The following is a 56,313-nucleotide window of genomic DNA, read 5'->3' as shown; positions in this document are numbered from 1 at the left end:
AAGAAGTTCGGCAACGTGGGTGTGACCTTCAAGGGCTCGGGCTTCTACCGCACGGATTCGCGCGGAAGTTCCAGCTCCAGCACCGCCAACTCCACCACCTCAAGCTCAGCCAGCTCGAACTCCACCTCCGGTTCATCGACCTCCGGTTCCTCAGCCTCCAGCACGTCTACCTCTGCCGCGAGCACCACCTCCGCATCGGCAGCCTGAGCCGCTCCCTGTCCGCCACCTCATTCACCCACCAGACTCAGGTGAATCCTGCCCTGGTATGTGGCATCGGCGATGGCTTCTGCAGTGTTGGTGTCCACTGCGAGGATGACCACCAGCTGTGAATCCCCTCCCCCACCGAGCCAGTTCTCAGCCGGATCCTGCGGGATCCACAGCACCGGGACATCATGGGCGATCCGCTGCGTGCCGCCCGTTGATTCCGGGGAATCCGAAGTAGCCAGCACATCCACCCGCTGACCCGGAGTCAGCAAACTGATCAATGCGGTATCGGCTGGCCGCACCGGTACGGCCACCGTCCCAGCAGGATGGCCTTCCAGCAAGCCTGGACCCACCAGCTGAGAGGGGTGCACCACTGCTCCGGCAGGCAATGCGGCCGCCAGCGTTTCGCCAAGATAATCGTCAAGATCACCGCTGTGTCCCTGGGGCACCGCTGCTGCATCCGTTTCCAGTTCTTCCAGCAGCTGCTCGGTGAGCACCTCACCGGCCGGCACCGCGGAGACCAGCCGGACAGCCGTTGTGGTCTGAGCGCTCGAGCTTTCGGTGGCAAGCAGCGCCGAAGCGGCCGCGCAGAGTCCCAGCAGCAGAGCCAGCGGGACCCGAAACCTGCGCACCCAGCGATAGAGACCTCCTGGACGCAGCCGCCTGCGCACCCGCGGCGGCGCATCAGGTGTGAATCGGCGTGAGCCTCGTGCCCCTGAGCCCCGTGACCGTGACCCCTGTGCGGCAGACCTACTGTGCCGAACCTGCGCAGTTTCCGTCGGTCGGGGGAACAGTCGGGAACGAGCAGCCTGCACACTATCGGGGATGCCACCCGGATCTGCTGCTGAAGAACTCGCTGCGCGACCAGGTCCCGCTGGCACAAAAGGCACCGAAGAAGGTGCCTCCCCGGGACCGCCTGCGGTGGCACTACTGCGACGTCGGCGCACCGGGGTGATCGCGGAGAGGGACTCACTGTTCATGTCCATCATGATCACCGACCCCACGGCCGCAGCGTCCACGCCAGCCACTGGGCTGTGAAGTACCGCCGGGTCGTCGTCGTAATCAGTGGGCTGGGGAAAACTCACCCCCAGTGCGGAGGTCGTTCTTCGATGAACCAGCGCTCTCGGGGGCTGAGCTGCTGCGGTTTCTGTGCACCAGCCACCCGTGGCTTCTGCTCACCGGCAGCAGCTGAATCCGGTGCCTCAGATGATCCCAACGGGTTGAACGGGTCAGCTTCGACCTCATTCGGCTGCCCCGAGGTGGGCGGTGCGACGACTCGGCGCGGCCCGCGACGTCGCGGTGGGTCTGGGCTGGGCTGTGATTCCGAGCGAGGCTGTGATTCTGGGCGAGGCTGTGTTTCTGGGCCGGGCTGTGTTTCTGGGCCGGGCTCCGAATCAGACCGATCTAAGGACATGCAGGCACCCACCCTTAACTGAAGCGGCTGCGCTCGCGCGGTGAGAGATACTGCTTATTGATGCGATGGGCTTCCTCATCTGTGGCATCAGCTGCACCTCCAAAGCGCACCGGACCGGTGCTGCCCAGCATGCCGCGACCGTGCTCAGCGAACTCCGGTCCCGAGCCCAGACCCACTTTCTCCGCCACCTTCTCGGTGATACCGGACGGGTCGGTGAAGACCTCAATGGTCCACAGCACCATGTAGTTCCAGCCCAGCTCCTCAAATCGGGCTGGTCGGAGTCGGGAACGCTCACGCACTGTCAGCGCGGCATAGCCGTCCGTGCCATCAGAGACCATCGCCAGCGGCTTAACCCGCGACTCTGCGGTGATCTTGCGCTGGCACGCAGCCAGATCCAACGTCCCGCGGAAACCATCTTCCACACGGCCGCCGCGAGCCCGAATGCGGTCCACAAGGTCCAGCACCAACGGGTCGGTCAGGTCAGCAGATGCACTCGGGTTACTGGCGGCACCAGCGCCCAGGCGCAGCAGGTGGTGTACCAGCAGGGCTCCTTCGCGCAGCCGGGAGGTGTCCAGGTCATCTGCGGAGATAGAGCTGATGACGCGCAGCTGTCCGCGGGCCCGGGTGACCGCTTGGGCGAAGTACTCGCGGCCTCGCGGACCGGAGAGCTCACCCATCTCATGGGCGGCTTCACCTTTGACGGTGCGTCCGAAGCCCAAGGAGAAGATCACGTCATCGCGCACCAGACCGAAGGCGCGCTCCACCGGAGCCACCACAAACCGTTCACCGGTGCCCACTCCTGCAGCCCCGGAGCCGGAGCCGCCGGGGACCCCTGCGGCACCGTGCTCAAAGAACGGCGCAGCCCAGGCGTGGTTGGCCAGGTGCAGCCGGATGGCATCGGCCACCCGTTTGGCATGCCATTCGGAACCGGTGACCACAGCAAGAGAGCGGTTGCGTCTGCGCCGGATGTGCTCGAAGACCAGATCCACTACCCGATTGACCTCGGCGGTGGGTGATTCCACCGGCTCGCGCCCGCCTCCGCGCACACCCTCCAGGTGCTCCACGGTGAGGCGACGCCCCTGGCCGGTGAGCTGGGCGGCGTCGGGCAGTCGGGTCAGCTCCCCGCCGTAGAGGGAGAGCGAAAGCAGCTCGGTCAGCTCCTGGTCCACTCCACGGTGAACCTGACGCAGCCGGTACTCCGGCAGGATCCTGGCCAGCTCCGCGTAGATGGACACTGGCACATGGGCCTCGGCCTCACGGGCGATGGGATCAGCTGATACCGTCAGCGGCTTGGGCGCACCCGAGACCGGATCTCCGAAGGCCACCACCTGTGCGGCCCGGGAGATGGCGCCCAGCGCAGCGGGCACTGTCAGCGTCTCAGCGTCCAGCAGGAGCACGACGTCGAAACGCGGCTTCTGGCCCGTGCCCTCCCCCGCCGCTGTGGCCGGGAACTGCTCAGCAAGTCCCAACGGAGAGGTGGTCCAGATCGGCACCAGCGGCTGGGTCAGCTCCCCAGGCACCGATTCCAGCGCCTCCACAGTGGGCGCGGTGTCACGCAGCAGGCTGCGCAGCTGTGCGGCAGCCTCAGGGTAGGTCTCCAGGGCGGACTTCCAACGTACTGCCAGCGTGTGGTTCAGCCGCTGAGCGCCGGAGGCGATATGGGCAGCATCGGCAGCCCGGTACTCAGCTTCAATGCCGCGCAGATTCTCACCGGTGGTCATCGCCAGGTAGTCATCCCCGGAGATCATCGCCTCCAGCGCAGACTGCCACCAGGCCAGCTCCAGCTCATCGGCGACCTGGGTGGCAGGCACCTGCCGGCTGGCGAAATCTTCCAGCAGCTCCTTGAAACCCTGTTCACGCAGCTGCTCGGCCAGCAGGGTGCGTTCGGGCAGAGTGTGCAGAGACCGCTCGTCCTCAGCCAGGGAGTCAATGGTGGCCTGAAGTTTCTCGGCGCTGACGTCAAAGAGCGTCTGCTCCGGCTCAGCCGGGGCCAGCACCGCCACCAGCTTCTCCAGGCGGGTCTGCACGGAGGCGACGACGTCGACCAGCCGCTCCAGCCGCTTGGGCACCTTCGGCAGCGAGGCTTCTGCGCCGTCGTCGCGGGTGGGCTTGGCCCATTTCATCCAGTCTTCGCGCTCAGACTGCACATCCACCAGAGAGGAGTGGAGGTCATTGATGGCAACGCCGGGGCGGATGTATTCCTTAGCCACTCGGCGCAGCCGCGAACGCGCCATGGAGGTCATCTCCACATTGTTCTGCCGGCGCCACCAGCCCGGGGCGGTTGCCGCGATGAGGTCATTGACATCGCGGGCGTAGACGTCGTGGCTGAAGCGGCCCAGAGACTCCTGGACGCGCTGGAACAGCAGCACCTGGGAGTGCCAATCCGAGAAGCTCTCCCCCGGGGCCAGGCCCACCGAGGCGCAGGCGGCCTCAAGCTGAGTGCGGCATGCCGGCAGCTCCTCGCGCAGCCGCTGCACCAGCTCCAGGGCGTCGCGGGTCTCCTGCCGGTTGGACAGCCGTGCATTGAACCAGGGGCTCTTGCGGGTCTGCTCGGAGAACGCGCCAAGTTCTGCGGCGCGCTTGAGCTTAATGGCTACGTGGCCGCGATCCACGGTGTTATCCAGCACCGAGCGCTTCAGCCGCACATTGGTGGCCGGTGCCGGGTGCAGGGCGGTCAGCGCAGCCAGGGCCTGCATCGCCTGGTACGGCGAGCACTTCCAGCGCTCACGGACCTTATGCAGGCTGGCCACATGGTCGCGCAGCTGGTGGCGGCGTTCGGTGAGCTTCTTATGCAGTCCGCCCAGACGTGGGGGCTCGGCGCGTTCGGCGCGTTTGATGGCGCGGATGACCTGGGCACGCAGCTCGGCGGGGTCTGCTGCGGCGGGCACGTTGACCGCCAGGGTGCCCACTTTGGCCGCGGAGAGCCTTTCGGTGAACTCGGTGAGCGTATCGGTCCGCTCCGCCACCACCAGCACTCGCTTACCTGACCAGGCAAGTCCGGCGGCAGCGTTGACTGCAGTCTGCGTCTGCCCGGTGCCTGGAGGCGTGGAAACTACCGCGGATACTCCGGAGAGAATGGCGTCCAGGGCGGCCTGCTGGCCTGAATCGGCATCAGCCACCAGACGTTCCTGAGCGGGGTTGCGCTGGTCCAATGACTCCAGTGTGGAGGCGACGGCGAGCGCCTCGGCCTGCGCGGTATGCAGCTGCTGCAGGCTCTGTCCGCTGGCCAGCGAGGTCAGGACCGGGTGCTGCAGGTTCAGTTCGGCCGGGTTACCCAGATGCGCAAGATCCGCGAAGGTGGAGACGTAGAGCTGCTTCCACACCTGAAGCGAGCCCAGCGGAGACTCCGGGTTTTCAGTTGCGTGCCCGGAGGCCAAGCGGCTGAGCAGATCAGCGGTGCGGTGGGGGTCAAAACGGGCAGTGACATAGCCGGCGTTGTGGAACTCCACCGGATCCAGTACGCAGCCGTGGGCGCTGGAGAGATGCCGAGCCAGTGCCGGGTTCAGCCGCGCGGGAGCGGTGAACTGGATCTCATAATCACTGCTGGTGCCTGCGTGGGGTTTCTCGGAGCGCTGCCGCAGGCTGATGGGGATCAGCATCACCGGGGCGGTGAAGCTCTCGGCGCCGGCGCTGGTGTGCTCAGTCCAGGAGGCGATGCCCGCGCCCAGGAAGCCCACCTCAATGCCGCGATCCTCACGCATTTCGCGAACCTTGCTGCGGATATGTGCGGCAGCCTTGGCCCCGGGCTCGAAGCTGCTGGGTTCATTCAGCAAAGTGGAGAGCCGGGTACGGCGCCCAGCCAGCAGCTGCATCAGGCCGCTGGAGTTGGCCTCAGTGAGGTCAATGGCGTTGTGCTGGCTGGGGGTAAAGCGCAGCATGGTGTCGTTTTCGGTGCCGGTGCCCAGGGACTCCACCCAGGCAGTGACCGAGGGCGCCTCCGGGGAGTCCGCGCTGGCAGCGGCATAGCCAGGCGACGACGACGCGGCTGGGCTCTGCTCTGTAAGGCCCTGCTCTGACGGACTTTGGGCGGAGGCAGCGGAATCCGGTGAGGTGCTCACAGGAGACTCCGGGGACACGGCCGGGCTCACGGCTGATCCAGCTTCAGCCTCAGCGCGCTGAGGATCGTCCAGCAGGGCTGAGCTGCTCTCGATAGGCGCGGTGGCGTCGTCGTCGGCTGGTTTCTGCTCAGCGGGCGCGGTAGGTTCCGGGCGCAGCTGATCAGGCTGTTCAGGACACTGCGCAGACGCGGCGGACTTGTGCTCGCTCACCTGTTCCTCCCAGACACATACATGTTTAGGAGGAGATTACCCCTACTCCCACTCGATGGTCCCCGGGGGCTTCGAGGTCACGTCGAGGGTTACTCGGTTGACCTCTTCCACCTCATTGGTGATGCGGTTGGAGATAGTGGCCAGCAGGTCATAGGGCAGGCGCGACCAGTCGGCAGTCATGGCGTCCTCAGAGGACACCGGACGCAGCACAATCGGGTGCCCGTAGGTCCGGCCGTCGCCCTGGACGCCCACTGAGCGGACATCGGCCAGCAGCACCACCGGCATCTGCCAGACCTCCTGGTCCAGCCCGGATTTGGTCAGCTCCTCACGGGCGATGGCATCGGCCTTGCGCAGAATCCGCAGCCGGTCCTCGGTGACCTCACCGATGATGCGGATGCTCAGACCCGGCCCCGGGAAGGGCTGGCGCTGGACGATCTCCGCCGGCAGGCCAAGCTCGGCACCCACGGCGCGGACCTCGTCCTTGAACAGGGCGCGCAGCGGCTCCACGAGCTTGAACTCCATGTCCTCAGGCAGTCCACCCACATTGTGGTGGGACTTGATATTCGCCGCACCCTCACCGCCGCCGGACTCCACCACATCGGGATAGAGCGTGCCCTGGACCAGGAACTGGACCCGGGCGCCGTCGGCGGCTGCTTCTTTGAGCACCTCAGCTTCTGCGGCCTCGAAGGCGCGGATGAATTCGCGCCCGATGATCTTGCGCTTCTCCTCGGGGTCGGTAACCCCGGCCAGGGCCTGGAGGAAGCGTTCCTTCTCATCAGCGACGTAGAGCTTGGCGCCGGTGGCGGCCACAAAATCGCGCTCCACCTGCTCAGCCTCGCCTTCGCGCAGCAGACCGTGGTCAACAAACACACAGGTCAGCTGGTCGCCGACGGCGCGCTGGACCAGTGCCGCAGCCACTGCGGAGTCCACACCGCCGGAGAGTCCGCAGATCACTCGAGCGTCGCCGACCTGCTCGCGGATCGCAGCGACCTGCTCTTCGACGATATTGCCGGTAGTCCATTCGGGATTCAGGCCCGCGCCGGAGTACAGGAAGTTCTCAATGATCCGCTGGCCCTGCGGAGAATGCTTGACCTCGGGGTGCCACTGCACACCGTAGAGTTTGCGGTCCTCATCGGCGAAGCCGGCTACGGGCGCAGCATCGGAGACGGCCAGCACCTCGAAGCCCTCCGGTGCCTTCTGCACCGAATCGCTGTGGGACATCCAGGTGGTCTGCACCTTATCCGTGCCATCGAGCAGTCCGTGGGGTGCGGTGGTGGCGCGGACCTCGGTCTTGCCGTATTCGCGGTCGCCGGTGCGAGCGACTTCACCGCCCAGGGCGTGGGCCATGGCCTGGAATCCGTAGCAGATGCCCAGCACCGGTACACCGGCTTCAAAGAGCTCCCGCTCAACAGTGGGGGCGCCCTCGGCGTAGACGCTGGAGGGACCGCCGGAGAGGATCACCGCAGAGGGCTTGCGGGAGAGGATCTCGGCGGCGGGCATGGTATGCGGCACCACCTCCGAGTACACGCGCGCCTCGCGGACACGGCGGGCGATCAGCTGGGCGTACTGGGCACCGTAGTCAACCACCAGCACCGTCTGAGCGGTGTGGTCGGGACGTTCGGCGGCGGGTGCAGAAGTCTCAGAGGTCACCGTCCCATCCTAAATCACGCGCTGGAGATGGCTGACCTCCCGCCCAGAACGGGTCCTAAGTCTGTGGGCCTGCGAGGTCAACGAAGGAGTATGGCGGCCATGGGCCGAGGAAGCGAATCTGAGCTGTTGGCAACTCATCCTGAATGAGCGAGAGTTCCGCTCCGAGATCGCTCACCTGATCTGCATTCACCAAGCAAGCCGCAGTCAGCAGTGAGACGACGCCCTTGGGACGCTGACGGTTGGTGTATTCCTGGATGCGCTGGCAGTGAGCAGCTATCCGACTGCGGTAGGCCGGATACAGCTCATCGGCGGCTTGGTCCGTGAGCTGCCTCTTGAGCCGGTCGAGTCTTTTCTCCAGCAGCCGTCGCACACCCGCTGGACGGGATTCCATTTCCGCGCGCAGGTGGCGGACCTCCTCATGGTCTTCAGCGAACTGATGCTGGTCCAGGGTGATCTCCACGCGCAGTTCCGAGGTCCCGGCGAGCTGAGTGAGAACCTGGTGCAGCTCCTCTCCGGCCTCCGTCATCCATTCCTGCAGCTGGTCAGTGGCTGTGGCACCGGTGGCCGCCGAGGGGCGCACGATGACATTGAACGACACCGGCAGCACGCTCGACGCTTGAGCCCACATGTCCTCCACCACTTCACTGTGCTGAAGAACCCAACGCTTGACGTCCTCGTCTGGTCCTTCATATGGACCAGTCTGATGATCGTGGACCACGGCGGCTAGTCCAGATGGTGCCGTGACCACTTCCAGCGCGGAACCGTCGATGCCTGCGACGCCCGGTTGTGGCGCTGGTGCAGGGACAATGGCGTAGACATAGAGGGTGGATCGGTCTTCGCCGAACGGATTGCCACTAGTGGGGTTTTCAGCAGTCGGGCTCATGCGGTGTCTTTCCGGGCGTCCTGAGCCCAACGTTGCGGGTTAATGAGCTTGTCAACGACCTCATCGACGACGTCGTCCAGTCCCCTGTGCAGATCTCTGACGGACTGGGTTATTCCGTGGTCTGCCTTGATCTGCTCCATCGCCTCATCCAGTTCCAGCAGAGCCTCCCCCAGTCGATTCTGCTCTTCCTCGCTGAGGTCTCCGCCTTCCATTCGCCTGACCGCCTGGGTCTCCAGGGCTTCCTGGATCACCTCTACTAGCGTCACCACCAGCGTGAGCACCCCGTGCTTGAGATTCTCCTCATCGACGTGAAGTGCCATGAGCGGCCTCCTTGGACGCTGTGGACCACTCGTGCAACCACCGCTGCCACTGGTGCAGCTGTGGGGAAGCCAGAATAAGCGTCGCGTTGGATGTGGTGAGACGCAGGACCTGCGTGTGATCAGTGGGATTGGAGTGCTCCGCTTCGGTGATCGACTCCAGCTCATGAGCTTTCAGCCGGACGGAGGCGCGGCTGTCCAGCGGTGACTGCCAGGTGAACTCACCTTGATCTGTCAGTACTGCACGTCCTGCCCGCCACGTCGAGGAGTTCGAGAGCCTTTCCAGACTCCACATCGTTCCTACCATCTGAGGTTCGGCAGGCTCCGGTGCAGGTGTGTCCAAGGCTGGTTGCTTCAGCTGTGCACTGAGGAGCTTGACGAGGTGCTCGGTGTCAGCTGCGGAGATCAGTTCATGACTTCCGTCCTTCAGCCGTATGCGCAGCCTCGTGCGTTCCTCCCCGCCTATGGCGATCTGGCGCACGCGCTCCACTCCGGCAATAGTGCGCAGCGGTGCTTGCCACAGCGTCTCGGCTGGTTCACGGCGCTGGAGGATCAGCCGGTGAGTGGTCAGATACGCTCGGCCGGGGCGCCAGTGGCGGTGAAAGTCGTCATCCAGAAAGTGGCTGGCGGCCATCGCGGCGAGAACTTCCTCGTCCTGGGCCAGGGTGAGATGACGGTGCAGTGACTTCTGGACCCAGGCCCGGGTTTGCTCATCCCACTGCCGCATCATGCCGTATTCGAGCATTGTTTCGATGCCGGCGATGGTGGCCCGCAGGTTGACCCCGATCAACGGGATATCGGCAACTGAGATGATCAGGTCCAAATTAAGGTGGACCCCCTTGTTGAGCAGCACTTCAATGAGATCCGGCAGTGTGGCGCCAGGATCACGCGTGGGCTGCAGGGCAGGCTGCGCGGGGCGCTCTGCCATGCGCTGGTTATCCTGCGGGATCTGCTGTGTGAGGCTCATCAGCTGACTCCTCGTCTGAGGCGACAGGGTCGTCGTCGGTCCCGGATGCTTCCAGCGCGCCTCCGTGTTCGCTCTCCAAGTGTTTGGCATAAGCGCTCTGCCATCCGCACCAGGGACAGAACTCATCCATGAGCTGCTTCAGCGGTGCACGCTTATGGCACTGTGGGCAGGTCTCTTTCTCTTCCATCGCCTCCCGCCAGGCCAGCGTCTCGCGGTCAGTACCGGCGGGGAAGTCCAATCCGTAGCGGGCTGCGGTTTCGAAGGAGGCGAGGGCGGCTCTGATTCGGATACCAAGAAGTTCCACACCTGCTACCGACACCATAATGTCGGCGTTGAGAACCAGGCCCTTGTCCAGCAGTGTCTCCACTACTTGCATCAGGGTTCCTTCACGGTCACGCTGGGGCTCCATTGCGTTGCCGGGCTGTCTCGCCATCGTGCTCTCCTCCATGTTCAACGTGCGCTTCAGCAGCGCAACCGGCTAGTCGCTGGCGCGGCCGCGGAGGTATCGACTGACCCGGTCGTAGCTGAGCAAGTCACCTGCGCTGTCCAGAGCTACCTCATAGGAGGCCAGCAGATCGGAGGTATCAGGGATACGCGAGGCCTCCAACACTTCCAATGTGACCGTCCAACCGTCCTCGCTTTTGCGCACGCCCACGACAGATTCCGGGGCACGACCGGTGAGCTCAACGAACTGCTCGATCGCTTTCCGGCTTGCCGTGACAGCACCACCCCTGGACTTCTTCCTCAGCGGGGCAGAGTCTTTGTCTCCAGTGTCACGTTTGCTTGTGGTGCCCGATGAGCCGGTACTGCGGCGCTCAGCAGTGGAACCACTGGAGGATCGGGTGGGACGTTCTTTCCGCGACGTTTCCTCGGAGCTGCTCGACTTTCTGCGCGGGCGCTCGCGTTGAGTGCCGTTGTCCGAATTCGTTGCAGCCTGAGAACGCTTGGTCTCTGCGTCATCATCACTCATGAGTTCTCCTTAGGGTTCTCGTCGCCGGGTGGACTCCATCAGGCGCCTCACGAGCTCGCGCTCGAGGTGCCCGGCTTCCTGCTCGCTGAGCGCACCAGAGCTGCGTGCCGCTTCAACCTCGCGCAACTGGCGACGGATACTGCTGGGGTCGTAATGCTGCCGCTCGGCCTCTTTAGCGATCTGCTCTGCAACCCATACGGTGCCGCGCAGAGGCGCCAACGGTGCTGTGAAGATCGCTGAGAACAAACCCATGGCAGCTATCCCACCGGAACGAAGTCGTAGGGGGCCTGGGGTCCTAGGAGGCGGAACCGCAGCCGCGGATGGTACTTCTGGGCCAGTTCTTCAACGGTCTGCTCAAACGCATGGGTCTGCTCGTTTGCCACCAGAACCGCCGTCTCGGCAACGTCGTCCGGCTGGCGCCGTTCATGGACGACCATGCGCGCCGCGGCCTCGTCCAGTCGGTCCAGGACAGGGTCTGCTGCTGCAGGCTGTCTCGCCTCGAAGGCATTGACCATGAGTTCCCCGAGCCGGATGCGCTGTGGACGGGTCTGGTCCTCAGTGGTGCCGGCAATCGCCTCCCGCAGATCAGCCGCCTCAGGTACTTCGTCCAAGACTTCCCGCAGGAGAGTTTCTCGGTCGAAGGTGACAGTGACGGTGTACTGGCAGTGACCGGCAATATCCTGAAGGCCTGCGTAGTAGGCGTCCTGCTGGGGTTCAAGCACGTCAGTGACTAGGACCTGCTCATCAGGCACTAGGGTGCCGAACGCTAAGGGAAGCACCGGCCCGGAGGACCCCAGCGAGTCGAGAACGCGGGTATGTGCCAACAGGTCCTCGGGAGTGCCGAGCGCCTCTACGGGATCCGTGGCGCTCAGGACAGCTGCGACCTGACCATGTTTTTTCAGGCGCACGGGCTGGTCATGAACTCCTACTAAGCCGGAGGGCAACTGGGCCTCCGCCGGCACGATCCCGTAGAGGTACTGTTCGGCAGTCTCGGGGGTTTGCTCACTCATTCGGACTTACTGCTCTCGCGGGTGCGACGACGTCGCGGGGCCTCGTCCTTGGAATCATCGTCATCGTCATCGCCACCGGTCACCGCGGACTTTATGCCTTCGATGGCACCCTGGGCCTTGCCCTTGGTGCCGCTTTCGGCCATTCCATTCATCAGGTCAGGAAGATCGCGGCCGCCCTGCTGACTCAAGTCCAAGCGATTTGTCGCCTCGGCGAAGCGCAGATAAGTGTCTACGCTGGCGATGACGATGCGGGCATCAATGGTGAGGACTTCGATCCCCACCAGGGACACCCGGACGTAGGCGTCAATGACCAGTCCCTTGTCGAGAATGATCTCAATGACATCAGCCAGGGAGCTGGAGGACGGGCGATCGACATAGCTTCCTTGGGAACGTTGAACTGTTCCTGCACTCATGACTCATACCTGCTCTCTGAGGGATTAGGCACCTCACCGGCGCGACCCTCATCGGGGATCGGGTTCTTCGTCTTCCTCATCCTCTGCGGGTTCCTCGTCGTACTCGACGTCGTCTTCCGGAAGATCGTCCTCGTCTTCCGCGGGAGCCTCATCCTCCAGTGGCTCATCGTCCTCGGGGAGCTCCTCGACGTCGTCCTCGTCGTCCTCGGATGGTTCCTCCTCTCCTTCATCGTCGGCGTAATCCTCGTCCTCGGGCTCCGAGTAGTCGTCGTCCTCGTCATCCACTGGCTCACCGTAGGTTTCCTGCTCGGAGTCGCTCGCGTGGTCTTGTTCGTCTTGCTCTTGGCTTTCTTGTTCCTGTGCTTCTTGTTCTTGGGCCTCCTGCTCAAGCGCGTCCTCATGCGTGGTGACGACCTCGCCGTCGCGAATCTCGCCTCGCCACCCCTCGACGGAGTCCTGGTCGCGCATCACCACAGTCATCACGTGGTGCACATAGAACTTCAGCTCGAGTCGGAACCGCCGGCCTACGGCTCGCCAGAGATTGCCGGTACGCTCCATGAAACCCTGGGGGTGGTACTCCCCCACCGTAAGAATGCGTGTCAGTGTCGGGGTGACTTCGTGGAAGGAGACGCTGCCGCTGATCCGGCCCTTTTCCCCAGAGGATTTCCAGACAATGTGCGAATCTGGAATCTGCTCGGTGATGGTGGCTTCCCAGGTTCTGTGGGAGAGAAACACCTGCCCCTTGATCTTCAGTTTGGTGTCATCAACGCGTTCTACGTTCTCCACTTTCTTCATGAACTGCGGCCAGTCCTCAAACTGTGTGAAAGCGTTGTATGCGACGCGAAGAGGAACACCGACATCGGTCCATTCCACGATGTTCATGAACTTATTGTCGGAGCCGCCTTCTCCTCCGGAGCCGGACCCGCCTGTGAAGACACTTTTGATCTTGTCTCCTGCCCCGGATGCGACGCCCGACGCGGCGGCACTGACTGGAGACTTACCTTCAGCCAGCTTCTCCGCACCCTCTTTGAGGCCTTCACTGGCTGCTCCGTCGCCGCCGGCCATTCGTTCAGCGAGGCCATCGACCTTCTCCCCTGCAGAACTGATGGCTTTTCGCGCAAGTGCCTTGCCGTAGTCCCCTAGATGGGATTTCAACCCTGAGAACATGTCCTGGCCGCTCATTTCTTGGTTCCCTGACTCTTAGATGCGGAAGACGACTTCCGGCTCCGGCTCGAAGACGTGCTGCCGCTGGCAGAGCTGGATTTCCGGGACGCGCCGGAGGCTGAAGAGCTTCGCTTGGTCGGCGCCTTCCGAGATGTACCGGATGACTGTGACTTGGTGCTGGTCTTCCGACCGGAGGACTTTGGTTTCGGCTTCGTCTTGGGTTCCTCCTCAGCCGATTCGTCAGGCTCGGGCTCCTCACCAGCGGTGTCCTCTTCACCGCGCTCCTCTGGAGCGGCCTCAGTCTCCTCTTCGGCCACCTCGTCCTCCGCAGATTCGACCGACTCGTCCTCTGCGGACTCTTCAGGTGCCTCCTCTGCGTCGGATGAGTCACCAGATGAGGTGTCATCCTCCGCGTCAGTGTCCGGGTCCTCAGCAGTGTTGGAGGTTTGAGCTGTTGGCGACTCCCCGGCTGATGAGTCTGTGCTCGATTCATCGCCAGAAGACTGGTCACTGGCCCCGGATTCTGAATCATCCTGATCAGACGACGCCTCTTCGGTCTGAGTGGCGGCGTCATCGAGCGAGGCATTGATCTTGTCTGTTTGTTCCTGCAGCCTGGCACCGACCTGATCAAATGCGGCGGTCGCCGCAGCCTGTACGGAGCTGGCCAGACGGCCGAGGTCGGGCGCCAACGACCCCACACCGCCCAACTTCTCCTGAATTTGATCGCGGTTCCGGTATGCATTGGATCCAGAGACCGCGGCCGCGACGGTCATAGCGAGTTTTAGCTTCTTACTCCGGCCCAAGAGGTATCCGCCTAAGAGCAGACCGGTGACCTTGAGTTTGTTGTTCACGTGTTCCTCCCCGCAAGCGCTTAGCAGTGCCTGCCGAATCATCGGGACGTGCCTGAGTGCAACAAGCTAGTGCCGGGGGCTGGATTTTTCCTATGAGAATGCAGGTTGTATTCGCAACAAAGAAGAATTGTGGGAGGCGCAGGGCGAGAATTACCTAAAACGCCTCATCAGCGCGCTTTAAATCCTTCTAAAAGTTTATTCGCCGAAGCTGTCGGCAACGCGTCCCGCTACAGACACGGGCGCCGAGATGACGCGGCCGTCATGCTGCTGGGGATTCTCCAGCTCCTGGGCGGCGGTGGTGACCACAACTCTGTACGGGGGTTCCGCGGAGAGTGCGACTGAGGTCGGCTGGCTGGCCGGCACCGGGATCTTCTCCAACAACTGGCCATCCGGGGCGAAGCGCAGCAGGCACCCGCCACCGTAGACCGCCTGCCACAGGCAGCCTTCGGCGTCGACAGTCATACCGTCAGGATTGCCCTCGTCGATCTGCGCAAACAGCTCCGGGGACCCCACTCCCCCGGTCTCCGGGTCCACGGTGGCGCGCATAATGCGGCCTTCGCTGGTCTCGGCGAAGTACATGGTGCTGCCATCAGCGCTGAACGCCGGGCCGTTGGGGATGGTCATGGGTGCATGAACCGTGCTGATCTCTGCTGAGTTGATCTCGGCAGGGCTGATCTCTGCAGGGCCTGATCCGCGGGCCCGCACGCGGGCCAGCAGCCCCTGACCTTCCTCGCCCTGCTGACCCATGGCTCCCGGCCAGAACCGACCATGAGGATCGGCCACGGCGTCGTTGACCCGCTGCTCAGCACTGTCCACCGGCAGCTGCGCAATCACCTCGTCCGCGATGAGCAATCCTGAGCCGTCGGCTGCAGGAACCAGACGGATGACCGAGGTCCCGGCTGCAGCGATCCAGCCGCCGCCTGCGGTTCTCGCCGCTGCACCGAGGGGGACATCCAGGTCCGCACGCAGCTGCAGCCCAGCACCGGGCTCACCAGTGGTGGAGAACAGCCTGCCGCTGGGGATGTCCACGCAGATGAAGTGCTGATCCCCAAAGCCTGCGCCTGCAGCGGCCTCGGTCCCGATGCAGCGGGCACCCTCGCTGAGGGAGAAGCGCTGGTCATCTACAGCGTCCCAGTCACCGGTGATGACAGAAGCTGAGTGGGTCGAACCATTGGCGGTGGATGCACTACTCATACCGCCAGCCTAGAGCCCGTGCCGCGGCACCGGAACCCCCGCATGTGGCGGATCTGCTGTGGGCAGCCCGCTACGGCGCTGCCTGGTCGCTCGCTGCAGTGCCGCCCGGTCGCACGCTTTACCATGCGGAATTCACGATACCTATCCGGATACGGGGTGGTATTGCGAAAACCGCATGGTAAAGCGGTCGGTAAGGAGAATCGGTGAGCCAGGCGGCTCCGGCGGGCCGGGAGGTCAGTAGCGCCCGGACCTCAGTAGCGGCGGGCGGCGTCGGGGTTCGCGTCGATCTCGCGACGGACTTCACCGGCGATCTTGCGCTCCACGATAAAGCTCAGGAACGGCACCACGCCGCCGAGGACGATCACGATCAGCCGGCCGATCTTCCAGCTCATCAGGTACCACAGCCGGAATCCGGCGATCACATAGACCACGTAGATCCAGCCGTGCACCACCGCCACCCAGTAGGAGATGCCGGTGCCATCAACTACCGAGTCCTTGGGGTGGAAGCCCAGCGTGTTGGCCGCGCCGTCGGCAGTGTTGCCGCCAGCATAGAGCTCGTAGCCGAAGCCGTAGTCCATGATCATCTTGGCCACCAGGATCAGCAGCATGATGCCGGTGACGAAGGCGAAGATCTTGTAGAAGGTCAGCGAACCGCTGATCTGGTCCACGGTGCCGGCGAAACGGCGCTTCTTCGGTCGCTGCGGCGCGGCGGGGACTGCGGATGCGGAGCCGCTGCCTGCGCCGTCGCGCTGGGTGGGATGATCAGAGGCTGGGTTCTCAGACACGGGGTTCTCCGGCACTGCTGGTTTCCTTCTGTTCGAGGGCGCGGGCGGCCTCGTGGTTGGCGATCTTCTCGGCCTCTTCGGGGCTGTGGCCGGCTTCAGTGGCTTCTAAGTAGGCGCGTTTCCAGTGGGCTTCCCATTCGCGGTCCAGGCGCTCGTCCTCAAGCCGCTTCTGGTGGGCGTCCTTGACCATGCGCCACCACAGGTAGAAGGCGAATCCGGCGAAGACCACCCATTCCACCGCATAGAACAGGTTCAGCCAGTTGACATCGGAACCTTCTGGTTGTGGGCCCACCCATACCGGTTCAAGGGACGACGACGCCCCGGCGGCCTCTCCGCTGAAGTCCACTACGTATCCGGAGTAGGAATCCTCACCCCAGATATTGATCAGTTCTGCCACCGAGAGTGTGGGCAGCACACCCCTGGGAAGATCACGCGGACCTCCGCCCGGGGCCTCGGTGGGCAACAGCCGGCCCTGCAGCTGCAGCTCACCGGCAGGAAGCTCACCGACGTCGGGCACGGTTCCCTCGTCGGGCACCCAGCCGCGCACCACGGGGATGACCTCGTCTTCGGGGGCACCGTTGACGCGGAAGGCCGCTACAGCCCAGAAGCCGTCTTCGCCGTCGCGGAGCCGGTCATTGATCATCACCTGGGTGTCTGCCACGAATTCACCGCTGAGGTTCACGATGCGGTCGGCCTCATAGATGGTGATCCCGCGGCGGGGTTCGAAGATATCGGTGAGATCTACCGGCTCTTCGGTGATCTCCTGGACGGGATTTCCCTCGCTGCGGCTCTGGCCGAACTGCCAGGCTGAGAGCACCACGAAGACGGTGGCCAGCAGGAGCGCGAGCCCCAGCATGGCGATCCATTTGGGCTGCTTGGCAGTTTCGAGCACCCGATAAGGATACGCGTCATAGCAAAAGTTCTACAGTCGGTAGAAATTCTGCGGCACCGCCGCGGGGAAGTCTGGATTTCTGTGATCGCGGCGACAGTGTAAGTATGGGAACCATGATGCGACTGGATCACGTTTCCTTTGCGGTTGGGCCTGATGGCATGGAAGCCACTGTTGAGCGGATCACCTCCGCCCTCGGTGTAGAGCGGGTGAAGGGCGGCATCCATCCCCGTTTCGGCACTCGCAATGCGATCATCCCGCTGGCCGGCCACAAATACCTTGAGGTTGTTGAGGTGCTGGACCATCCCAGCGCGGATAAGGCGCCCTTCGGCCAGGCCGTGCGCAACCGGTCGCAGGTCGGCGGCGGCTGGATGGGCTGGTGCGTCACCGTTGATGACCTGACCCCCTTTGAGGAGCGCCTCGGGCGCCGTTCAGTGCCGGGCAACCGAAAATTCCCCGATGGTCAGGAACTGACCTGGCAGCAGATCGGCATCAAGGGGCTCATCGCCGACCCCCAGGTGCCTTATCTGCTGCGCTGGGACGAGGGCACTGAGCACCTGCACCCGTCCCGCGCCTATGACCCCCAGGCCAAGCTGACCAAGCTGGCCATTGCCGGTTCCCCGCAGCGCGTGGCCGATTGGCTGGGTCAGCCGGACGCTGACCCGTTCGACGACGTCGCGGTGGACTGGATCGCACCATCTGGCACCCCTGGCATTATGAGCGTGACGTTCTCCACCCCGAAGGGTGAAGTCACCATCTAAGGCTTCAGCAGTACTTTGCCGACGGCGCGGCCTTCGGCGAGGATGCGGTGAGCCTCGGCGGCCTGATCCAGCGGCAGCACAGTGTCCACCATGGGTTTGATCTGCCCGGATTCAATGAGCGGCCACACGTTTTCGCGCACTGCCGCCACAATTTCCGCCTTTTCATGGAGGGGGCGGGCGCGCAGTGTGGTGGCAGTGACCGAGGCGCGCTTGCTCAGCATCAGTCCCAGGTTCAGCTCAGTGCGCATCCCGCCCATAGTGCCGATGATCACCAGGTGCCCGTTGTGGGCCAGGGATTTCAGGTTCGGCTCCAGATAGGGGGCGCCGATGATGTCGAGGATGACATCGACGCCGCTGCCACTGGCCTCCTGGGCAACACGTTCAGCGAAGTCCTCGTCACGGTAGTTGATGGCGACATCGGCGCCGAGCTGCCGGGCGGCGTCGAGCTTCTGTGCGCTTCCTGCGGTGGTGAACACCCGAGCACCCAGGGCGTGAGCCCACTGGATGGCGTGGGTGCCGATTCCGCTTCCGCCACCGTGGACCAGCAGTGACTGCCCAGGTCTCAGACCAGCGACCATCCCGATATTGGAATAGACGGTGCATGCCACCTCTGGCAGCGCCGCGGCCTCCTCGAGGCTGATCCCGGCGGGGATGGGCAGCAGCTGCTCGGCGGGTACGGCCACCTGTTCTGCATAGCCGCCGCCGGTCAGTAATGCGCAGACCTCATCTCCTATCGCCCAGCCTGTTACTCCCTCGCCCAATGCTGCGATGGTGCCGGAGCATTCAAGCCCCAGAATTTCGGAGGCGCCAGGGGGTACGGGGTAATTGCCGCGGCGCTGAAGCAGATCGGCGTTATTGATGCCAGCAGCAGCCACGGTGATCAGTACTTCGCCGGGGCCGGGAGCGGGGGCATCCACTTCGGTGAGGTTCAGGACATCTTCATCGCCGGGGGCGTCGAAAGTGATGGCACGCATAGCAGCCACCATACTCAGCTGGCCTTCTTCTTCTGGCTCTGCGACTCCGCCTCGTCCTGCTCGTCGTCGTCCTTGGCGTCCTTTTTGGCCGGTTTCTTGCCGTCCTTGGAGGTTTTCCGGCGGGCATCCACTGATTTCTTCAGCGCCTGCATCAGGTCCACCACGTTGCCCTCACCGTCATCATCCTCATCGGTCTCACCGAAAGTAGCCTCGGTGTCGATCTCTTCACCGTGCTCCAGCTTTTCCTCGATGAGGGTCTGCAGCTGCTCCTGGTATTCGTCGTTGAAGCGTTCAGGCTCGAAGTCCTCGCTGTAGGACTCCACCAGGGAGGCAGCCATCTCCTGTTCCTTCTTAGAGATCCGAGACTTGGGGATGTCGAACTCAGGCTCACGCAGCTCATCTGCCCAGCGCAGCCCTTGCAGGACGATCACGTCATCGCGCACCCGCAGCACACCCAGGCGGGTTTTTGAGCGCAGGGTGAAGGTCACGATCGCGACCCGTTCGGCGTCTTCAAGCGTGCTGCGCAGAAGCACGTACGCCTTAGCCGATTTGCCGGCCGGCTCCAGATAGTAGGACTTATCAAGGACCATGGAGTCGATCTGGTCCTCGGGCACGAACTGCTCGACCGCGATTTCCTTGGACTCATCGGCTGGCAGGTCGGCCAGTTCCTCTTTGGTGAGGATGACGGATTTCTCACCGTCGTCGTAGGCACGATCGATGTTCTTATAGTCGATGACCTTCTCGCAGACTTCGCAGCGCCGCTGGTACCGAATGCGTCCGCCGTCGGCATCGTGGACCTGGTGAAGGCCCACGTCATGGCTGGCAGTGGCGGAGTAGAGCTTGACCGGCACTGAGACCAGTCCGAAGGAGACTTCACCTGACCATATTGCGCGCATGAGACCATCCAATCACCGTTGACTTGAGAGTTCCCTGAATGCCACTGCCGCCTATCATGGCAGGGACTGACTATGAGGCGATGAGAGAGGCACCGGCGATGGCGAACGAGTTCACTGTGCACACCCAGACCGTGGGCGACGACGGCGAGACGGTGGTCTTCTTCCACGGCCTGTTCGGTCAGGGGAAGAACTTCACGCAGATCGCCAAGGGTTTGCAGCCACAGTTCCGTTCGGTGTTGGTGGATATGCCCAATCATGGGGGCTCGGATTGGACGGAGTCGTTCAGCTACATCGAGCAGGCTGATCTGGTGGCCGAGCATCTGCGCAGCACTGTGGCCGCGGATGCTCCGGTGCATGTGGTGGGACACTCCATGGGCGGCAAGATCGCGATGGTCCTCGCACTTAGGGCTCCGGAGCTGGTGCGCAGCCTGGTAGTGGTGGATATGTCCCCGGTAGTGCGTGAGGACATGAGCGAGTTTGATCATCTGTTGGGCAGTCTGCGCGGGCTGGACCTGCAGGCACTGGGATCCCGGAGCGAGGCCGATGAGCAGCTGCAGGAACCGATTAAGTCGGCGATGGTGCGCGGTTTCCTGCTGCAGAGCCTGACGAAGGACGCCGGGGGCTTCCGCTGGAAGTCCAATCTGGAGCTGCTGCATAAGAGCCTGCCGGAGATCGGTGGGTGGCCGGAGTTCGAAGACACCCAGTACGAGGGTCCGGTGCTGTGGGTTGCTGGTGCGAAGTCTGATTATGTGCAGGAGGAATATGCCCCGGCCATGCGGGAGCTTTTCCCGCGCACTTTCCAGACCACTATCAAGCAGGCCGGCCACTGGGTGCATTCGGAGCAGCCTGCGGTGTTCACCGACGTGCTCAAGCGGTTCTTAACCGGCCAGGACAGCTGAGCACTACTGCCCGGGCTCTCGCCTGCGGCCGGTGATCTCACGCATCTCCCCCTCGGGGTCGAGACCGTGGAACACCGTTTCAAAGATCCCCCGCAGCTGCTCGATCTGTTCTGGGGTGAGCGCGTCTATGACGTACTCGCGCACGGCTTCCACATGTCCCGGAGCGGCTTCTTCTAGCTTCTTCATCCCCGCGTCGGTCAGTTCGGCCATGGTGGCGCGACGGTCCCCGGCACAGGCGGTGCGCTGCACCCAGCCTCGGCCCTCAAGTCGGTCAATGACATGGGAGAGCCGCGGCAGCGTGGAGTTGGTCAGCTTCGCCAGGCTCGAGAGGCGCAGCTGGTATCCCTCGGTCTCCGAAAGCCGGGAGAGCACACGGTAGTCAAAATGTGTCAGGCCGGAGTCCCTGCGCAGCTGGGCATCCAGCAGTCCAGGCAGCAGCTCCAGGACCGAGGCCAGCGGCACCCACGCCGCGAGCTCTTCAGGAGTTAGCCAGCGTGGGTTCATGTGCCCATTGTCACCCTTGCAGCGTTGTCACTACAAGTATGACTCCTGTAGCGTCTTAGTTGTCGCTACAACCATGACAGTAATTCTGCTGCAGTAATGAGAGGACCCTATGCTTCACCCTTCATCTCGATTCCCCGTCTTCACCGATGTGGCACTGCTGGTGGCCCGCGTGGCCCTGGGCATCATCCTGGTGGCACACGGCTGGCAGAAGTTCAACGAGTGGACCATTGCTGGAACCGGCCAGGCGTTCGAAAGTATGGGAATTCCGGCAGCGGGCGTGGCTGCTCCCTTTGTGGCCGGTGCCGAGCTCATCGGTGGCGCAGCCCTCATTCTTGGTGTGCTGACCCCGTTTGCGGCGCTGGTCAACATGATCGGCATGCTCGGAGCGCTGGTTCTGGTGCATGCTCCGGCAGGACTCTTTGTGGATGAGGGCGGCTATGAGCTGGTGCTTGCCATCTTCGCCGGCCTGGTGGTGCTGCTGCTAATGGGAGGCGGCCGCTTCAGCGTGGATTCACTGTTGACGCGGGCTCGTTCCAGCAAGTAGCCGGCTGGGCTGAAAAGCAGAGCGGGTCCGAGACGCTCCTGTTCGGAAACGCTTCGGACCCGCCTGCCTGCTATTCAGTTATCTGTTCAACAGGCTCATACGTTGCTGCCCTGCCGCTGGGCTGCGCGACGGCGAACCTGCAGGATCACCAGGCCCAGCAGCACCAGGAGCAGTGCTGCACCCGCGGTGAGCGCCGCGCCCTGGACACCGGTGACAGCCAAACCGTCTCCACCGGTCTGCTCCGCAGGGCCTTCTGTGCTTCCGCCACGCTCAGGCTCCGGGTCAGCCTCGGGGCCCACCGAATCGCTGGCGGCACCGAGCACTGTCACGTGGGTCCACCCGAGGAGATCACCCTCGGGCCCGTAGACCGCGAACCGGTGCTCGCCCAGAGGCGCGTCATCCGGGATGCTGAACGAAACCGTGGCATCTTCAGACACCACGTTGGTGCCGAGACTGAACGGCTCGGAGAAGAGCCATGCACTTACCTCGAAGCCCACGTGCTCTGACTCCAGAGTCACCGAGATCTCCTCGCCCAGACGCAACGTAGCGGGGATGGCGATCGCATCGCGGAGGCTTTCCACCAGGTCCTGCGCACGCGGAGTCCAGGTGGTATCAGCGGTGGGAGAAGCTCCGGCGGAGGGCTCGACGTCGCCCCCTGGAGTTTCGTCCTCCCCCGGGGTAGGTGCTGCGGTCGGAGTTTCAGCCGGAGATTCCGAGGGCACCGGGGTCTGTCCCGGGCTCTCGCTCTCACCCGGGGTCTCAGTGTCACCCGGAGTTTCAACATCACCCGGGGTCTCAGAGTCACCTGGAGTCTCTGGGTCGACCGGAGTCTCGCCCTCACCCGGAGTGGGTTCAGGGGTCTCGGTCTCGCCCGGGGTTTCGCCCTCGCCCGGAGTCGGTTCAGGAGTCTCGCCCTCACCCGGGGTGGGTGCTGGGGTCTCATCCTCGCTCGGCGGGGTGGACGAGTCATCCTCGTCCGGATCCGTGACCTCAGCGGCCGCAATGAACGAGGAGACCACTGAGGCCCGGTCCTCATCCGCGCGGCCCATGAACTGACTGCTGGAGCGTGCGAACCAGCTGTACTCGAGGTCCTCGGACAAACCGGTCCAGACTGCGGAGAACTCCTCGCCGCCTCGGACATCGGTCGCCTCAGCGATGACCTCGGTCTCGGTCAGCACGCTCACCGAGTCGGTCGCCACTTCCTTGTCGTACTGCAGCTGGATAGGCATAACCAGCTCGTCGTCCTCATCGGTGTACGTGCCCTCGCGGTGTTCGTAGAGATGAGGCTGGAAGCTGTCCAGCACCGGGGAGTAGGCGTTGATGGCGACCTCCCCGCCGTCGGCGTCGATCTGGTACAGGCGGTTGAACACTGCATCGCGGGCATCTTCGTTCTCATAGGACTGGTAGTCAGCCACCGTCTCCAGGATGACGCTGCCTTCTTTGTAGTCAACATTGCGCTGCCGGACTCCATGGAGATGTCCGGAGAAGACCAGCACCACATTCTCGTGTGGTTCCACGAGCTGTTCGAAGAACACATCACCCTGGGCAGTCCAACGACCATTGCTGGGGTTGGCGCGCTCATTGATCTCCGGGCGCAGGTACTCATGCGTACCCAGGATGACGTTGTGATCGGCATGCTCGGCGATCACTGATGCTCCCCAGTCCAGTTCAGCCTGGGTGGAGTCATAGGGCATCGCCAGGAACAGCAGCTTCATGCCGTCGCGCTCCACGGTGCTGTAGTGAGCGGTGGCACCGCGCGGGCCGACTCCACCCCACCAGTCGAAGTTCGCGTAGCGATCTTCGCCGAAGTATTCGAGGTAGAGGTCGTTGTTATTGCCCCAGAAGTTGTCGTGGTTACCCGGCAGCACCGAATGCGGCACCTGAGAATCCTCCAGCAGCTTCTGGACGGCGGAGGCAATCTCGAACTCCTCGACGGCGCGGTCGGGAAGCTGATCTCCACGCAGTGCATTCTGGATGAGGTCTCCGGTATGCATCACGAAACCGATGTCGCGGGCGTCCTGGTTGGAGACGAACCACGAGTTCAGAGCAGTGAAGACCGCCGGTGCCTGCTCCACCACGTACTGGGTGTCCGTGAGGTGACCGACGCTGACGTCATAGGTTCCCGGATCCTGGAATGCCTGGTCTGCTTCATACACCAGACCGGACACGGTACGGGGGCCGTCCTGGATGAGGACATTGGCCACGCCGTCGACCACATGTGCGGTCCCAGCGCTACCCACCAGAGTGATATCCGATCCGTTCTCAGCCGAACGTGCGTCTACGAGGTCCCACTGCTGAGCCTCGTTGTCCCAGAGGTACATCTGAAGCTCGTTGCGGTTCTTCGATGTTCCAGACCATACGATCTCAGCCGGCTCGGCGAGCTCGCCTACCTCAATGTCCATCCGCACGTAGGGGAAGTCCAGCGAACTATCTGCGGCCTTCGCATCAGCAAAGGTGAAGGAATCCAGGCCGGCTGCCCCGATCTCCGTTTCCGTGTCTCCTTCAGCGCCGGGCAGACCCGGCACTGAAGAGGTTCCGGAGAACGCGCGCAGCTGCGCATCAGCCTTGGCAACGCCGCCGAGCAGCTCCAGGGAACCATCGCGCTCGGGGATGACTCGCAGCTCTGCGGACAGTCCGTCCTCGTCGCCGGTCACCTGCGCCTGTTCCAGTGCTGGGGCGCCGGGAGTTGAGTAGCGGTCCACCTGCACGGGATCCAGTGCACCCTCAGCGGGGACTGTCGGGTCCTGGTACTGAACCTGCTCGAAGGTGCCAGGGTTGCGCTGACCTGCCACGTAGTCGTGGTAGTTGTCACCGGTGTACTGGTGACGGTGGAAGCTCATGCCGTGCTCCCAGGCCTTCTCCGGGCTGGTCTTGGAGATGCGGTAGTCCAAAGACACCCCGGAGGAGCAGATGCTGGTGGGAGCGTTGGTGATCACACCGACGTCGTGATAGAACGCTGACACCCTGTCCACGATGTCACCATCGGAGTTCGTCACCAGGATGCCGTGGCCTTCTGCATTCAGCCGACCCTCGGCCACACCATCGCGCGGCATGGACTCGGGTGCTTCAGCGGATACCAGCGTCCAGGCTTCACCGGGCTGCAGCTCTGTGCCATCTGGCACCTGAGCCTGCACTGTGGGATCAAGACGACCTGAGGCTTCGCAGAAGTGGATCTCGTAGCCGGAGATATCTGCCGGTTCATCACCGCGGTTGCCCAGCTCAACGAACTGCTCGGATCCCTCACCGGTCACATCAGCGGGTCCGCCGTTGGCGAATTCCACGATCTGAACGTCGGAGGGCTCCAGGACCTCGCGCTGCACGGAGACGACGTCGCCGCCATGCTCACCAGGTGTGCGCGCGCCCCGGGTGAAGTCCTCTGCGTTGTTGCCGGTGTTGCCGGTGCGCTGCCAGGACTCACCCAGCGTGAAGTCCAGATTATTGGGCAGCGGCTCACCCTGGGTGCAGGCGTCATCGACGCCGGTGAACACACCGACGGAATCGACGATCGCGCCGGAACCGTCAGTGATGAGGACACCGAACCCGCCGTCGACTGCGAAGCTGGTGGAGTACGTGATGTCTGCTTCACCGCTGAACCCGCCGGATCGTCCTGCAACATAGGACTGGCCCGCTCCCAGCGTGACGTCGGGGAACGTCAGCTGATGGGTGCTGTCGTAGACACGCCCTGTGCCGGTGCAGCGGTAGAAGTCCCATCCGCCAATGTTGACCGGCTCAGTGCTCAAGTTGGTGAGTTCGATGAAGTTATCAGCGGGACCGTCAGGTCCACCGTTGGCAAGTTCGGTAATAACGACGCCGGTGTCCACGGTGGGACGCTGCCACGGTTCGCGGGTATTGACCTTGCCCGGGGTGCGTGGTGCCAGGTGGAAGTCCTGCGCTGCGTCCCCGATCATGTCGATGCGTTGCCAGGACTCAGCGTGCAGTCCGGAGATGGTGCCTGGCAGTGAGCCGTAGCTCTGGGCGCAGTAATTCTGCACGCCTTCCGGGGAGGAGCCGACTCGGTCCACCACACGGTAGGCGTCATCAAAGATGATGAGTCCGTACTGCGCTGCGAAGCTGATATCAAAGTAGACATCGGCTGCGGCACGAATATCCGCACCGGCAAGACCTGCGCGGGCGGCGGTGAAGCGCTGGCCTGGTTCCAGAACGACGCCGTCAAGCTGTTCTGAACTCAGCTGCGGCACGGATGCTCGCACACCGGTGCCAACACACCGGCTGACGCTCCACCCGGTCAGGTCCTGGGGCTCATCGCCGTAGTTGACCATCTCAAAGAAGATGTCACCGGTGCCGTCGGGACCGGAGTTGGTCATCTCCGAGATGCGCACATCAGGACCGCCGGTGGTGGAGAGGAACTCCTCCTGCTCGGCGTCGTCCTCGGTTGGCTCATTGGCTTCGAGCTGACCGGGTCCACGAGGCGCTGCGACGAAGGCCTCAGTGTTGGCGCCTTCGGTCTCGACGCGCTGGTAGCTCTCCCCTGCGGCAGTATCCAGCGAGAAGTACGGCAGGGGGTCCCCGACGGCGCATGCGCTGTGCTGACCATCTGTCCAAGCCACCGCATCTACGGTGGCACCGTCTTCATTGACGAGGATCACGCCGGCACCGCCGGCAACAAAGCCCTTGGTCTCAACGACCAGAGCTTCACCGGGCTCGATGCCCTCCGGAAGAGTTTCGGCGATCAGATCCCCGGCGAAGCGTTTGCCGACCTGGTTGCATCGGTAGATGCTCCATCCATCCAGGGAGACGGTCTCGGAGCCGTAGTTGCCGATCTCTACCAGGTGATCATCGGTACCTTCCGGACCGGCGTGTGCGACCTCGGAGATCAGTACGTCACCGCCCAGGGGTGCCGGGGAGGGCTCGGTGGCATTAGCTGCACCGGGTGTGCGCGGAGCTTTGATGAAGTCTGCGGCATTGTCGCCGGTGGAATCTACGCGCTGCCAGGACTCTCCGAGGAATGAATCGGTGTCATTGGGCAGGGCAGTGCCAGATACACAGTCATTGCCAGGAATTCCTGGGAACTTCACACCCACGGCGTCGACGACGTTGCCTTCGCCATCCCGGATGATGGCCCCGTAGGAATCGTTCGCGAAGGAGGTGCCGTATCGGTTGCGGGGGTCCACATTTTCAAGCGTGGACTGTGCGTGCTCGCGGGCCAGCAGGACGAACTCACCAGGCTCGATTGTCCCGTCGAGCTTAACCTGCGGCCCGGAGGCCTGTGTTCCGCCGCCGGTGCAACGGTAGACAGTCCAGCCGGTGACGTCCTGCGCCTCAGAGCCGAGGTTGGCGATCTCGATGAAGTTGTCGTGATAGCCGCCGGGACCGCCGTTGGTCAGCTCGTTGACTACCACCTCCGCACCCTCGGCCATCGAGGTGCTAGCTTCAGCGCTCGGTGCGCTCTGTGACGCTTCCTGGGCGTCGGATGCAGGCGCATCAGTGTCGGTGGTTGCGTCGTCGTCCTCATCGTCGACGACGTCCTCATCGGGGTACGGCTCTGAAACGAACGCGTCAGTGGCGTCCGCAGTTTCTTCCGGTTCAGGGGTCTGGGGTTCTTCAGGGGATTCAGGGCTCGGGGTCGCATCGGCGGTGATGTCCGGGGAGGGCACATTGCCGGTGAACGACTCTGCATGGACAGGCGGGGCGAGCGTGGCGACCATCGCGGTCCCCATCAGCACGGCCAGACTGGACCGAGTCCTCATACGAGGTCTTGGCACGGGTGGTCCTTTCAGTTGCGAAGCAAACAAAGACCAAAACACCTGATCAACCGCGATGAAACGAGTTTTTACCTGAACATGAACTGGGCGTGAACTGTTGGCGAGGTGGATATACACATTCCAGTTCGGTTGCTCTGCGGGTTCTGAGAGGATCTAGGCAGACCATCCCGTCCCGAAAGGCGCGTCATGCCCCAAGCTGTCACTTTGATTCGTTCTTCATCGCTTTCCGACGCCGCCGAGTACGCATACGCCGCCACGGCACCTGCCGATGCCCGCCTCATCTTCCTGGCGGGATCCTGCCCGCTGAATGAAGATGGTTCCACAGCCGGCGTCGGGGACTTCGCTGCTCAGGCGGCGAAGTGTATTGAGAACATGAAAGTCGCCCTGGCCGAGGCGGGTGCCGAGATTCACGACGTGATCAGCACTCGCGTGCTTGTCGCCTCCTCACAGCAGTCAGACCTGGTCACCGCGTGGGAAGTGGTGCGGGACGCGTTCGGCGATCATGATGTCCCGAGCACTCTGCTCGGGGTCACCGTTCTCGGCTATGACAATCAGCTTGTAGAGGTTGAGGCAGTTGCCGCGGTGATTGACTGATCGCAATACGAGTACAACCGCTTCACGCGGGCGCGGCGTCAGGAGTATTCGCACGGTTCCCGCCAAGAGCTGTTAGAGGCGTAGCGCGACTACCGTCGTCGCCCTGTGGACGAATGCGGCCGCATCTAGCAACTCGAAACACTCATTCGTGGGTGCGGGTGAGGCAGCTAGGCAACAAACACGTGCGGCACCAGCCCGATGGCCGGTGCCGCACGTGTTGTCGTTATGGAGTTGTAGGTGCCGCCGAGGTGACTGACACCTATGCCCGGGTACGAACTTCAGTGCGCTTGGTGTGGGCGGTGCGGGCGCCAGCGGCACCGGCAAGCCCGGTCACGATTGCTCCAAGGACCAGCCCGCCGACAGTCCACCAGGTGGCGGCAGCCAGGTCATCCTGTGACTCTTCGAACTGCTGACCAGCGTCCTCAGCGGCGCTTTCTGCTGTGTTCTCAACTTCCTGCTGGTCCACATCTTCTGCGGTCTCGGCGATCTCAGTGGTGTTGGTCTCCGTGACGGAGGCGGCGGTCTGCGTGACGCCGCCGATGGCTCCGCCTACTGCGCCCAGCAGCCCAGCTCCCAGCCAGCCCACCAGCACTAGCAGACCCACCAGAGATGCGGCCCAAGTAACCAGACCGTGAAGCAGGCCCGCACGTACGGCGAGGGCTCCTGCAACGAACCCGGCTATGCCTAGGGAGATGATCAGGGCTATGGCGGACCAGATGCCGACGGCGATCCCGTCCGCTTCAGCCAGGCCCAATCCTGCGCTGACGAGCCCCAGGACCAGCATCACGGCGAAGAACATGAAAACACCGGCGAAGATCGCGCCCCACGAGGCGTTCGTGGCGCGGTAGCCGTGATCTGTGCCCAAGAAGGAATCCCGTCCTGGGCTCTCATCTACGTGTCTGACATGGGTGTCATCGTGGTGCGAAGCATGCCGCGACTCACTTCGCCGGGGGGCCTCGGTCGCGTGTGCGGCCGGCGTTGATCGCGGAGATCCTGCAGCGCGATCTGGTCCGTGGTCTACGGCGTCGTCATCATTGCGGTTCTCGTGAGGGTGTGCCATGGGAATATCCGATCTTTGATCGCTGATTGACAGTTCACATCGAAAATCCGGAAACCTAGTAGCACTTCACGATTACAAGTGCCGCTTTGAAGACGCTGAGAATGACCTGTGAATCACATGATTCTCTCCCCATTGAGCGCTCTCGGCTACCGATTCAGGTAATACCAAGCCCGTTGCGCCAACAATGGTCTGATCAGCAAGATCTCATAGGAGGCGATGGCGGGGATGGCGTCTAAGCAGCAGACGGTGACGGTGGCGGGCAAGAAGCTGAAGCTCACCAGTCTGGATAAGGTCATTTTTCCGGAGACCGAGACCACCAAAGCTGAGGTCATCGAGTACCTGCAGACCGTGGCGCCGGCGATGTTGCCGCATATGCGCCGCCGCGCGGTCACCCGCAAACGCTGGCCGGATGGACCGGGTACCTCGGAGAAGCCCAATGACGCCTTCTTCCGCAAGAACCTGGAGGACTCGGCACCAGCGTGGGTGCCGCGGCTTGGTCTGCAGCACTCTGATCACGTCAACATCTACCCGCTGGCCGAGGACGAGGCCGTCTTGGCCTGGTTCGGGCAGGTGGGCGCCTTGGAACTGCACGTCCCGCAGTGGAGGTTCGACGCCGACGTCGCCCCTTTTATCCCGTCAGATGACAGCGGTGAGCCTCCGGTGGAGGAGCGCCGCAACCCTGACCGGCTGGTGCTGGACCTGGATCCGGGGCCGGGGACTGATCTGGCCGATTGTGCCCAGGTGGCGCGCTGGTGCCGGGAGATCCTCGATGACATGGGGCTGCCGAGTGTTCCGCTGACCTCAGGGTCTAAGGGCATTCACCTTTACGCGGAGTTGGAGGGCACTTACACCTCGGACCAGGTCTCGCAGGTGGCCAAGGAGTTGGCGCGGGCTCTGGAGGCTGATCACCCCAAGCAGGTGGTGAGCCAGATGAAGAAGACCGCGCGCAAGGGCAAGGTGTTCATCGACTGGTCGCAGAATAATGCGAATAAGACCACGGTGGCGCCGTATTCGCTGCGCGGGCGTCCCCAGCCGTGGGTGGCGGTCCCGCGCGAGTGGGATGAGCTGGATGATCAGGATCTGCGTCAGCTGGATTTCCGCCAGGTGATGGAGCGTCTGGCCGATGGGCTGGACCCGATGCGGGGGTTCGGGCGGTACAACGACGACGACGCCGACGTTCCCGCCACAGCGAAGTCTTCGTCTAAGGACTCCGGAAAGAAGAAGGGGTCGGGTGGGAAGTCTGCTCCGGCCAAGGATATTGAGGACGCGCTAACCAAGTACCGGTCCATGCGTGATGCCGCGAAGACCCCGGAGCCGGTTCCGGACGAGTCACCGGCGGCTCGCGATGGGGACCCGATTTTTGTGGTGCAGGAGCATCACGCAACTCGCCTGCACTATGACACCCGGTTAGAACGCAACGGTGTGCTGGTGTCCTGGGCGGTGCCGAAGGGCCCACCGTTGAAGGCCGGGCAGCAGCGTCTGGCGGTGATGACCGAGGATCACCCGATTGAGTATGCGCAGTTCGAGGGCACTATCCCTAAGGGCGAGTATGGCGGCGGTGAGGTGACTATTTGGGACACCGGGACCGTCGATATTGAGAAGTGGGAGGAGAAGAAGGTCGTCTTTGTGCTTCACGGCAAGCCCGACGGCGGCCTCGGCGGTAAACCTCGAAAGTATGCGCTTGTACAGACTGACGACGAGGGCAAGGACTGGCTGATCCGCATGACCAAGGATCAGCCGCGCGCTGCAAAGTCTGCGGCATCTGCCAAGAGTGAGCAGCCGGAGGGCGACGAAGCCGGCTCCGGCTCCAGCGCCGCGAAGTCGAAGAAGAGGTCGGCTAAAGCTGAGCAGCCGGTCCCCGCTCCGGACCCGCTCCCCTCCCCCATGCTCGCGACTATGGGTGCACCGAAGGATATCCGCGGTGATGACTGGATCTTTGAGGCCAAATGGGACGGCTACCGGATCATCTCGGCGGTGCACGAAGACAGCGAGGGGGCTAAGCGCGTGGAGCTGCGCAGCCGCAATGGGAAGGACCTGACCGGGACGTTCCCTGAGCTGGTGGAGTTGGCTGAGTTGGCACCTGTGGGAACGGTCTTGGATGGTGAGGTGGTGGCGCTGAACTCGTCGAACCGTCCTGATTTCGGCTTGTTGCAGCGTCGCGGACGTTTGACGAAGAAGCGTGAGATTGAGCGGACTGCGGGGAAGATCCCGGTGCATTACATGCTCTTTGATGTGCTGCATACGGTGGAGCGTGGCGATGTGACGGATCTGCCGTATACCGAGCGACGCGAGCTGCTGAAGGAGCTCGTGGAGTCGGGAAAGCAGATGCAGGTGCCTGATGATCTCGGTGAGAATCTGGATCACGCGATGGAGGTCAGCGAGGAGCTGAAGCTTGAGGGCATTATGGCCAAGCGCGCTGGGGGTAAGTATCGGCCCGGCAAGCGTTCGGATGCGTGGATCAAGATCAAGCATGAGAATCATGCTGATGTGACGGTGATCGGTTGGCGGCAGGGCAAGGGCGGGCGCGCGAAGACGTTCGGTTCATTGCTGCTGGGTATCACCGACGACGACGGCAACCTCACTTACGCGGGTCGTGTGGGTACTGGTTTCAGTGATGCGGAGTTAACGGAGTTGCGGGCACAGTTGGAGAAGCTGGTGCGTAAGACGCCGCCGGTGGATGATGTCCCGGCGGAGGACGCCGGCGACGCCACATGGGTGACCCCAAAGCTGCAGGCCGAGGTCAAGCACTCGGGCATCACCCGCGACCACCGCCTCCGCCACCCCACCTGGCGAACAGTGAAGAGTATCTAGAAGCCAACGCGGCGGTGACCGTGAGGTGTGTCCCCGCTGTCGGCCGTGCAGATCATTCAGCCTCTTGGAGCTGGCTCACCGGATGGCTTATGTCCAGGTTCCTCCGGTGGACCAGGTCCGCCCGCGAGGGGGCAACTGACTCGGCAGAAACGAAGAACTTGCTGAAGTGTCTGCGCAGCGGGGGATCACAGACATAGACGTACGTTCCCCGAATGGCACGAGTCAAAAGCACAGAATAGATATTCGTGACGTACTCGAGAAGGTCCTCGTCGCTGTATGTGATCCCCAGCCGGGGATTGTTCTCTTTGCCTTTAGTGTCAAAGTAATTGTCCCGGCTGAAAACGATCCGTTGCTGCACTTCGTCGTATCTCAGGTCAGGACCTATGAGCACTCCGGCGTAATTCAGGTCGTATCCCTGGACGGTGTGTATGGAACCGACCTCGTTCAGGGAAGTCTTCGAATTGATCCAGTCCTTAGCTGTCCGATTCCATTGCAGTCCATAACCGTCCAGCTCGATATCTTTCGCCTCCGAGTCTTTCTTGCTTACCCATTTCCACGCATAGCCCGCTACGAGGCGAGACAGTCCGTGTTCGGCATCCTTCGCGCGGATCTTCTCATGCATCTCTCGGAAGTCAGAGAACATAGCAATCTCGTAGCCGGGGAAGCCTTGCGGACGAGGGGCCTCGGACCGAAGGATCGCACGAACATACTCGATGTACCCTCGACCACCACGGACTCGCAGTTGTGAGTGCAGACGGTGATGACGCGACTGTTCGCGTGCGACCGAGACAACTTCGTCCCACGTGGAGGCAGGGAGGTCCGCCGGCCTCACGCTCTGTGCACGGTCCAGGAAGAGAATCTGATGTGTACTCTTCGCCTTGATCCAGTCCCACTGGGTATGTGCGCTGTCGTCATTGCCAAATAGTTTGTGATTGATCTGCGCGAAACGTGTATTTTGCATCGCGGATGGCTGGTTAGCCCGTCGATTCAGTCGGTGTGCTTCATCCACCACCAAGACATCAAAATGCTGCTCGGCCGCTCCCGTCGAGAATGGATCCAGCACCATCGACCCTTCCAAGTAGGGGGTCTTTTTGAAGACCTCTTCCACAGTGGCCCGCAGCGACTGCTGAGGGATCACCAGCCCGATGGATAGGTTCGCCAGTTTTTCACGATTCTTCGCTGTGAAGAACTCTGCGAACCGCGCGTCGTTGTCATCCATGGATGTGTCCAGGTCCGCATCACCTGCAGTAGCGATATCGATAAGGAGCTTCATGAGGTAGACAGCAACCACAGTCTTGCCAGTCCCCGGATCACCCTGCACAACGATGGGCCCTTGCGTGCCCGGACGGGCACCCTCTTCCAGGAAACCCCGCAAGATACTCTCCACTGCCAGCGACTGCTCGGGCGTTAGGGCTTTAAAGGGAGATAGTTTGAAGAGATCATCGTTCTCAATCTCGGGCAACGTCCGCTCGAAGAGTCCCTGCTCCCGCAGCTCATCGAAGATCTGCCGAAAAGTCTGTCGGTACTCGTCCTTGTTGTAATAGTCGCCATCGACTATTCCCTTGTTGCGGTTCAGGAGGGAGTACTTACTGTCGCCGCTCAGATACTGAATGAGGAAAGCTTCAAGGTCCAGGGCCGCGGACTTGTTGAATGTGTCATCCAGTACGATCTGGACGTGCTGGAGGCCATCCTTGAAGCCAGAGGCGAGATGTTGGCGCAGTCTTCCGGCGACGTTGCCGGATTCTCCAACATAGATGGACCCCTGATTTCGGAGAGTGTAGACCGCCGGCCAATTTGAGTATCGCTGATCGCTGTCCGGAAGGACCTCCACAGCCTTCTTGTCAAAGGGATATGCCCGGATTTCAAAGCTCGTCATACTTAGTGCTCAGCCCCCTCGATTTCTCCGGCGGATACTTGAGCCGCGTGGCCTCGAGCTTCTGAAGAATCACCTGTTCGGGTTCCCAGCCCATTTTGTCTGCCAACAAATAACAGTAGGTGAGCACATCTGCCAGCTCTTCCTGGACTTTATCCGGATCTGGCTCTCCGCCCCATTGCGCGCACTCAAGGAGCTCTCCCGCCTCAACGGCCACGCTTTTGATCAGGTTCTCAGAGGTGTGGAACTGCTGCCACTCGCGCTCGGCCATGAACTCGCGAAGCGTTTTCCGAACTTCGTAGTACGACATAATGCAACGCTACCTCGTACGCAGCGCCTTCACTGCCCTTCGACGTGCCTAACCATAAGAGTTTCCATAAAACGCTACTTTTTTAGTCACGAGAGATTAATGTGTTGCGCATCACTTACGCCTGAGGAAGGCCGCTACCTGTGGAAGAAGAACGCACTTTCTTGACGACGTCACCACCCTGGTCCTCTGCTCCCTCAAAAGACGGCGTGCCAAAGACGCTTTCAGCGCCGTGTGCACCGAAGCGCCATCGACTTTCTCGAAGAAAGCGGCCGACTCAAGCCGTTCATCACTTACTTCATAGAGGAGTACCTGAAAGACCCCTCCGAGCACACCAATCAGACCCTCATCGGTGAAGGCGAGTTCAAGAAGCGACTCGACCACATCGCCACCCACTCCAGCTACAAAGACAATGACCTCTTCACCGTCTATTACTTCTTCAAGAACGAGTAACAATGCTGGAGCGACTGCGGAGCGAATTGTTCGATGTCGCCCGCGGTTGGCACATCTACGAGGTCGGGTCCGAAGTGGGCAGCCTGCGCAACAACAGTGCTGCACTCCTGGAAGCAGCCGCGCAGGAGAGGCTCCTGTGACTCACACAAGAGCGGGACTTCCCCTCACGTTGGCACCTTTGCTAATAAGAGGAACAGCCCCGCCTCATGAAGGACTATCAATCTGCCACTGAGGGTATTCCCTTCGGCGACGGCTAGTACGCTGAGTTTGCTCCGTGGCTCGCCTGCTCAGCTGTGAAGCCCTCAAACACGAGCTGGTCGATCAGGCCCTGGAGGGAGAAAGAGGAATGCTCAAGATAAGACTCAGCTTTGAGCACGGCCTGCTCGTTCCAGTCCACCTCGATACTGCCCACCGCATGCTCGGCGTCCTCGGCGCTGAAGTCCTCAAACTTGAGCTGGTCGATCAGCCCGTCACGTGAGAATGCCGAATACTCAAGATACGACTCAGCCTTCAAAACTGCCTGCTCTGACCAGTCCACCTCAACGTTGTCCACCGCATATTCGGCGTCCTCGGCGCTGAAATCTTCAAACTTGAGCTGGTCGATCAGCCCCTGTCGTGAGAACGCAGAATAGGTCAGGTACTGCTCGGCCTTCTGGCGGGCGTTTCGCTGCCCGGAGGTCTCGTCGCGCTCAGGCTCCTCTTCAGCCTCCGGCTCTGCCTCCTCCTCGGTCTCTGATTCGTCCTCGGATTCCTCTTCGTCCTCCGCCTCCTCAGCGACAGACTCCGCAGGCACATCTCCAGCGGCAGCCGCATCGTCCTCATCTTTGGGTATGAGCATCCCGATGAGGGCCAGCACCGCGATCACGATGAGCGCGATACCCCACCACCGCTTGTACCAAGGCTTCTTCTGCTCAGGTTCCATGTCTGGTTGAACAGCTGCAGAAATATGATAATCGTGTGTCATAGGAAAACCCTACCTTAGCGATCATTCGTCGATTCTTCTTGTGCTCATGATTAAGGCACATAACCGTGCCGAAACAGATACTCAATTCACCAGTTCTCAGATGCCCTGTCCAGTGCTGCGGGCCAGGATCTTTCGGTACTCCCGCTCGTCTACAATGGGGATCCCGTACTTCAGCGCCTTCTCTGCTTTGCCGCTGAGGGAATGCACATCCGCAGCCACCAGCAGCTTCGTCGCCTTGGTCATCCCGCCGGTGGTGAAGCCGAAATGCTGCAGCTCGGCCACGCATTCCTCGCGGGCCTTCGACAGATCCCCGGTGAATACCACCCGGTCTCCTGGCTTCAGCACCACGTTGATCGGTGCCGATGCAAGATCAGCTTCCGCTGAACGCCGCCGCTCAGGGCGCACCACTGGTGGTGGCCCCAGGTCGGGCCAACGGATGGACGCGCTCGCCTCCGCTAGCCGCCGCCATTCCTCAGACTCCCCATTGCGTTTGATCAATGTGGGCAACAGGCCCGCTGCCGCGCGCGCATCACTGAGCGCCTCATGGTGCCCGTCCAACTGCACCTTCAACGAGGTGCAACAAGACTTCAGGTCCAACTTCTGCAGCCGCGGAAACGTTCTGCCCATCCACTCCTGGGTGCACACACCCACCGGCATGACTTCCCATTCCGGCCGCACCCGGGACACCTCCGCCCCCAAGAACCGCATGTCGAAGGGGGCGTTATGCGCCACCAGCACGCGTCCCCTCAGCAGTTCCACCAGTGATGGCAGCACCTCTCCGAAGAACGGCGCACGCCGGGCGTCTCGTCCTTGAATGCGATGCACGTGGGTGGGTCCAAGATCTCGCTGAGGATTCACCAACGTGCACCATTCATCCACCACGTGGCCTTCGAGGTCCGTCAGCACCACGGCCAGCTCAGCCACCCGGTGACCGTGTCCAGGATGAAAACCGGTGGTCTCGAAATCGATCACCGCATATCCCTGCCCGGAGGGCGCTTGACGCTCAGCCCGCTCCCCCCGTCGCTGCGCTGCAAAGTCCGGGATCGCAGCGTGAGCACGTCGCAGGAGACTAGCGCCCCTGTCCTGCCATCGCGCCGCGCCCTGTGGCATAGGCTGCTCGCGGGTACGGTCAGACGCACTCAGCTTCGACAACGCCTCACGAAAACTCATCATCACCCCAAACTGTCTGCGGCCATCGGCTGACACCAGCACTGACCCTCATCAACGCCGATGTTCATCAACACTCCTTACCTATGACCCATCGGCACCACCCCAGCCCCCGTAAGCGTGGAAGCGAAACTCGCAGCAGCCCGAACCCCGAGCCCGCGACGGCGGACCTGATCCTGCATAGGGCCGTGAAGCTCGCATAGGCCTATAACGCTATGCAGAATTCATAGCGCTATGCGGAACCGCGCACAGTCACGGCGCTCCCCGCCCGCCCCTACCCTCACTGCACGTACAGTACTTATCGCAAGTCATCACAGACCGATTGACTTTCGATAGCTTCCTGCTGATACTCATCACATGACTTCACATCGATGGGTGGTGGCCGCCCTCCGAATTTTCCTCGTGCTGCTCTTCGCTATCCTGCTGTTCTTTCAGCTCTTCTCATTCCCCAAAGAGTTTGCGCACCGGGCGGAGATGAACCCCGAATCAGCGCACCTGCAGTGGCCGGCCACCATCACCACCATCTTCTGGGTGCTCTGTGTGCAAGCCGTGGTCGTCTGCATCTGGAAACTGCTCACCCTGGTCGCCCGCGACCGCATCTTCTCCGAAGCCTCCATGGTCTGGGTCAACATCATCATGGGCGCCCTCGCAGCCGGCTGGATCACCCTCCTCGGCGTCTTTCTCTACATCGGCTTCCGCGCCACCGACCCCGCCCTCCCGCTGATCCTCGCGCTCTTCCTGGCCATCCTCACCGTGGTCACCCTGCTCATGCTGGTCATGCGAGCCCTGCTCCGCCAGGCCACCACCCTGCGCAGCGACATGGAAGCAGTCATCTGATGGCCATCATCGTCCGTCTCGATGTCATGCTCGCCAAACGCAAAATGACCGTTGGCGACTTCGCCGAACAGGTCGGAATCACACCCGCCAACGTCGCAGTTCTGAAAAACGGCCGCGCCAAAGCCGTCCGCTTCGCCACCTTAGATGCCATGTGCCGGGTCCTGGACTGCCAGCCCGGGGACATTCTTGAATGGACGGACGAGGACGAATGACCACCACCGAGCACACCGATGTCCTCGTCGTCGGCGCGGGTCTAGCCGGACTGCGCACCGCCACTCTGCTTGCCACCCGCGGCCACCAGGTCACGCTCATTGAGCGCCGCCGTCGGCTCACCGACTTCATCCGCACCACCGGCATCTTCGTTCGCAAAACCTTCACCGACTATGACCTCGGCGAAGAACACCTAGGCCCACCGATCCGCACTATGGTGCTCTACCCGCCCAGCCACCGCGCACCGGTGACCCTGCGCAGCAACCGCGATGAATACCGCGTGGGCGAAATGGGACCACTCTACGAACACGGCGCCCGAGAAGCCGTCGCCGCAGGTGTGGACCTCCAACTAGGAACCCGCTACCTCGGAAAGGTCTCAGACCACACCTACCTGATCAGGAACGACGAAGGCAGAACCCGTATCCGGGCGCAATACATCGTCGGAGCCGACGGCGCCCGCTCCCAAGTGGCCCGAGACCTCGGCCTGGACCTGAACACCCACCTGCTGGTCGGCGCTGAGCGGGTCTACACCGTCACCAGCGCGCCGGCAGAACCAGCCTTCCACTGCGTCATCGACCCCAACATCACCCCGGGCTACCTGGCCTGGGTCATCAACGACGGCGTCCACGCCCATATCGGCACCGCCGGATACGCCCGCCGCTACCGGCACGGCATCCAGCAGGCGCTGGAGACCTTCAGCCGCACCGCACCCGGACTGGAACCTCAGGACCGGCACCCACAGCAGGTCGAACAACGTGGCGGACCCATCCCCGTGGGCGGACTACTGCCCCAGATCTCATGCCCTGCTGGCCTCTTAGTAGGCGATGCCGCCGGAGCCGTCTCACCCCTGACCGCCGGCGGGCTCGATCCGTGCCTAAGACTCTCCGACCACGCCGTCGAGATCCTCGACTCCGCGCTCACCCAGAGTCAGCCGGACCTGCTGCGTCACTACGACGGCGCCACCCTCAGGCGTGAATTCCGCGGCCGCCTCGCCATGCGGCACGCACTCGCCCAGTTGCGCAGCCCCGCCGTGGCCGCAGCAGCCTTCACCGCGCTACGCACCCCACCGGGCCGCGCCGCCGCCAAGCGCATCCTCTTCAGCGATAAGTCCTTCCCCACACCACCCACACCCCAGGATTCATTCGGGATTCGTCCTACCATTCCCACTACTCTGGGGGCATGAGCATCCAGGACTCCCCCGCTGAGCAGCCCGTCGTCCGCAGCGCCACACAGGCAGCCAGCAGCGTCTTCGATGTAGTGGAGGAAGAGTTCAGCTTCGCTGACACCACGCTCACCCGGATGTACGCCAAACATCTCAGCGCCGTAGCCGTGGTCGCAGTGGACGAAGAAGACCGGGTCCTGATGATCAACCAGTACCGCCATCCGGTGCGCAGCCGCATGTGGGAGTTCCCCGCCGGCGTCCTCGACGACGCCCAGGAAACCATGCAGGAAGCCGCCGCCCGAGAACTCCACGAAGAAGCCGACCTCACTGCCGAGACGTGGTCCACCCTGGTGGATTTCCACCCCAGCCCCGGAATGAGCGACGAGGGGATCCGCATCTACCTCGCCCAGGGCGTGAGCGAAGTTCCGGAGTCCCGGCGTCACACCCGCGAAGCTGAGGAGTCAGAGATCATCACCCGTTGGGTCCCACTGCCTGAGGCGGTTCAAGCGGTCTTGGGCGGGCACCTGCACAACGGGGTCGCCGTCGTCGGGATCCTTGCCCTGAATGCCCTGCGCTCCGGTACAACTACTGGGACAACCAGCGCGCGCTCAAGCAACGGCACCACCTCACTGCAGCCCAGGGACGTAAAAGCCCCGTGGGCCAATCACCCACGAGGCTTCACTGTCTAAGTCGAGTCCCTCAAGGGACCCCGTCACTCCACGCGGCTGACGGCCGTGATCAACCCGCGCAAAAACTTCGCAGCGCCGTTACGCTCCTCTTCGGTGAGATTCTCGGCGGCTTCCAGCATGTCCGAGTGCATACGGCTGAGGGTCTTATGGATCTCATCATCAGTCGCGAGCAAAACCTCGATGCCCACTGACCGGCGATCATCTGGATGCGGCACCCGGCGGATATAGCCATCGCGGCTCAGCCGGTCCACCAGCGCACTCACCGACGGCGCCGTCAGACCCAGCGCCTCGGCAAGGTCACGCTGCCGTGCCATACGGCCCGCGGCACGTTCCCGCACCAGGAAGCGCAGCGCCACCAGGTCAGTCTCACCCATGCGCATGGACTCACGGGTCCGTACTCGCATCTCCCGCTTGGCGTCACGATACTCCCGCAGCAGATTCAGCAGGTCAATGGAGGAAATCGCATCAGGGAGGTCTGCATACCAGTACCCACTACTGGTGCTGCCAGGAAGCTCAGTCTCGCTTTCAGCATCCGAAGACACAGGGCTGCGCTGGCCCGGTTCATCGGGATGGGACATGTATGACCTTTCGTCAAGTCCTGAAGCAAATCAGGTCCATCTTGCCACACTCACATAACAGTTGTACTGTCTAACTATTCGACTTCCGAATCCCTGGGTGTTGCACCATCTAGGAGCTGCACGACCCCCCCCCTTGATCATTCGATTACTCCTAGGAGCTTCACCGTGCAGTCGGCCCTGACTTACACACTGACGGCGTTTCTTGTTCCGATCGCCGTAGTACTGATCCTTCTACTTCTCGTGAAGTTCGCGGCTTCCCGTCGGCGTGTGCCCATTGTCCCGGAGAACGCGACAGCTGAGGCGCCTCCTACTACTAGCGACATCGCATAAGCCGCACCAGGGATAAACAGAGAAGGAGCGCTGGTTCTCACCAGCGCTCCTTTTTTATATGCGCTCTTCTAGTTCAGAACTGCAGTGCGGGGATCCAACTGGTCCGTGGAGCCCGGAACCGGCTGGGCGGCGTCGTTGCCTAATGCCACAATCTTGTTGTCCCCATCCACGTGGACCACTTTGGCCTCGTGCTTGCCGATCTCTGCCTCAGTGCCCATCACGTAGCTGATGATGATGACCAGGTCATCTGGCTGGACTAGGTGCGCTGCAGCACCGTTGATACCGATCACCCCGGTTCCTCGTGGACCAGCGATGGTGTAGGTCTCCAGGCGGTGGCCGTTGGTGATGTCCACCACCTGGACCTTTTCACCCTCCAGAATTCCGGCAGCATCGAGCAGGTCGGCGTCGATGGTAATGGACCCGACGTAGTGCAGATCGGCGTGGGTGACGGTGGCGCGGTGGATCTTGCCACCAAGGACTGTTCTCAACATAGCCAGATAATGCTACTCCCCCAGGCTGGAAGCAGCCCAGGGGAGTTAGCTCACGGCAATACGGTGATTAGCCGTTGGTGGAGTTCAGTTCCTCGATCAGCTTGGCACGACGGCGCTCGTGCACCTCGGCCAGCCGCTCAGCCCGGCGGGCACGACGACGCTTGGTCGGCCAGGTGGCCAGCAGTGCGATCAGGCTGAAGATCACCAGCAGAGCCACGATCCAGATACCGGCGTCAATCCAGAACTGCTCTGGGTAGAGACGGATCAGTGCGGAATCGGCCGAGAAGGTCCAGGTCCCATCAGCGAAGAGCAGGCGGTGGAACTCGGTGAAGAAACGCTGCCAGTCCAGGATGGCCAGCACAGCAGCTGCGACGATCAGCCCCAGGGTCACCCAGGCGCCCGCGAAGACGCCGCGGGCGAATCCGCCGGGTCGCCACGCACGCAGCAGCAGGAAGAACAGCAGGGTCAGCGCCAGCAGCACCACACCGATCAGCATGGCGTACCACATGACCAGTTTGACATCGGTCATATGCGAGACCTCAGCCTCGGTGAACAGCGGCTCACCACCTGGCGCCAGCTGGGACAGGTACCGGGAATCTGCCAGATTCAGCAGGTAGTCGGTGCCGTAGGAGCCGTAGAGCAGCCGCTCGCGCAGGTCGAAACCGCCCGGGTCTGCAGGGAAACCGGGGCGCCAGTAGGTGACGTAGAGGAACAGCGGTGAGGCCACGATGCGCACCGCAGCCACCGTCAGCAGCACCGGGGTAAAGATCGCTATCAGAACAGTCAGGAATCGAGAGATGCCGCGCTTGGACTTAGCGACCTCTTCATCAATATCAGCATCAGTGATCGACTCATCGCCTGCATCACGACGGACTGCAGCACCAGCGGCAGGGGCCGCAACCGGTGCCGGGGAGGCTGGATCAGCAGCTGGTACCGGGGAGGCTGCGGTCCCGGGGGCGGCCTGAGTGTCTGCCGGGCTCGGAGTGCGGTGCTCGGTGGGGATCACTGTGGTGGCACCCTCGGCAGCCGGCACCACAGTGGTGGGCTGGTCATCGGCAGCAGGTGCGGGAACCGGTGCAGCTGGGCCTGCCGGAGCGGCTTCATCCCTGGATGCGTCCTGGCCTGCGGCGCGGGAGTCCGTGTCATCCACAGAGGCGTTGGAGGCCGCGTCGATCTTCTCCGCCGAAGAGGCCGAGCGCGCAGCAGCCAGTTCCTCGCTCAGGGAACGGGTCAGGTTTTCACGCACCGGCGGGACGGTGGTGGCGGGCTGATCGGTGGAGGGTGAAGGTGCCGAGTCGCCAGCAGCGTCCTCGCCTGCCGGGGTCGGCGTCGGCTCCTTCTTCAGGTGCTCGTCGGGGAAATCAGGTTCCTCGGAGGCGAAGGCGCCGTAGTCCAGGCCGGACTCGAAATCCTTCTCCTCCGCAGTGTTTTCACGCGGTGCGTCAGGGTTCTGGCTCATCACTCGCCTCTTTTTCGTACAGTATCGGCCACTGATAAGGCTAGATGGAATGACCGTGGGTATTGGGCAACGCGCCCGGAGAGTCTGCAGATCAGTGCTTCACACCGCGCTCAGGACGTCAGCTGATGGGTCCCGGCGTCGTAGCGCCCTAGATCCCCGGTGACTCCGGCGGCATAGGCACGCCGTCCCAGCGTCAGCGTGTAGGTCCAGTAGGCGGCAAGCACTGCGGCACCGATGGTGATCTTCACCGCTGGGTGCAGATCCGAGGGCGTGATGAAACCCTCCACAATTCCGGAGATCAGCAGCACCAGCACCAGACCTACCGCCACCGTGATCAGTCGCCGGGCTTCTTCTGCCAGCGCGGTCAGCCGCGGCTTCTGCCCCGGTGCCACCCAGGACCAGAAGATCCTCAAACCCGCGGCGGCGGCCACGAACACCGCCGTCAGCTCCATCAGTCCGTGGGGCAGGATGTAGAGCCAGAAGTCTGCCAAGGCGCCCTGTTCGGCCATCACTCCCCCGGCGATGCCGACTGACTGCGCGTTGATGAACAGCACGTACACCGGCCAGATGCCGGTCACCCCGAAAGCCACGCACTGGGCGGCAATCCAGGCGTTATTGGTCCATACCTGGGAGGCGAAGGAGGAGTTCGGGTGCTCGGAGTAGTAGTTGACGAAGTCCTGCTGCGCATAGGCCTGCCGCTGGCCCTCAGGCATCAGCAGGTCGATCTGCGGGTGCTGATAAGTCCAGTAGCCGAAGCCCACACCGATGGCCAGAAACGCTGCGGTGATGATCAGCGTCAGCCAGCGCAGCCGATAGAACGCCACCGGCAGGGTCTGCGTGAAGAAGTACGCCGCTGAGGTGAAGGTGTTCTCCCCAGCGCCGGTCAGATGCGTCCGCGCCCGGCCGATCCGGGCAGAAAGCTGCGCGGCCACCGGAGAATCGGGCTCCACAGCTTGGATCATGGACAGATGAGTAGATGCCCGCCGGTAGAGCACCAGCATTTCGTCAGCCTCCTGCGCCGGCAGGCGACGACGTCGGGCCAGCTGATCCAGCCGGTCCCACTGCCCCTGGTGAGCTGCAATGAAGGCATCAATGTCCACCGCTTTAGCCTATAGGGTGGCAGAAGAGCAGGCCGGGAGCTGCCGAGCAGAAGCTCCCGGATGAAGCAGGCAGTCACCAGAAGTAGGAAGCGAGAAAGCGTGCGCACAGTGATCACCGGGGAGGCCGTTGCCCTTGACCTGCCCGCTGCCTCGCTGATCACCCGCGGGGCCTCGCTGCTGATTGATCTGCTCATCTACTGGCTGGGCCTGGTGCTCACCTTCGCCTTACTGGGCATACTCGGGGTCGGCTTCGACGGGGTCAGCTTCGATGAGGCCGCCTTTATGGCGCTGCAGCTGAGTCTGCTGGTGCTGTTCACCGTGGTGGTGCCGATGACAGTGGAAACGCTGAGCCGCGGCCGCTCAGTGGGGAAGCTGATCTTCGGCCTGCGGGTGGTGCGCGACGACGGCGGGGCCATTCGGCTGCGTCATTCGCTGATTCGCTGGCTCACCGGCTTCGGCGAAATCTACTTAACGCTCGGGCTGCTGCCGCTGATCACTGCGATGTTCACCCAGCGCGGCAAGCGGCTCGGCGATGTGCTGGCAGGCACCTACGCCATCCGCACACGGCATCCGAATGTGGCGCCGATGATGCTCCCGGTGCCGCAGCATATGGCCTCCTGGACCCAGATTGCCGATATCGGCCGCATACCGGATGAGCTGGCCGCACAAGCTGCGCGGCTACTGCGCACAGTGGAACGGGCGACCGCCCGCGGGGGCAAGGGGGCCAATATGCCCGCCCTGACGGCGACCGCTGGTCGGCTGGCTGATGAAATGCTCCCCTATGTCTCACCGCTGCCGCCGACCTCCTCTGCACTGGAGTTTCTAGCCGCAGTGATGGCCGAGCGGCGCAATCGCGAGTACCAGAAACTCATGCGCGAACTGCAGCGCCAGGCCCCGCTGCAGCAGCGCATTCACGCCCTGCCGTACTCCTAGACGCGATCAGGCAAGCGGCCTGCACCCGGGGTTGGGCGGTACACCCCGTGCGCACAACCCCGTGCGCACACAAGAAATCGCACCCCCCTTGCGCAATTCTCCCCTGTGTAACTGGGGTGCGATGGCGCGAAGTGGGGTGCGATCTTGGTTCAACGGCCCACGCGAGGCGGGGTTGCCCCGCCCACGGGACTAACTCAGTAGCGGTAGTGGGCGGGCTTATACGGCCCGGCCACATCCACCCCGAGGTAGTCGGCCTGTTCCTTGGTCAGCTCGGTGAGTTTCGCACCGAGTGCCTCCAGGTGCAGGCGGGCGACCTTCTCATCCAGCACCTTCGGCAGAACGTAGACCTCAGTGGCGTAGGCGTCGTCGCCGTCGTAGGACTTATGCGACTTGGCGAACAGCTCAATCTGAGCGATGACCTGGTTGGCGAAGCTGGAGCTCATCACGAAGCTCGGGTGGCCGGTGGCATTGCCCAGGTTCAGCAGGCGTCCCTCGGAGAGCACGATGATGGACTTACCGTCAGTGTTCGGGAAGACCCACTCGTGCACCTGGGGCTTGATCTCAATCTTCTGGATGCCCTCGATAGCGGCCAGACCGGCCATATCGATTTCATTGTCGAAGTGGCCCACATTGCCCACGATGGCCTTGTTCTTCATCTGCTGCATATGCTCAGCGCTGATGATGTCTTTGCCACCGGTGGTGGTGATGAAGATATCGCCCTGGTTCACGACCTCATCCAGGGTGGCCACCTGGTAGCCGTCCATAGCGGCCTGCAGCGCGTTGATCGGGTCGATCTCGGTGACGATCACACGCGCGCCCTGACCACGCAGCGCCTCGGCCGCGCCCTTGCCCACATCACCGTAGCCGCAGATCACCGCGACTTTGCCGCCGATAAGCACATCGGTGGCGCGCATGATGCCATCGGGCAGTGAATGGCGGATGCCGTATTTGTTGTCGAACTTGGACTTGGTGACCGAGTCATTGACGTTGATGGCCGGGAACAGCAGGCCGCCGTCACGGGCCAGCTGGTAGAGCCGGTTGACGCCGGTGGTGGTCTCCTCAGTGACACCGCGCAGCTGAGATGCGATCCCGGTCCAGCGCTTGGGGTTCTCGCTCAGCGACTGCCGCAGGGTCTCCAGGATGACCCGGTACTCCTCCGGGTCCTCCGCAGCGGCCGATGGCACTGCACCTGCAGCCTCGAACTCCACGCCCTTATGCACCAGCAGGGTGGCGTCGCCGCCGTCGTCGAGGATCATGTTCGCACCCTTGGCCGGGTCCTCATCAACTCCGGGCCAGGCGAAGATCTGGGCGGCGGTCCACCAGTACTCTTCCAGGGTCTCGTTCTTCCAGGCGAAGACCGGCACACCCTGCGGGTTCTCCGGGGTGCCGTGGGGGCCGACGACGACGGCGGCTGCGGCCTCATCCTGAGTGGAGAAGATATTGCAGGAAGCCCAGCGGACCTCAGCGCCTAGGGCCACCAGGGTCTCGATGAGCACCGCGGTCTGCACCGTCATATGCAGGGAGCCGGCGATGCGAGCACCCTTCAGCGGCTGCTCCTCAGCGTATTCCTCGCGCAGGGCCATCAGTCCGGGCATCTCATGCTCGGCCAACCGGATCTGGTGGCGGCCGGCCTCGTGCAGGGAGATATCTGCGATCTTGTAGTCAAAGCTCATGGTGGTCCTTATGCGTTGTGGGGAAGCAGATGGGGTACGCCGTCTTCGATCCGGTAGCGGCGCTGGGGATCCTCGGTGGCGATCAGCTCATCGCCTTCCTGTCGCAGCGGGCTGCCGGTGACCGGACAGCGCAGAATCTGCAGGATGTCATCGGTCAGCGGCGCATTGCGCTCAGAGGCGCGATTCTGAGCTGCACTGTTGTCAGCTGAACTGTTCTGGGGCGCACCCGACGGCGCGCTGGAGGGCGTACTGGGCATGGGATCCAGCCTAGCGCTTCAGCTGGGGGCGGGTCGCCGTCGTCGTCATCTGCCGACGCATCTTCGCTGAGCGCCGAACAGTGCGATCGCCGTAGCTTCCCGGGCGCATCCGGGGGCTCCGCGACTATTCGCGGATGAGGCGCAGGTGTCCGCGCGCGATTCCTGGGTCACCATGAGGCGGTGCCAGCGGGGTGCGTGATTCCCGGGTGGGCAGTGCAGCCGAACCCGGCATGGTGCTTTCTTCAGCGGATCCTGCAGGGACCGCTGCGTCCGTGTGGGCACGGGGGCTGCGTACGGCGTCGGCCAGAGCCAGCAGGTCATCGCCCTCCTCTGCGGGGGCTGCGGAGTACTCCAGCCGCAGCACTTCCCAGCCGCGCGGTGGGTTGACCCGGTCGGCGTGCTCGCTGCAGAGGTCGTAAGTATGCGGCTCGGCGTAGAGGCTCATCGGCCCCACCACCACAGTCGAATCCTGATAGGAATACGTCAGGGTCGCCACTGCTGGGCGTTCACAGCTGTTCCTGGTGCAACGGCGCTTGGAATCCACGGTGCCTGAGCCTACCCAGCACAGCCACAGTTTTCTGGGAGCCGGCTGGGCATGTTGCGCCCGGCTGTGCCCAGCTCAACATCAGGCACCGACCCGGGGTCAGGCATTATTGCCCGATATGCAGCGGGACGTGCTGGGCGCCACGGGTCAGCGGACGCAGTGCTGTTGTGGTGAAGCGGCCATCTTCGCTGCGGGTGATCAGCGTTCCGTAGGCCGGGGCCTCGGCGTGATCCACGACGACGGCGGCCACCTCCCCGATCTCTGCCTCTTCGGCCCGCTCGGCCAGCTCCTCAGCGTCCAGGGTCAGTCCCGCCCCGGGGGTCAGCTCCACGGTGAAAGGCTCAGTGGAGGTCCCGTACGTGTTGACCAGGCGCAAGTTGACTCCCACAACGGCGGGAGTGTCCTCCTCAGCCGGGGCGAAGAGGCGCAGCTGAGATTCCAGCTCCACGGCAACGCTGCCTTCAGCGGTTTCGCCCTCCGGTGCAGCCTCCTCATCCTCTTCAGGAGAAGCAGCTCGGGGCAGCAGCGCACCAAAACCTGGGCTGAGGGCCGCCGCTGAGGCAGACCAGCTGAAATCCGGAGCAGGGTCCTCTTCACTCTGCTCAGGCAGGGCTTCTCCAGTGATGGGATCGAAGCCGCCGCCAGTGTCAGTGATGATCGGCTCACCATCGCCGGGACTGCGCACCGCGGCCAGGCTCGGCACATCAGTGCGCACCACCACGTCATAGCTGCCGGACTCCAAGCCTCCCAGGTCCAGTACCGCGACCCGGCCGGCTTCTGCTGAGAACACTCCAGGGGCCTCAGTGGGGACCTGACTGTTCTCATCAAAGACCTGCAGTTCAACGGTGGCCTGCTGATCACCGGGGATGTAGAGGTGAAGCTGTGCGGCGTCGTCGTCGGCTCCGGTGAGCACACCGGGCATCACATGGGACAGTGCGCTGGTCTGCGCCGGAAGCAGCTCCACACCGAGGCCCTCTTGACCTGAGGTGCGGGCAGACTGCAGGGCTGCGGCCACTGGCGCCCCTGAGGGGTGGACCTGCACTGCTGTGGCCGAGTCCGTTGTCAGCCCGGCCAGGTTCACACTGCGCACCGACTGCTCTGGGACTAAAACGGTGGTGGCGCCTGTTGATCCGCGATCTCCCTCACGGTCATAGGTGGTGATCTCCACCGTCGCCGGCCGGTCATGCGGGTTGGCCAGGCTCAGCAGGGACATCGCCCCGCTGCCGACCTCCGGACCTAAGAACCACTGATTACGCTGCGGATTCGTGCAGGGGGCGGCGGCCAGGCCAGCCAGCGGACCGGATTCTGCGTAGTAGGTGAAGCCGGTGGCCAGGGTGACCCGGCGGGCACGAGGGTCCTCGGGGGTATTTTCGGGGGGCTGGATCTCCAAGACCGAGCCTTGGGTGTGGTTCTGCTGGGTGAAGCCTGGTTCGGCGTCCTCTGCTGTTCCGCGGCCTTCCTGACTCAGCTCAGCCCACTGAGCAACCGGATCCGTCTCTGCACCGGTGGGCAGCATGACGGTATCGATGCGCGAGGTGGCTGAGGGGTCACGCTCAGCGTAAGTCAGCATGCCCTGATCAGTGATCGAGTCCGGCTGTCCAGGCATGGCCGGACAGAAGATCCGTTCAGTGACCGCGGGGGCGCTGATGCTGTGCGCGGCAAGTCCGGCGGGGGTGCGGTCGCTGCTGCGGGTCAGATCGAATCCGGCGGAACCGGCCAGGGCGGCGATAAGTCCAAGACCAACCACGACGGCGGCCGCCCGGGTGCCGCTGCCGGGGGCGCGCTGGGAGTCTTCGGCCGCTAGCCGTTCCAGGGCCGGCGTGGGCTCTGGAGTCTGATGGCTGGCGGTGTGTTGGTGGTCCGCGCTGTGCTGGGCAGCTGCGCTGGGCTGGTCCCCGGCTCCATGACGCGGGGCCGGGCCGGTTGCCTGTGTTTGCTCTGACCCTGTCAGTGCCGGTGCCGCGGTTGCGTGCTTCTTACTACCGGCGCGTTGTGGCTTACGCGGGCTGCGCTTCGGTTTTGGCGTCTTGGCCGCCTGCTTGGCTTCGCGTTCACGCAGCTTCTCGGCACGACGCCGCTCGCGGCGCTGCTGGCGGATGTACTTGCTGACCTTCTTCGCACTCACAGCTGGGTATCCTCCCGAAGCGGGTTGCGGGCCCGCTGGTCCGCAGCCCCGCTGATGACCGGCTGGATTCGCCAACTGCGCGGAAGCGGCATGGCAATCAGCAGGAACAGCACTAGGACAAGGCCCACCCCGATGAGCACCGGGTATTGGAAGGTGGAGCGATGGTAGGCGCTGAGCTCACCGGTGTCAGCCGGCAGGTGGAAGCGCCGCATCCAGGGCAGCTCCTCCTCCCCGGTGCTGCGCTCGGTAGCCGGCCGTAGGGAATCTCCGTTCAGGCTGGCATGCCAGCCCCCGGCACGTTCAGCGGCGACTTCCAGGAAATACTCCTGGTCGCTGTCGAACTCCAGCGGCTCGCCCTCGGGGGTGCGGATACTCGCGAGATCCACCTCGATGCGCTGCTGATGGCTGGGCAGCAGGGCCAGGACCTCGCCGTCGGCATCGACCAGGCGCGCCCAGGCGGTGGCCACTCCGGCGATTCCCGGTGCAGCAGGCAGTGCGCTGTCTTCGGGTACGTCGGCGCGCCACAGGGCACCGGTATCGGTCTGACCCACGCGCACTAGTCCGCCAGCGGTATCGGCGGCATCTGCCAGCGGACCCTCGCCGGCGGGGATCAGCACAAAGCCGATGCCCAACTGCTGCATCAGCCCGGGAATGTGCTGTGAGCCCGGTGACACGATGGCGGCCACCAACTCCCCCAGGGACTGGTGGGCGGCGTTGAGCTCACCGGGTTCGTGAGGGTCTTCCTGCTCAGTGGCCCATAGCGGCAGGCCGTCTGCAGCCACGGCTGTGCGCTGCTTATCGAGGGTGCGTCCTGCTCCGGCGACGACCTCCGCGGAAACCCCGTGGGGACCATTGCTGAGCACGAGCGTGCGCAGTGCGGACGGGCCGCGGCCCTGATCTGCCGCTGTGGAGGGGATTGTTCGTTCCGCACCGCGGCCAATCAGCACTGGCTGCTCGTTAATGGCGGTGACCGTCTGCTCTCCTCGTTCGGAGGCAGGAAGAATCCGCGGTGCAGCCCACAGCACGCCAGAGGCGAAGACGGCCAGCACCAGCAAGGTGGCAGCCACCGGGGCGAACAGCCCGCCGAAGACCGATTCCCCGGAGCTGGAGACCTCCAAGGCGCTCAGCGCCGCCACAATCAAACACAGCACTATCACCGAGACCAGCGGCCCGGAGTAAGCCGGCAGCAGTTCACCGTCGGCGGTGCCTGCAGCCAGCAGCCCGCTCAGCACCGAGAATCCAGCAGCGCCCAGGGCGATCAGTCCGGCAATGAGTACCAGGCGGCGTCGCCCTGCGGCCACAATAGCGAGCAAGGCAATCACCAGCAGCGGCGCGCCAGTCAGCAGCGCGATCCGCAGAGTCCAGAAGCTGCCGTTGAACAGAGCCGGCAGCCAGGCATCAATACCTGAGGCACCGGGGAGACCGCCAGCTGCGTCGAAAGCCTGCGAGTAGCCCAACAGCTGCTGCCACAACGGGGCCGGCATACCGGCCTGGGCTGAACTGAGAACCCGGCCCGGTTCGGCCAGCAGCACAGCGGCCACATTGGCGCCGCGGTCCACGGCGGACATCAGCATGGGCGCAAACAGAGCCAGCGCGGGCACCGGAATCAGCCACAGCACCCGGGCGGCGCGGCCACCTAGCAGGCCACCCACTGCACAGATCAGCACTGCCGGAACCAGCAGCACCGGCGCCGCAGCCGCAGTAAGGGCCAACAGGATTCCGGCACCAGCGGCAGTCTCCCAGCCGGTGGCCAGCCGCAGCGAAGCCACCCGCGTGCCCGGTACCGAATCGTCTGCCGTGTGAAGCGCATGGGCTTTACGGGCACGCAGCGCTCGCACCCCGGCTATCACCACCAGCGGCAGCAGAATATGGGCGATCACAGCGCCCAGCCGGCCCTGGCCCACAGCAGTATGCAGGGCGGGCACCAGTGCCCAGATCAGTGCCGCCAGAACACGGTGGAAGGCTTTGCTGCTCCAGAGCCCGGCAGCCCACCATGCCGTCGCCGCGCTCAGCGGGGCCGCCAGAATCACGATCCACAGCAGCACTGCAGAGGCGTGCCCGGCGCTCAGCACCGAGAAGACCAGCAGCAACAGCGAGAACGGGTCAGCGGCGGCGCGTTCCCCCAGCGAGTCGGCCGCAAGGAAGCTCACCGTATGCTGCCAGACCTCGCCGATAGAGCCGGAGACAGGCATGGCTGCTCCCCCGCCCAGGGCCGGGGCTGTGAGGAGATCCCGGAAGGCCACCAGGGATACGCCGATCAGCGCGGTGAGCACAATGAAGAGTCCGAGCCGGTCCTCAGAGCGCCGGGCCGGCATCTCATCAAATTCGCCGTCACCGGAGCCGATATCGATCAGCGCATCATCCTGATCGATGCTTCCCGGCTGGGCGCTGGACCGGCGCCCGGTACGCAGGGCATGCAGTCCCACTGTCTCGGCGGTGATGTCGCGACGGCGCTGAGAGCGCAGTTTCTCGCCATCGAGACGGTCTTGAGCCACAGCGCTGCGCCCGGCGGTGAGAATAGCCCGTGCCGCGGTTTTGTCGGCCGTTTTGTCGGAGGACTTGTCCGTGGAGTTCTTGTGGGTGTCCGTACTCAGTTGGCGCAGCCGCTCGGGTCTGGCCAATGCGGCTTTGCGTCCCTGCGCCCGGAAACGGCGCACATGGGCGGCGGCAGCCCAGTTCAGCAAGGCCGAGGCGGAGGCGAAGAACTGCCCCAGCGCGGCGTCTGGAGCTTTACAGACCATCAGGGCTACCAGCCGCAGCGCAGCCGCCAACCAGAGCCCTACCCAGAGGAATGGCACTGCGATCGGGTTGGCCTGCGCCAGCCGGGCACGAATCTGTCCACGGCGCTGCGGGGCAGGCAGCCACAGTGTGCCGCCGTAACGGTGCACCACCTCGCGCGGGGGCGGAGTGGGCCGCCAGATGCGGGCGGTGGGTTCAAGCACGGTGAGCGCACCGACTTCGCGGGCCCGGGCACATAGGTCAGCTGCGGCGTAGTCCCCGGGAAGTGCCGGGTCGAAGCCACCGAGGTCGCCGAAGAGTCCGGCGTGGATGAGCATGCCGTGGGCTGAGACGGCCGGAACCTGATCCCGTCCGTCGTATTGGCCCTGATCCAGCTCCCGGGGTTCGGTCAGCGTGACTACCTCTGCTGAGCCTGCGCTCCAAAGACCGGCGTTGACCAGGCGCGGTTCTGGCGCATCGGCGTGGAGCTGTTTGGCGCCCACGATCTCCAACTGGAAGTGCGTCGCCTCATCCTTCACCGTGAAGAGCCGGTCCTCCAGCCGCTCCAGAGCATCGGGAGCGGGGACGGCGTCAGCGGGCAGAATCCACAGCCACTGATACCGGGCGCTGAAGCCGTCGGGAAGGTGCCGTTCGAGGGTGCGCCACAGCTGGGTGGTTTTGCTGCCTGCGGGTCCTGCAGTCGTGGTCTGCTTGGCGTGACGCTTATTGCTCAGCAGCTTTGAACGCAGTGAACGGGACAGATCCTCGGGACCTGCATAGCCTGCGGAGCTGAGTTCGATGACCGAATCGGGCTGCCTGGTCTGGGATTCAAGGGCGGCACTGAGATTCAGCGCCCGTCCGGTGGGAGACCACTGGGCAGACGCTAAACCGCCGCCGTCGTGCAGTACGACGGCGGCGATGTGGAGTTGAGCAGTCGGGCTGATCAGACTGCCCGCTTCTTCAGTTTCCGGCGTTCTCGTTCAGAGAGGCCGCCCCAGATGCCGAAGCGCTCGTCATTGGACAGCGCGTAGTCCAGGCATTCCTGCTTCACGGTGCAGGCTGCGCAGACCTTCTTGGCATCCCGGGTGGACCCGCCCTTTTCAGGGAAGAACGCTTCGGGGTCGGTTTGTGCGCACAAAGCATCAACCTGCCAGGCCAACTCGCCTTCGACCTGCTCGGCGGGCATCAGGGTGGGGATGCCCAGCCAGACAGCGTCGGCACCCTGAGAAGTCTCAGCGCCGTGCTCAGTGCGGCGGGAAGGTGCCTCACTGAGCGCGGTCACTGTGCCTGCGGTAGTATCCGCTTCCACCGAGCCACCTGTTTCGGCGTCCTCCTGGGCAGCCAGGAATGCGGTGGCCTGCTCCTCCAGGGAGAGTCCGTGCTCCAGCTTCTCAGCGGCCTGCGGGTCGGCGGGGTCGACAAACCAGTCTGACGGCACATCCAGCCCGCTTCTGCGGACCGGTCTGGCGTCCTGGTCCGGGCTGATGTTGCTCAGCCGCTGTGCCTTCCCCATATGTGGGCCTCCCCTGAGTCGCTTTCTGTACGCTCTAAGCAGTTGGTGGTCGGTGTCTCTGCACCTAATTACACTGGCGTAAGTAAACATTCGTCAAGTGCTCCCGGCGAGTCGTCGAAGGCCCTGTGAACCTATCGAAGGATGTCATCCCTGATGAGCCCGCTGACCCTGAACTCCCCGTCCCAGCAGCCGCCTGAAGATTTCGCCCAACTGCTTGAGTCCCTGGCCTCCCGGCCGCAGCCCGCGGTGGTTCACTATGACGCCGAGACCGGGGACAGAGTGGAACTTTCCGGTCGGGTTCTGGCCAACTGGGCCATCAAGCTCATCGGCCTGCTACGTGATGAATATGACATCGAAGATGAGCCGGTGGGCGAGTCCCGGCCGCTGGTAGTCCTCGATATGGCGACCCATTGGAAGGCTGCCGCCCTGGTGCTAGCGGCTTCGGCGCTGGGGGCCGAGGTGCAGATGATGCCCTCAGCCGACGACGCCGCCGAGGTCCTGCGCGCCAGCCTTGTGGTGACTGATCACCCCTCGGCATGGCTTGACTCCGAAGCACTGGGAGAGGCAGATCTGGCGGTGATCTCCCATGGAATGCTGGATGCGTCCTTCACCGATGCCACCGGTCTGGAGATCCCGGCGTGGGTGCTGGATATCTCTGCCGAGGTCCGCCAGCACCCCGACCAACTCAATGCACCGCTGCCGGGGGTGCCGTTGCCGAACACACCGCAAGAGCCCACACCGCAACAGCCCACACCGCAACAGCCCACACCGCAACAGCCCAGCAGCCCGATGGTGGTCACCGCGTGGGCTAAGGACACCGCTCAGACTCTGCTGCAGACTTGGGCTCAGCAGGGCACAGTGGTGCTATTCCAGGGTGCCCCCGAAGGTGAGACCTGGAAACAGATGCTCAACAACGAGGGACTGGCCTGAGATGCAGACGGATGGCCCCTAACCGCTGCGGTGAGGGGTGCCCGGTTCTGGGTGTGCGCCTGCTTCAGGGCTGACCAGATCAGAATCCGCGATCATATGCGGAGATTGCTGGGACCCGCTGCGCTCAGCGGAGGCGGAGACATCGTCACCGGTGAATACCCAGATTTCCCCGTATACCGCGCCAACGCAGGGACTCCCCTAGTAACCTGTTGGGACTCGTTGCGATGAATTGGGGCCGGATTGGGGCCTATTGGCCGCCGTGTTGAAATTTTCAACGCGCCTTCAACCCCTCTCAGAAGGGGCTCCGGAAGACAGCAGAATGGGCCAGCAACACCGCTGACCCATCCTTATATATGCCACGATTACTCTAGTTCCACACCAGCAGAATCCGACTGTGCCCAGGTCTGGATGTTGCGCTCCTTATCGTCCCAGGTCTCCCCGGCTGCGGACTCCCAGGAATCCCAGGTAGAGATAACAGTGTTGATCACCACGACGTGTCCCGCCGGCACGAACCCAGCGGACTGGACGTTAGCGGCCAGATTCTCCACGTCATCGTTGAGCACATCATCAGCACGCACATGAAGCACCAGCGTGTGCGGCAGGGTCCGGTGAGGGGTTACCCGCGCCTGAGCGCCCTCCACCATGAATTCCTTGGCACTCTCCGCGATGACCTGCCGGGTGCCCACCCTGGTCCGGCCAGCGGTGATGAGCGCCTGGAGCCGTTGCCGCAGGATTCGGGGGTGCTGGAGTCTCTGCCCCTGCTCCATGCCCATCAGGAATGCGAGCCAGGGCAAAGCCCGATCTGGCACTCGGACGGGGTCTGTGTAGGCCCCGTTGTAGAGGTCGTCACTGATCTGCCGTATCCGCCCTGCCATCTCACCAACGCCGTCCATGAACCGCAGCAGTGGCACGCCGCCTATTTCGGGGTTCTGCTCCCGGTCAGCAGTGCGGTAGTGGCGCGGCAGAGACTCCCACCAGCGACGGGTCCAGGGGTTTACGTCTGCCCGGTCCTCAGGGAGCGGCGTGCTCACTGCCCACCCTCCACTGTCACGATGATGCTGCCAACTCGGGGCAGCGGTGCATCACCCTCCAGGGGAATGTCGTCTGGTGCGGACTCTACGTAGCTGACGCCCTGGACGCTGCCCACCTGCCCAATGAGCGCGTTGCGGCGGATGACCGACTCCCAAGGCCATACAGTGGGGCTCAGCCAGCGGCGGAGGTGTTCCTCAACCCGGGCCTGCACATCGGCGGGGTTCTCCCGCTGAGCGGCTACCACCGTCACCTCAATGTCCACGTCTGTGTAGGTGGGGCCAACGATATGCACAGTCAGCGACGCCAACGCCTGCGCCTCCAGCTCATCACGCAGAGCAATGGACTGCTCCTGGCCTAGCGGCAGGCCCTCCAGGCCTGCCACTGCCACAGTGACGTGTCCGGCGGCCTGCTCACCTGGTCGCGCCGGATCGTAGAGATTCAGCACATGGGCACGCCCCACACCGGGGGTCTCCAGGGCCGCGTGCTGGAAATGGTCTGGCCGCACCAGCGTAGAGGTAAGCCGATTCAGCAACGCAGAGCCGCGGGCGTGGAACTCCTCATCTGACTCCTCCCGATAACCACCCTCAACCTCGGTCACTAGCTGCGCTGATTCCACAAAGGGGAGGTTGTCCACGACATCCACGGTGGTGCCGGCGGCCACTCCGTTGAGCTGCGGCCCGTACTCTTCAGCTATGACCCGGACAGTGCCGGTCAGGCCGTCCCGCGTGTTGATGGTTAGGCGACCCGTGGTGAGCATGTCGTAAGACTGGGTGGCATCCAGGTGGACACGTAGCCGGGTTCCTTCGGGAACCTCGTGCAAAGGCTGGGAACCTGCCACGGTGAACTCGACTGTGGCGAATGCGGGAGCGCCAAGGCTTCGGGTCACTCCGTAGAGGTCCAGCAGGTACTCCAACAGCCGTGAGGGCACTAGCTGGAGAGCCATGACCTCGGTGCCCAGCATCAGCGCCAAGGTCTCCATGAGTACCACCTCGGTGTTGCCTGCCTCCGGCTGCCATGTGGGGAGCTTGGACTGAGCATGACGAATCCCGAAGTCAATCATGTCCCGCTCAGTGCCCATGTCCAGCAGGTCCAGCGGCTCATAAGTCGGGGCGTCGGGGTTCCCCTCAGGGATTGGCTGCGTCATCAGGCTGGGCCTCCATCGGTCTCTTCATCGTCTTCTCGTGTCCAGTTGACCGTGTAGCGGGCGTGACTTTCGCTGATCG

General features: G+C 63.3%; 53 protein-coding genes (2 of these 53 cut by a window edge). 15 read left to right on the top strand and 38 right to left on the bottom strand.

The features are described from left to right. Positions 1 to 207 carry the 3' portion of an FmdB family zinc ribbon protein gene (locus tag ABEA23_RS04780; protein WP_345476931.1) on the top strand. The gene continues 111 nt to the left of window position 1, outside the view, so 207 of the gene's 318 nt are visible here — the last part of the coding sequence; the start codon falls outside the window, past its left edge; the stop codon is at positions 205 to 207. 20 nt (positions 208 to 227) lie between these two features. On the opposite strand, the gene cpaB is transcribed toward ABEA23_RS04780, so the two are convergent. Next, entirely contained in the window at positions 228 to 836 is a 609-nt protein-coding gene (gene cpaB / locus ABEA23_RS04775) for a Flp pilus assembly protein CpaB (protein WP_049897842.1), read from the bottom strand. 193 nt (positions 837 to 1,029) lie between these two features. Here cpaB and ABEA23_RS04770 point away from each other — a divergent pair, with 193 nt between their 5' ends. Continuing rightward, on the top strand, positions 1,030 to 1,242 hold the full coding sequence (locus ABEA23_RS04770; RefSeq protein WP_345476930.1) for a hypothetical protein: 213 nt from the start codon (positions 1,030 to 1,032) through the stop codon (positions 1,240 to 1,242). A gap of 390 nt (positions 1,243 to 1,632) precedes the next feature. Here ABEA23_RS04770 and ABEA23_RS04765 read toward each other — a convergent pair whose 3' ends face one another. The 15 genes from ABEA23_RS04765 to ABEA23_RS04695 form a co-directional block, all read right to left on the bottom strand. Next, positions 1,633 to 5,886, bottom strand: a complete 4,254-nt coding sequence (locus ABEA23_RS04765; RefSeq protein WP_345476929.1) for a DUF4011 domain-containing protein — start codon at positions 5,884 to 5,886, stop codon at positions 1,633 to 1,635. Between the two features lie 42 nt (positions 5,887 to 5,928). After that, positions 5,929 to 7,479 carry a glutamine-hydrolyzing GMP synthase gene (guaA, locus tag ABEA23_RS04760; protein WP_425577121.1) on the bottom strand — a complete coding sequence of 517 codons (1,551 nt, stop codon included), beginning with the start codon at positions 7,477 to 7,479 and terminating at the stop codon, positions 5,929 to 5,931. A 112-nt stretch (positions 7,480 to 7,591) separates the two neighbouring features. Next, entirely contained in the window at positions 7,592 to 8,419 is an 828-nt protein-coding gene (locus ABEA23_RS04755; RefSeq protein WP_345476927.1) for a GvpL/GvpF family gas vesicle protein, read from the bottom strand. Continuing rightward, positions 8,416 to 8,739: a gas vesicle protein K gene (locus ABEA23_RS04750; RefSeq protein WP_345476926.1), complete on the bottom strand. Its 324-nt coding sequence runs from the start codon at positions 8,737 to 8,739 to the stop codon at positions 8,416 to 8,418. Before ABEA23_RS04750 ends, ABEA23_RS04755 begins: the two co-directional genes overlap by 4 nt. After that, positions 8,720 to 9,703 carry a gas vesicle protein gene (locus ABEA23_RS04745; RefSeq protein WP_345476924.1) on the bottom strand — a complete coding sequence of 328 codons (984 nt, stop codon included), beginning with the start codon at positions 9,701 to 9,703 and terminating at the stop codon, positions 8,720 to 8,722. The genes ABEA23_RS04750 and ABEA23_RS04745 overlap by 20 nt, the downstream gene beginning before the upstream one ends. Beyond that, on the bottom strand, positions 9,672 to 10,136 hold the full coding sequence (locus ABEA23_RS04740; RefSeq protein WP_345476923.1) for a gas vesicle protein: 465 nt from the start codon (positions 10,134 to 10,136) through the stop codon (positions 9,672 to 9,674). Before ABEA23_RS04740 ends, ABEA23_RS04745 begins: the two co-directional genes overlap by 32 nt. Positions 10,137 to 10,181: 45 nt before the next feature. After that, positions 10,182 to 10,673, bottom strand: a complete 492-nt coding sequence (locus ABEA23_RS04735) for a gas vesicle protein GvpO (RefSeq protein ID WP_345476922.1) — start codon at positions 10,671 to 10,673, stop codon at positions 10,182 to 10,184. A 9-nt stretch (positions 10,674 to 10,682) separates the two neighbouring features. Beyond that, positions 10,683 to 10,925: a c-type cytochrome biogenesis protein CcmI gene (gene ccmI, locus ABEA23_RS04730; protein WP_345476921.1), complete on the bottom strand. Its 243-nt coding sequence runs from the start codon at positions 10,923 to 10,925 to the stop codon at positions 10,683 to 10,685. A 5-nt stretch (positions 10,926 to 10,930) separates the two neighbouring features. Next, entirely contained in the window at positions 10,931 to 11,683 is a 753-nt protein-coding gene (locus ABEA23_RS04725) for a GvpL/GvpF family gas vesicle protein (protein ID WP_345476920.1), read from the bottom strand. Continuing rightward, positions 11,680 to 12,096: a gas vesicle protein GvpJ gene (gene gvpJ / locus ABEA23_RS04720; RefSeq protein ID WP_345476919.1), complete on the bottom strand. Its 417-nt coding sequence runs from the start codon at positions 12,094 to 12,096 to the stop codon at positions 11,680 to 11,682. The genes ABEA23_RS04725 and gvpJ overlap by 4 nt, the downstream gene beginning before the upstream one ends. A 48-nt stretch (positions 12,097 to 12,144) precedes the next feature. Next, positions 12,145 to 13,278 carry an SRPBCC family protein gene (locus tag ABEA23_RS04715; RefSeq protein WP_345476918.1) on the bottom strand — a complete coding sequence of 378 codons (1,134 nt, stop codon included), beginning with the start codon at positions 13,276 to 13,278 and terminating at the stop codon, positions 12,145 to 12,147. Next, complete coding sequence (locus ABEA23_RS04710) at positions 13,275 to 14,111, bottom strand: hypothetical protein (RefSeq protein WP_345476917.1); 837 nt, start codon at positions 14,109 to 14,111, stop codon at positions 13,275 to 13,277. Before ABEA23_RS04710 ends, ABEA23_RS04715 begins: the two co-directional genes overlap by 4 nt. Before the next feature lie 195 nt (positions 14,112 to 14,306). Continuing rightward, entirely contained in the window at positions 14,307 to 15,305 is a 999-nt protein-coding gene (locus tag ABEA23_RS04705) for an SMP-30/gluconolactonase/LRE family protein (protein ID WP_345476916.1), read from the bottom strand. Positions 15,306 to 15,556: 251 nt separating this feature from the next. Continuing rightward, complete coding sequence (locus ABEA23_RS04700; protein WP_345476915.1) at positions 15,557 to 16,090, bottom strand: DUF3817 domain-containing protein; 534 nt, start codon at positions 16,088 to 16,090, stop codon at positions 15,557 to 15,559. Beyond that, positions 16,083 to 16,982, bottom strand: coding sequence for an SURF1 family protein (locus ABEA23_RS04695; protein WP_345476914.1), 900 nt, complete (start codon positions 16,980 to 16,982; stop codon positions 16,083 to 16,085). Before ABEA23_RS04695 ends, ABEA23_RS04700 begins: the two co-directional genes overlap by 8 nt. 113 nt (positions 16,983 to 17,095) lie before the next feature. Between ABEA23_RS04695 and ABEA23_RS04690 the strand changes: the two genes are divergently transcribed. Beyond that, positions 17,096 to 17,740 (top strand): VOC family protein, encoded by a 645-nt coding sequence (locus ABEA23_RS04690; RefSeq protein ID WP_345477080.1) that lies wholly within the window; start codon positions 17,096 to 17,098, stop codon positions 17,738 to 17,740. On the opposite strand, the gene ABEA23_RS04685 is transcribed toward ABEA23_RS04690, so the two are convergent. Beyond that, positions 17,737 to 18,714: an NAD(P)H-quinone oxidoreductase gene (locus ABEA23_RS04685; RefSeq protein WP_345476913.1), complete on the bottom strand. Its 978-nt coding sequence runs from the start codon at positions 18,712 to 18,714 to the stop codon at positions 17,737 to 17,739. The two genes, ABEA23_RS04690 and ABEA23_RS04685, sit on opposite strands and share 4 nt — an antisense overlap. 14 nt (positions 18,715 to 18,728) lie before the next feature. Further along, the gene (gene ku, locus ABEA23_RS04680) at positions 18,729 to 19,610 is read right to left on the bottom strand and encodes a non-homologous end joining protein Ku (protein ID WP_345476912.1); all 882 of its coding nucleotides are present in this window, start codon (positions 19,608 to 19,610) and stop codon (positions 18,729 to 18,731) included. A 38-nt stretch (positions 19,611 to 19,648) separates the two neighbouring features. On the opposite strand from ku, the gene ABEA23_RS04675 reads away from it, so the two are divergent. Further along, positions 19,649 to 20,509, top strand: a complete 861-nt coding sequence (locus ABEA23_RS04675) for an alpha/beta fold hydrolase (RefSeq protein ID WP_345476911.1) — start codon at positions 19,649 to 19,651, stop codon at positions 20,507 to 20,509. A 3-nt stretch (positions 20,510 to 20,512) separates the two neighbouring features. Here ABEA23_RS04675 and ABEA23_RS04670 read toward each other — a convergent pair whose 3' ends face one another. Continuing rightward, positions 20,513 to 21,013 carry a MarR family winged helix-turn-helix transcriptional regulator gene (locus tag ABEA23_RS04670; RefSeq protein WP_345476910.1) on the bottom strand — a complete coding sequence of 167 codons (501 nt, stop codon included), beginning with the start codon at positions 21,011 to 21,013 and terminating at the stop codon, positions 20,513 to 20,515. A 109-nt stretch (positions 21,014 to 21,122) separates the two neighbouring features. Here ABEA23_RS04670 and ABEA23_RS04665 point away from each other — a divergent pair, with 109 nt between their 5' ends. After that, the gene (locus ABEA23_RS04665) at positions 21,123 to 21,557 is read left to right on the top strand and encodes a DoxX family protein (protein ID WP_345476909.1); all 435 of its coding nucleotides are present in this window, start codon (positions 21,123 to 21,125) and stop codon (positions 21,555 to 21,557) included. A 95-nt stretch (positions 21,558 to 21,652) separates the two neighbouring features. On the opposite strand, the gene ABEA23_RS04660 is transcribed toward ABEA23_RS04665, so the two are convergent. Further along, positions 21,653 to 27,265, bottom strand: a complete 5,613-nt coding sequence (locus ABEA23_RS04660; RefSeq protein WP_345476908.1) for a lamin tail domain-containing protein — start codon at positions 27,263 to 27,265, stop codon at positions 21,653 to 21,655. A gap of 201 nt (positions 27,266 to 27,466) precedes the next feature. Here ABEA23_RS04660 and ABEA23_RS04655 point away from each other — a divergent pair, with 201 nt between their 5' ends. Further along, positions 27,467 to 27,874 carry a RidA family protein gene (locus ABEA23_RS04655; RefSeq protein WP_345476907.1) on the top strand — a complete coding sequence of 136 codons (408 nt, stop codon included), beginning with the start codon at positions 27,467 to 27,469 and terminating at the stop codon, positions 27,872 to 27,874. 259 nt (positions 27,875 to 28,133) lie between these two features. Here the strand turns inward: ABEA23_RS04655 and ABEA23_RS04650 are convergent, their stop codons facing one another. Next, positions 28,134 to 28,934, bottom strand: a complete 801-nt coding sequence (locus tag ABEA23_RS04650; protein WP_345476906.1) for a TIGR04086 family membrane protein — start codon at positions 28,932 to 28,934, stop codon at positions 28,134 to 28,136. 225 nt (positions 28,935 to 29,159) lie between these two features. Here ABEA23_RS04650 and ABEA23_RS04645 point away from each other — a divergent pair, with 225 nt between their 5' ends. Then, positions 29,160 to 31,745, top strand: a complete 2,586-nt coding sequence (locus ABEA23_RS04645) for an ATP-dependent DNA ligase (RefSeq protein WP_345476905.1) — start codon at positions 29,160 to 29,162, stop codon at positions 31,743 to 31,745. A 52-nt stretch (positions 31,746 to 31,797) separates the two neighbouring features. Here the strand turns inward: ABEA23_RS04645 and ABEA23_RS04640 are convergent, their stop codons facing one another. Beyond that, positions 31,798 to 33,621: a DNA/RNA helicase domain-containing protein gene (locus tag ABEA23_RS04640; RefSeq protein WP_345476904.1), complete on the bottom strand. Its 1,824-nt coding sequence runs from the start codon at positions 33,619 to 33,621 to the stop codon at positions 31,798 to 31,800. After that, positions 33,608 to 33,928 (bottom strand): nucleotide pyrophosphohydrolase, encoded by a 321-nt coding sequence (locus tag ABEA23_RS04635; protein WP_345476903.1) that lies wholly within the window; start codon positions 33,926 to 33,928, stop codon positions 33,608 to 33,610. The genes ABEA23_RS04640 and ABEA23_RS04635 overlap by 14 nt, the downstream gene beginning before the upstream one ends. 231 nt (positions 33,929 to 34,159) lie before the next feature. On the opposite strand from ABEA23_RS04635, the gene ABEA23_RS04630 reads away from it, so the two are divergent. Then, on the top strand, positions 34,160 to 34,378 hold the full coding sequence (locus ABEA23_RS04630; RefSeq protein WP_345476902.1) for a hypothetical protein: 219 nt from the start codon (positions 34,160 to 34,162) through the stop codon (positions 34,376 to 34,378). Between the two features lie 2 nt (positions 34,379 to 34,380). Continuing rightward, the gene (locus ABEA23_RS04625) at positions 34,381 to 34,518 is read left to right on the top strand and encodes a hypothetical protein (protein WP_345476901.1); all 138 of its coding nucleotides are present in this window, start codon (positions 34,381 to 34,383) and stop codon (positions 34,516 to 34,518) included. Positions 34,519 to 34,631: 113 nt separating this feature from the next. Here ABEA23_RS04625 and ABEA23_RS04620 read toward each other — a convergent pair whose 3' ends face one another. Together ABEA23_RS04620 and ABEA23_RS04615 are read right to left on the bottom strand one after the other, a co-directional pair. After that, positions 34,632 to 35,342 carry an Ltp family lipoprotein gene (locus tag ABEA23_RS04620; protein ID WP_345476900.1) on the bottom strand — a complete coding sequence of 237 codons (711 nt, stop codon included), beginning with the start codon at positions 35,340 to 35,342 and terminating at the stop codon, positions 34,632 to 34,634. 96 nt (positions 35,343 to 35,438) lie between these two features. Continuing rightward, the gene (locus tag ABEA23_RS04615) at positions 35,439 to 36,314 is read right to left on the bottom strand and encodes an exonuclease domain-containing protein (protein ID WP_345476899.1); all 876 of its coding nucleotides are present in this window, start codon (positions 36,312 to 36,314) and stop codon (positions 35,439 to 35,441) included. A gap of 552 nt (positions 36,315 to 36,866) precedes the next feature. Between ABEA23_RS04615 and ABEA23_RS04610 the strand changes: the two genes are divergently transcribed. Genes ABEA23_RS04610 through ABEA23_RS04595 form a run of 4 tightly spaced genes read left to right on the top strand, consistent with a single transcriptional unit; the run spans position 36,867 to position 39,407 of the window. Continuing rightward, positions 36,867 to 37,346 (top strand): DUF2975 domain-containing protein, encoded by a 480-nt coding sequence (locus ABEA23_RS04610; RefSeq protein WP_345476898.1) that lies wholly within the window; start codon positions 36,867 to 36,869, stop codon positions 37,344 to 37,346. Continuing rightward, a complete protein-coding gene (locus ABEA23_RS04605) occupies positions 37,346 to 37,558 on the top strand; it encodes a helix-turn-helix domain-containing protein (RefSeq protein WP_044496559.1) in 213 nt (70 codons plus the stop codon). The genes ABEA23_RS04610 and ABEA23_RS04605 overlap by 1 nt, the downstream gene beginning before the upstream one ends. Then, complete coding sequence (locus tag ABEA23_RS04600; protein WP_345476897.1) at positions 37,555 to 38,739, top strand: NAD(P)/FAD-dependent oxidoreductase; 1,185 nt, start codon at positions 37,555 to 37,557, stop codon at positions 38,737 to 38,739. The genes ABEA23_RS04605 and ABEA23_RS04600 overlap by 4 nt, the downstream gene beginning before the upstream one ends. After that, positions 38,736 to 39,407: an NUDIX domain-containing protein gene (locus tag ABEA23_RS04595; RefSeq protein WP_345476896.1), complete on the top strand. Its 672-nt coding sequence runs from the start codon at positions 38,736 to 38,738 to the stop codon at positions 39,405 to 39,407. The genes ABEA23_RS04600 and ABEA23_RS04595 overlap by 4 nt, the downstream gene beginning before the upstream one ends. 23 nt (positions 39,408 to 39,430) lie before the next feature. Here the strand turns inward: ABEA23_RS04595 and ABEA23_RS04590 are convergent, their stop codons facing one another. The 4 genes from ABEA23_RS04590 to ABEA23_RS04575 form a co-directional block, all read right to left on the bottom strand. After that, positions 39,431 to 39,985 (bottom strand): MarR family winged helix-turn-helix transcriptional regulator, encoded by a 555-nt coding sequence (locus ABEA23_RS04590; protein WP_345476895.1) that lies wholly within the window; start codon positions 39,983 to 39,985, stop codon positions 39,431 to 39,433. A 398-nt stretch (positions 39,986 to 40,383) separates the two neighbouring features. After that, positions 40,384 to 40,806: an aspartate 1-decarboxylase gene (gene panD, locus ABEA23_RS04585; protein WP_345476894.1), complete on the bottom strand. Its 423-nt coding sequence runs from the start codon at positions 40,804 to 40,806 to the stop codon at positions 40,384 to 40,386. A gap of 67 nt (positions 40,807 to 40,873) precedes the next feature. Continuing rightward, positions 40,874 to 42,265 (bottom strand): DUF1461 domain-containing protein, encoded by a 1,392-nt coding sequence (locus ABEA23_RS04580; RefSeq protein ID WP_345476893.1) that lies wholly within the window; start codon positions 42,263 to 42,265, stop codon positions 40,874 to 40,876. Between the two features lie 110 nt (positions 42,266 to 42,375). Beyond that, the gene (locus ABEA23_RS04575) at positions 42,376 to 43,365 is read right to left on the bottom strand and encodes a stage II sporulation protein M (protein WP_345476892.1); all 990 of its coding nucleotides are present in this window, start codon (positions 43,363 to 43,365) and stop codon (positions 42,376 to 42,378) included. Positions 43,366 to 43,464: 99 nt separating this feature from the next. On the opposite strand from ABEA23_RS04575, the gene ABEA23_RS04570 reads away from it, so the two are divergent. Then, positions 43,465 to 44,298 carry an RDD family protein gene (locus ABEA23_RS04570; protein WP_345476891.1) on the top strand — a complete coding sequence of 278 codons (834 nt, stop codon included), beginning with the start codon at positions 43,465 to 43,467 and terminating at the stop codon, positions 44,296 to 44,298. Between the two features lie 194 nt (positions 44,299 to 44,492). Here ABEA23_RS04570 and ahcY read toward each other — a convergent pair whose 3' ends face one another. From ahcY to ABEA23_RS04540, 6 genes are all read right to left on the bottom strand, one after another. After that, positions 44,493 to 45,971: an adenosylhomocysteinase gene (gene ahcY / locus ABEA23_RS04565; RefSeq protein WP_345476890.1), complete on the bottom strand. Its 1,479-nt coding sequence runs from the start codon at positions 45,969 to 45,971 to the stop codon at positions 44,493 to 44,495. 8 nt (positions 45,972 to 45,979) lie between these two features. After that, a complete protein-coding gene (locus ABEA23_RS04560; protein WP_345476889.1) occupies positions 45,980 to 46,228 on the bottom strand; it encodes a Trm112 family protein in 249 nt (82 codons plus the stop codon). A 124-nt stretch (positions 46,229 to 46,352) separates the two neighbouring features. Continuing rightward, positions 46,353 to 46,772, bottom strand: coding sequence for a DUF3499 domain-containing protein (locus tag ABEA23_RS04555; protein WP_345476888.1), 420 nt, complete (start codon positions 46,770 to 46,772; stop codon positions 46,353 to 46,355). A gap of 106 nt (positions 46,773 to 46,878) precedes the next feature. Then, complete coding sequence (locus tag ABEA23_RS04550) at positions 46,879 to 48,897, bottom strand: DUF5719 family protein (protein WP_345476887.1); 2,019 nt, start codon at positions 48,895 to 48,897, stop codon at positions 46,879 to 46,881. Continuing rightward, positions 48,894 to 52,154, bottom strand: a complete 3,261-nt coding sequence (locus ABEA23_RS04545) for a hypothetical protein (RefSeq protein ID WP_345476886.1) — start codon at positions 52,152 to 52,154, stop codon at positions 48,894 to 48,896. The genes ABEA23_RS04550 and ABEA23_RS04545 overlap by 4 nt, the downstream gene beginning before the upstream one ends. A gap of 404 nt (positions 52,155 to 52,558) precedes the next feature. Then, positions 52,559 to 53,128 carry a WhiB family transcriptional regulator gene (locus ABEA23_RS04540; RefSeq protein WP_345476885.1) on the bottom strand — a complete coding sequence of 190 codons (570 nt, stop codon included), beginning with the start codon at positions 53,126 to 53,128 and terminating at the stop codon, positions 52,559 to 52,561. A 153-nt stretch (positions 53,129 to 53,281) separates the two neighbouring features. Between ABEA23_RS04540 and ABEA23_RS04535 the strand changes: the two genes are divergently transcribed. Next, the gene (locus tag ABEA23_RS04535; RefSeq protein WP_345476884.1) at positions 53,282 to 54,058 is read left to right on the top strand and encodes a TIGR03089 family protein; all 777 of its coding nucleotides are present in this window, start codon (positions 53,282 to 53,284) and stop codon (positions 54,056 to 54,058) included. A gap of 362 nt (positions 54,059 to 54,420) precedes the next feature. Here ABEA23_RS04535 and ABEA23_RS04530 read toward each other — a convergent pair whose 3' ends face one another. The 3 genes in view from ABEA23_RS04530 to ABEA23_RS04520 are tightly spaced (each overlapping or abutting the next) and all read right to left on the bottom strand, a layout consistent with a single transcriptional unit that may run on beyond the window. Further along, positions 54,421 to 55,089 carry an SDR family oxidoreductase gene (locus tag ABEA23_RS04530; protein WP_345476883.1) on the bottom strand — a complete coding sequence of 223 codons (669 nt, stop codon included), beginning with the start codon at positions 55,087 to 55,089 and terminating at the stop codon, positions 54,421 to 54,423. Further along, entirely contained in the window at positions 55,086 to 56,234 is a 1,149-nt protein-coding gene (locus tag ABEA23_RS04525) for a baseplate J/gp47 family protein (protein WP_345476882.1), read from the bottom strand. Before ABEA23_RS04525 ends, ABEA23_RS04530 begins: the two co-directional genes overlap by 4 nt. Continuing rightward, positions 56,234 to 56,313 carry the 3' portion of a GPW/gp25 family protein gene (locus ABEA23_RS04520; protein WP_345476881.1) on the bottom strand. 256 nt of this gene lie beyond the right edge of the window, so 80 of the gene's 336 nt are visible here — the last part of the coding sequence; the start codon falls outside the window, past its right edge — the gene reads right to left on this strand; it ends in the stop codon at positions 56,234 to 56,236. The genes ABEA23_RS04525 and ABEA23_RS04520 overlap by 1 nt, the downstream gene beginning before the upstream one ends.

The organism is Nesterenkonia rhizosphaerae (assembly GCF_039544555.1).
GTDB lineage: Bacteria > Actinomycetota > Actinomycetes > Actinomycetales > Micrococcaceae > Nesterenkonia > Nesterenkonia rhizosphaerae.
This window is presented reverse-complemented; position numbering and strand designations above follow the sequence as displayed.

Excerpts from the sequence above, each read along its gene's own strand:
- ku (WP_345476912.1), bottom strand. The coding sequence starts at position 19,610 with ATGCGCGCAATATGGTCAGGTGAAGTCTCCTTCGGACTGGTCTCAGTG.
- ABEA23_RS04770 (WP_345476930.1), top strand. The coding sequence starts at position 1,030 with ATGCCACCCGGATCTGCTGCTGAAGAACTCGCTGCGCGACCAGGTCCC.
- ccmI (WP_345476921.1), bottom strand. The coding sequence starts at position 10,925 with ATGGGTTTGTTCTCAGCGATCTTCACAGCACCGTTGGCGCCTCTGCGC.
- ABEA23_RS04590 (WP_345476895.1), bottom strand. The coding sequence starts at position 39,985 with ATGTCCCATCCCGATGAACCGGGCCAGCGCAGCCCTGTGTCTTCGGAT.
- ABEA23_RS04755 (WP_345476927.1), bottom strand. The coding sequence starts at position 8,419 with ATGAGCCCGACTGCTGAAAACCCCACTAGTGGCAATCCGTTCGGCGAA.
- panD (WP_345476894.1), bottom strand. The coding sequence starts at position 40,806 with ATGTTGAGAACAGTCCTTGGTGGCAAGATCCACCGCGCCACCGTCACC.
- ABEA23_RS04540 (WP_345476885.1), bottom strand. The coding sequence starts at position 53,128 with ATGGGGAAGGCACAGCGGCTGAGCAACATCAGCCCGGACCAGGACGCC.
- ABEA23_RS04655 (WP_345476907.1), top strand. The coding sequence starts at position 27,467 with ATGCCCCAAGCTGTCACTTTGATTCGTTCTTCATCGCTTTCCGACGCC.
- ABEA23_RS04600 (WP_345476897.1), top strand. The coding sequence starts at position 37,555 with ATGACCACCACCGAGCACACCGATGTCCTCGTCGTCGGCGCGGGTCTA.
- ABEA23_RS04635 (WP_345476903.1), bottom strand. The coding sequence starts at position 33,928 with ATGTCGTACTACGAAGTTCGGAAAACGCTTCGCGAGTTCATGGCCGAG.
- ABEA23_RS04670 (WP_345476910.1), bottom strand. The coding sequence starts at position 21,013 with ATGAACCCACGCTGGCTAACTCCTGAAGAGCTCGCGGCGTGGGTGCCG.
- ABEA23_RS04595 (WP_345476896.1), top strand. The coding sequence starts at position 38,736 with ATGAGCATCCAGGACTCCCCCGCTGAGCAGCCCGTCGTCCGCAGCGCC.
- ABEA23_RS04625 (WP_345476901.1), top strand. The coding sequence starts at position 34,381 with ATGCTGGAGCGACTGCGGAGCGAATTGTTCGATGTCGCCCGCGGTTGG.
- ABEA23_RS04725 (WP_345476920.1), bottom strand. The coding sequence starts at position 11,683 with ATGAGTGAGCAAACCCCCGAGACTGCCGAACAGTACCTCTACGGGATC.
- ABEA23_RS04560 (WP_345476889.1), bottom strand. The coding sequence starts at position 46,228 with ATGCCCAGTACGCCCTCCAGCGCGCCGTCGGGTGCGCCCCAGAACAGT.
- gvpJ (WP_345476919.1), bottom strand. The coding sequence starts at position 12,096 with ATGAGTGCAGGAACAGTTCAACGTTCCCAAGGAAGCTATGTCGATCGC.
- ABEA23_RS04650 (WP_345476906.1), bottom strand. The coding sequence starts at position 28,934 with ATGGCACACCCTCACGAGAACCGCAATGATGACGACGCCGTAGACCAC.
- ABEA23_RS04640 (WP_345476904.1), bottom strand. The coding sequence starts at position 33,621 with ATGACGAGCTTTGAAATCCGGGCATATCCCTTTGACAAGAAGGCTGTG.
- ABEA23_RS04660 (WP_345476908.1), bottom strand. The coding sequence starts at position 27,265 with ATGAGGACTCGGTCCAGTCTGGCCGTGCTGATGGGGACCGCGATGGTC.
- ABEA23_RS04645 (WP_345476905.1), top strand. The coding sequence starts at position 29,160 with ATGGCGTCTAAGCAGCAGACGGTGACGGTGGCGGGCAAGAAGCTGAAG.
- ABEA23_RS04685 (WP_345476913.1), bottom strand. The coding sequence starts at position 18,714 with ATGCGTGCCATCACTTTCGACGCCCCCGGCGATGAAGATGTCCTGAAC.
- ABEA23_RS04735 (WP_345476922.1), bottom strand. The coding sequence starts at position 10,673 with ATGAGTGATGATGACGCAGAGACCAAGCGTTCTCAGGCTGCAACGAAT.
- ABEA23_RS04620 (WP_345476900.1), bottom strand. The coding sequence starts at position 35,342 with ATGACACACGATTATCATATTTCTGCAGCTGTTCAACCAGACATGGAA.
- ABEA23_RS04675 (WP_345476911.1), top strand. The coding sequence starts at position 19,649 with ATGCCACTGCCGCCTATCATGGCAGGGACTGACTATGAGGCGATGAGA.
- ABEA23_RS04690 (WP_345477080.1), top strand. The coding sequence starts at position 17,096 with ATGATGCGACTGGATCACGTTTCCTTTGCGGTTGGGCCTGATGGCATG.
- ABEA23_RS04605 (WP_044496559.1), top strand. The coding sequence starts at position 37,346 with ATGGCCATCATCGTCCGTCTCGATGTCATGCTCGCCAAACGCAAAATG.
- ABEA23_RS04745 (WP_345476924.1), bottom strand. The coding sequence starts at position 9,703 with ATGAGCCTCACACAGCAGATCCCGCAGGATAACCAGCGCATGGCAGAG.
- ABEA23_RS04665 (WP_345476909.1), top strand. The coding sequence starts at position 21,123 with ATGCTTCACCCTTCATCTCGATTCCCCGTCTTCACCGATGTGGCACTG.
- ABEA23_RS04705 (WP_345476916.1), bottom strand. The coding sequence starts at position 15,305 with ATGAGTAGTGCATCCACCGCCAATGGTTCGACCCACTCAGCTTCTGTC.
- ABEA23_RS04750 (WP_345476926.1), bottom strand. The coding sequence starts at position 8,739 with ATGGCACTTCACGTCGATGAGGAGAATCTCAAGCACGGGGTGCTCACG.
- ABEA23_RS04525 (WP_345476882.1), bottom strand. The coding sequence starts at position 56,234 with ATGACGCAGCCAATCCCTGAGGGGAACCCCGACGCCCCGACTTATGAG.
- ABEA23_RS04740 (WP_345476923.1), bottom strand. The coding sequence starts at position 10,136 with ATGGCGAGACAGCCCGGCAACGCAATGGAGCCCCAGCGTGACCGTGAA.
- ahcY (WP_345476890.1), bottom strand. The coding sequence starts at position 45,971 with ATGAGCTTTGACTACAAGATCGCAGATATCTCCCTGCACGAGGCCGGC.
- ABEA23_RS04580 (WP_345476893.1), bottom strand. The coding sequence starts at position 42,265 with ATGAGCCAGAACCCTGACGCACCGCGTGAAAACACTGCGGAGGAGAAG.
- ABEA23_RS04715 (WP_345476918.1), bottom strand. The coding sequence starts at position 13,278 with ATGAGCGGCCAGGACATGTTCTCAGGGTTGAAATCCCATCTAGGGGAC.
- ABEA23_RS04610 (WP_345476898.1), top strand. The coding sequence starts at position 36,867 with ATGACTTCACATCGATGGGTGGTGGCCGCCCTCCGAATTTTCCTCGTG.
- ABEA23_RS04535 (WP_345476884.1), top strand. The coding sequence starts at position 53,282 with ATGAGCCCGCTGACCCTGAACTCCCCGTCCCAGCAGCCGCCTGAAGAT.